The sequence below is a fragment of the Undibacterium sp. Rencai35W genome, from assembly GCF_049340185.1.
Classification (GTDB): Bacteria; Pseudomonadota; Gammaproteobacteria; order Burkholderiales; family Burkholderiaceae_D; genus Undibacterium.
Map to the genome: position 1 here is coordinate 519,043 of NZ_JBMPPC010000003.1, position 57,671 is coordinate 576,713.

General features: G+C 47.0%; 47 protein-coding genes and 2 tRNA genes (1 of these 49 running past the window's edge). 29 read left to right on the forward strand and 20 right to left on the reverse strand.

Features of this window, described 5'->3' with window-relative positions; all coding sequences use genetic code 11:
* Positions 1 to 2,561, forward strand: partial view of a tetratricopeptide repeat protein gene (locus ACO0K3_RS09405; protein ID WP_422983939.1) — the 3' portion only. The gene continues 19 nt to the left of window position 1, outside the view; 2,561 of the gene's 2,580 nt are visible here — the last part of the coding sequence; its start codon lies beyond the left edge, outside the window; it ends in the stop codon at positions 2,559 to 2,561.
* On the opposite strand, the gene ACO0K3_RS09410 is transcribed toward ACO0K3_RS09405, so the two are convergent.
* From ACO0K3_RS09410 to ACO0K3_RS09435, 6 genes are all read right to left on the reverse strand, one after another.
* A complete protein-coding gene (locus tag ACO0K3_RS09410) occupies positions 2,558 to 3,265 on the reverse strand; it encodes a methyltransferase domain-containing protein (RefSeq protein WP_422983941.1) in 708 nt (235 codons plus the stop codon). The genes ACO0K3_RS09405 and ACO0K3_RS09410 overlap by 4 nt on opposite strands.
* 33 nt (positions 3,266 to 3,298) lie before the next feature.
* The gene (locus ACO0K3_RS09415) at positions 3,299 to 4,000 is read right to left on the reverse strand and encodes a methyltransferase domain-containing protein (protein ID WP_422983943.1); all 702 of its coding nucleotides are present in this window, start codon (positions 3,998 to 4,000) and stop codon (positions 3,299 to 3,301) included.
* Between the two features lie 65 nt (positions 4,001 to 4,065).
* Positions 4,066 to 4,752 carry a WbqC family protein gene (locus ACO0K3_RS09420; RefSeq protein ID WP_422983945.1) on the reverse strand — a complete coding sequence of 229 codons (687 nt, stop codon included), beginning with the start codon at positions 4,750 to 4,752 and terminating at the stop codon, positions 4,066 to 4,068.
* 27 nt (positions 4,753 to 4,779) lie between these two features.
* A complete protein-coding gene (locus tag ACO0K3_RS09425; RefSeq protein ID WP_422983947.1) occupies positions 4,780 to 5,889 on the reverse strand; it encodes a DegT/DnrJ/EryC1/StrS family aminotransferase in 1,110 nt (369 codons plus the stop codon).
* Positions 5,890 to 6,019: 130 nt separating this feature from the next.
* Positions 6,020 to 7,693: a GGDEF domain-containing protein gene (locus ACO0K3_RS09430; RefSeq protein ID WP_422983949.1), complete on the reverse strand. Its 1,674-nt coding sequence runs from the start codon at positions 7,691 to 7,693 to the stop codon at positions 6,020 to 6,022.
* Between the two features lie 90 nt (positions 7,694 to 7,783).
* On the reverse strand, positions 7,784 to 8,431 hold the full coding sequence (locus tag ACO0K3_RS09435; protein WP_422983951.1) for a response regulator: 648 nt from the start codon (positions 8,429 to 8,431) through the stop codon (positions 7,784 to 7,786).
* 150 nt (positions 8,432 to 8,581) lie between these two features.
* Here ACO0K3_RS09435 and greB point away from each other — a divergent pair, with 150 nt between their 5' ends.
* Complete coding sequence (greB, locus tag ACO0K3_RS09440; RefSeq protein ID WP_422983953.1) at positions 8,582 to 9,130, forward strand: transcription elongation factor GreB; 549 nt, start codon at positions 8,582 to 8,584, stop codon at positions 9,128 to 9,130.
* 30 nt (positions 9,131 to 9,160) lie between these two features.
* On the opposite strand, the gene ACO0K3_RS09445 is transcribed toward greB, so the two are convergent.
* The 4 genes from ACO0K3_RS09445 to ACO0K3_RS09460 all read right to left on the reverse strand — a co-directional run bounded on the left by ACO0K3_RS09445 (position 9,161) and on the right by ACO0K3_RS09460 (position 13,395).
* The gene (locus ACO0K3_RS09445; protein ID WP_422983956.1) at positions 9,161 to 11,470 is read right to left on the reverse strand and encodes a RelA/SpoT family protein; all 2,310 of its coding nucleotides are present in this window, start codon (positions 11,468 to 11,470) and stop codon (positions 9,161 to 9,163) included.
* Between the two features lie 43 nt (positions 11,471 to 11,513).
* Positions 11,514 to 11,717, reverse strand: coding sequence for a DNA-directed RNA polymerase subunit omega (gene rpoZ / locus ACO0K3_RS09450; RefSeq protein WP_262838389.1), 204 nt, complete (start codon positions 11,715 to 11,717; stop codon positions 11,514 to 11,516).
* 14 nt (positions 11,718 to 11,731) lie between these two features.
* Positions 11,732 to 12,373: a guanylate kinase gene (gene gmk / locus ACO0K3_RS09455; protein ID WP_422983958.1), complete on the reverse strand. Its 642-nt coding sequence runs from the start codon at positions 12,371 to 12,373 to the stop codon at positions 11,732 to 11,734.
* A gap of 122 nt (positions 12,374 to 12,495) precedes the next feature.
* Positions 12,496 to 13,395 (reverse strand): YicC/YloC family endoribonuclease, encoded by a 900-nt coding sequence (locus ACO0K3_RS09460; protein WP_422984059.1) that lies wholly within the window; start codon positions 13,393 to 13,395, stop codon positions 12,496 to 12,498.
* A gap of 312 nt (positions 13,396 to 13,707) precedes the next feature.
* Here ACO0K3_RS09460 and ACO0K3_RS09465 point away from each other — a divergent pair, with 312 nt between their 5' ends.
* The 9 genes from ACO0K3_RS09465 (at position 13,708) to ACO0K3_RS09505 (ending at position 23,307) form a co-directional block, all read left to right on the forward strand.
* On the forward strand, positions 13,708 to 14,721 hold the full coding sequence (locus ACO0K3_RS09465) for a serine/threonine protein kinase (RefSeq protein WP_422983960.1): 1,014 nt from the start codon (positions 13,708 to 13,710) through the stop codon (positions 14,719 to 14,721).
* Between the two features lie 111 nt (positions 14,722 to 14,832).
* On the forward strand, positions 14,833 to 15,768 hold the full coding sequence (locus ACO0K3_RS09470; RefSeq protein WP_422958145.1) for a PP2C family protein-serine/threonine phosphatase: 936 nt from the start codon (positions 14,833 to 14,835) through the stop codon (positions 15,766 to 15,768).
* A gap of 13 nt (positions 15,769 to 15,781) precedes the next feature.
* A complete protein-coding gene (gene rph, locus ACO0K3_RS09475; protein ID WP_422983962.1) occupies positions 15,782 to 16,513 on the forward strand; it encodes a ribonuclease PH in 732 nt (243 codons plus the stop codon).
* A gap of 2 nt (positions 16,514 to 16,515) precedes the next feature.
* Positions 16,516 to 17,151 carry an RdgB/HAM1 family non-canonical purine NTP pyrophosphatase gene (rdgB, locus tag ACO0K3_RS09480; protein ID WP_422983964.1) on the forward strand — a complete coding sequence of 212 codons (636 nt, stop codon included), beginning with the start codon at positions 16,516 to 16,518 and terminating at the stop codon, positions 17,149 to 17,151.
* Positions 17,152 to 17,445: 294 nt separating this feature from the next.
* The gene (gene hemW / locus ACO0K3_RS09485) at positions 17,446 to 18,705 is read left to right on the forward strand and encodes a radical SAM family heme chaperone HemW (RefSeq protein WP_422983966.1); all 1,260 of its coding nucleotides are present in this window, start codon (positions 17,446 to 17,448) and stop codon (positions 18,703 to 18,705) included.
* Between the two features lie 148 nt (positions 18,706 to 18,853).
* Complete coding sequence (locus ACO0K3_RS09490; RefSeq protein WP_422983968.1) at positions 18,854 to 20,065, forward strand: EAL and HDOD domain-containing protein; 1,212 nt, start codon at positions 18,854 to 18,856, stop codon at positions 20,063 to 20,065.
* Positions 20,066 to 22,081: a putative bifunctional diguanylate cyclase/phosphodiesterase gene (locus ACO0K3_RS09495; RefSeq protein WP_422983971.1), complete on the forward strand. Its 2,016-nt coding sequence runs from the start codon at positions 20,066 to 20,068 to the stop codon at positions 22,079 to 22,081.
* Between the two features lie 107 nt (positions 22,082 to 22,188).
* Positions 22,189 to 22,278: transfer RNA gene (locus tag ACO0K3_RS09500), tRNA-Ser, on the forward strand.
* 99 nt (positions 22,279 to 22,377) lie between these two features.
* Complete coding sequence (locus ACO0K3_RS09505; protein ID WP_422983973.1) at positions 22,378 to 23,307, forward strand: patatin-like phospholipase family protein; 930 nt, start codon at positions 22,378 to 22,380, stop codon at positions 23,305 to 23,307.
* A gap of 124 nt (positions 23,308 to 23,431) precedes the next feature.
* Here the strand turns inward: ACO0K3_RS09505 and ACO0K3_RS09510 are convergent, their stop codons facing one another.
* Entirely contained in the window at positions 23,432 to 23,995 is a 564-nt protein-coding gene (locus tag ACO0K3_RS09510; protein WP_422983975.1) for a C40 family peptidase, read from the reverse strand.
* 213 nt (positions 23,996 to 24,208) lie between these two features.
* Here ACO0K3_RS09510 and ACO0K3_RS09515 point away from each other — a divergent pair, with 213 nt between their 5' ends.
* The 4 genes from ACO0K3_RS09515 to greA all read left to right on the forward strand — a co-directional run bounded on the left by ACO0K3_RS09515 (position 24,209) and on the right by greA (position 29,911).
* Positions 24,209 to 24,616: a GlcG/HbpS family heme-binding protein gene (locus ACO0K3_RS09515; protein ID WP_422984061.1), complete on the forward strand. Its 408-nt coding sequence runs from the start codon at positions 24,209 to 24,211 to the stop codon at positions 24,614 to 24,616.
* Between the two features lie 322 nt (positions 24,617 to 24,938).
* A complete protein-coding gene (gene carA / locus ACO0K3_RS09520; protein ID WP_422983977.1) occupies positions 24,939 to 26,117 on the forward strand; it encodes a glutamine-hydrolyzing carbamoyl-phosphate synthase small subunit in 1,179 nt (392 codons plus the stop codon).
* A gap of 2 nt (positions 26,118 to 26,119) precedes the next feature.
* Complete coding sequence (carB, locus tag ACO0K3_RS09525) at positions 26,120 to 29,338, forward strand: carbamoyl-phosphate synthase large subunit (RefSeq protein WP_422983979.1); 3,219 nt, start codon at positions 26,120 to 26,122, stop codon at positions 29,336 to 29,338.
* A gap of 96 nt (positions 29,339 to 29,434) precedes the next feature.
* Positions 29,435 to 29,911 (forward strand): transcription elongation factor GreA, encoded by a 477-nt coding sequence (gene greA, locus ACO0K3_RS09530; RefSeq protein WP_422958564.1) that lies wholly within the window; start codon positions 29,435 to 29,437, stop codon positions 29,909 to 29,911.
* Positions 29,912 to 29,984: 73 nt separating this feature from the next.
* Here greA and ACO0K3_RS09535 read toward each other — a convergent pair whose 3' ends face one another.
* Positions 29,985 to 30,461 (reverse strand): YhbY family RNA-binding protein, encoded by a 477-nt coding sequence (locus tag ACO0K3_RS09535; protein ID WP_422958155.1) that lies wholly within the window; start codon positions 30,459 to 30,461, stop codon positions 29,985 to 29,987.
* 32 nt (positions 30,462 to 30,493) lie between these two features.
* Between ACO0K3_RS09535 and ACO0K3_RS09540 the strand changes: the two genes are divergently transcribed.
* The 6 genes from ACO0K3_RS09540 to ACO0K3_RS09565 all read left to right on the forward strand — a co-directional run bounded on the left by ACO0K3_RS09540 (position 30,494) and on the right by ACO0K3_RS09565 (position 38,041).
* The gene (locus ACO0K3_RS09540) at positions 30,494 to 31,135 is read left to right on the forward strand and encodes an RlmE family RNA methyltransferase (RefSeq protein ID WP_422958156.1); all 642 of its coding nucleotides are present in this window, start codon (positions 30,494 to 30,496) and stop codon (positions 31,133 to 31,135) included.
* A 159-nt stretch (positions 31,136 to 31,294) separates the two neighbouring features.
* Positions 31,295 to 33,181 (forward strand): ATP-dependent zinc metalloprotease FtsH, encoded by a 1,887-nt coding sequence (gene ftsH, locus ACO0K3_RS09545; RefSeq protein ID WP_422958157.1) that lies wholly within the window; start codon positions 31,295 to 31,297, stop codon positions 33,179 to 33,181.
* A 72-nt stretch (positions 33,182 to 33,253) separates the two neighbouring features.
* Complete coding sequence (gene folP / locus ACO0K3_RS09550; protein ID WP_422983981.1) at positions 33,254 to 34,096, forward strand: dihydropteroate synthase; 843 nt, start codon at positions 33,254 to 33,256, stop codon at positions 34,094 to 34,096.
* A 55-nt stretch (positions 34,097 to 34,151) separates the two neighbouring features.
* Complete coding sequence (glmM, locus tag ACO0K3_RS09555) at positions 34,152 to 35,495, forward strand: phosphoglucosamine mutase (protein WP_422983983.1); 1,344 nt, start codon at positions 34,152 to 34,154, stop codon at positions 35,493 to 35,495.
* A 112-nt stretch (positions 35,496 to 35,607) separates the two neighbouring features.
* Positions 35,608 to 35,684, forward strand: a tRNA-Arg gene (locus tag ACO0K3_RS09560).
* 635 nt (positions 35,685 to 36,319) lie between these two features.
* Positions 36,320 to 38,041: a methyl-accepting chemotaxis protein gene (locus ACO0K3_RS09565; RefSeq protein WP_422983985.1), complete on the forward strand. Its 1,722-nt coding sequence runs from the start codon at positions 36,320 to 36,322 to the stop codon at positions 38,039 to 38,041.
* 35 nt (positions 38,042 to 38,076) lie between these two features.
* Here the strand turns inward: ACO0K3_RS09565 and ACO0K3_RS09570 are convergent, their stop codons facing one another.
* The 4 genes from ACO0K3_RS09570 to wrbA form a co-directional block, all read right to left on the reverse strand.
* The gene (locus tag ACO0K3_RS09570; RefSeq protein ID WP_422983987.1) at positions 38,077 to 38,487 is read right to left on the reverse strand and encodes a hypothetical protein; all 411 of its coding nucleotides are present in this window, start codon (positions 38,485 to 38,487) and stop codon (positions 38,077 to 38,079) included.
* A gap of 79 nt (positions 38,488 to 38,566) precedes the next feature.
* Positions 38,567 to 39,973, reverse strand: a complete 1,407-nt coding sequence (locus ACO0K3_RS09575) for an FAD-binding oxidoreductase (RefSeq protein WP_422983989.1) — start codon at positions 39,971 to 39,973, stop codon at positions 38,567 to 38,569.
* A 5-nt stretch (positions 39,974 to 39,978) separates the two neighbouring features.
* Positions 39,979 to 40,377 carry a DUF2069 domain-containing protein gene (locus ACO0K3_RS09580; RefSeq protein ID WP_422983991.1) on the reverse strand — a complete coding sequence of 133 codons (399 nt, stop codon included), beginning with the start codon at positions 40,375 to 40,377 and terminating at the stop codon, positions 39,979 to 39,981.
* Complete coding sequence (gene wrbA / locus ACO0K3_RS09585; RefSeq protein WP_422983993.1) at positions 40,374 to 40,985, reverse strand: NAD(P)H:quinone oxidoreductase; 612 nt, start codon at positions 40,983 to 40,985, stop codon at positions 40,374 to 40,376. The genes ACO0K3_RS09580 and wrbA overlap by 4 nt, the downstream gene beginning before the upstream one ends.
* Positions 40,986 to 41,161: 176 nt before the next feature.
* Between wrbA and ACO0K3_RS09590 the strand changes: the two genes are divergently transcribed.
* Positions 41,162 to 42,436 carry a YihY family inner membrane protein gene (locus ACO0K3_RS09590; protein ID WP_422983995.1) on the forward strand — a complete coding sequence of 425 codons (1,275 nt, stop codon included), beginning with the start codon at positions 41,162 to 41,164 and terminating at the stop codon, positions 42,434 to 42,436.
* Between the two features lie 55 nt (positions 42,437 to 42,491).
* On the opposite strand, the gene ACO0K3_RS09595 is transcribed toward ACO0K3_RS09590, so the two are convergent.
* On the reverse strand, positions 42,492 to 43,910 hold the full coding sequence (locus ACO0K3_RS09595; RefSeq protein WP_422983997.1) for an undecaprenyl-phosphate glucose phosphotransferase: 1,419 nt from the start codon (positions 43,908 to 43,910) through the stop codon (positions 42,492 to 42,494).
* 46 nt (positions 43,911 to 43,956) lie between these two features.
* Positions 43,957 to 44,916, reverse strand: coding sequence for a glycosyltransferase (locus ACO0K3_RS09600; protein ID WP_422983999.1), 960 nt, complete (start codon positions 44,914 to 44,916; stop codon positions 43,957 to 43,959).
* Positions 44,917 to 45,241: 325 nt separating this feature from the next.
* Between ACO0K3_RS09600 and ACO0K3_RS09605 the strand changes: the two genes are divergently transcribed.
* The 5 genes from ACO0K3_RS09605 to ACO0K3_RS09625 are packed head-to-tail and all read left to right on the forward strand — an operon-like array spanning position 45,242 to position 50,711.
* Entirely contained in the window at positions 45,242 to 46,249 is a 1,008-nt protein-coding gene (locus tag ACO0K3_RS09605; RefSeq protein WP_422984001.1) for an SLBB domain-containing protein, read from the forward strand.
* 12 nt (positions 46,250 to 46,261) lie between these two features.
* Positions 46,262 to 47,710: a Wzz/FepE/Etk N-terminal domain-containing protein gene (locus ACO0K3_RS09610; RefSeq protein ID WP_422984003.1), complete on the forward strand. Its 1,449-nt coding sequence runs from the start codon at positions 46,262 to 46,264 to the stop codon at positions 47,708 to 47,710.
* Positions 47,703 to 48,662: a polysaccharide biosynthesis tyrosine autokinase gene (locus tag ACO0K3_RS09615; protein WP_422984005.1), complete on the forward strand. Its 960-nt coding sequence runs from the start codon at positions 47,703 to 47,705 to the stop codon at positions 48,660 to 48,662. The genes ACO0K3_RS09610 and ACO0K3_RS09615 overlap by 8 nt, the downstream gene beginning before the upstream one ends.
* The gene (locus ACO0K3_RS09620) at positions 48,629 to 49,630 is read left to right on the forward strand and encodes a glycosyltransferase (protein ID WP_422984007.1); all 1,002 of its coding nucleotides are present in this window, start codon (positions 48,629 to 48,631) and stop codon (positions 49,628 to 49,630) included. The genes ACO0K3_RS09615 and ACO0K3_RS09620 overlap by 34 nt, the downstream gene beginning before the upstream one ends.
* A gap of 25 nt (positions 49,631 to 49,655) precedes the next feature.
* Positions 49,656 to 50,711 (forward strand): acyltransferase family protein, encoded by a 1,056-nt coding sequence (locus tag ACO0K3_RS09625; protein WP_422984009.1) that lies wholly within the window; start codon positions 49,656 to 49,658, stop codon positions 50,709 to 50,711.
* Here the strand turns inward: ACO0K3_RS09625 and ACO0K3_RS09630 are convergent.
* Positions 50,708 to 52,036 carry an O-antigen ligase family protein gene (locus ACO0K3_RS09630; protein ID WP_422984011.1) on the reverse strand — a complete coding sequence of 443 codons (1,329 nt, stop codon included), beginning with the start codon at positions 52,034 to 52,036 and terminating at the stop codon, positions 50,708 to 50,710. The two genes, ACO0K3_RS09625 and ACO0K3_RS09630, sit on opposite strands and share 4 nt — an antisense overlap.
* A 189-nt stretch (positions 52,037 to 52,225) precedes the next feature.
* Between ACO0K3_RS09630 and ACO0K3_RS09635 the strand changes: the two genes are divergently transcribed.
* Both ACO0K3_RS09635 and aceA read left to right on the forward strand, forming a co-directional pair.
* Complete coding sequence (locus tag ACO0K3_RS09635; protein ID WP_422984013.1) at positions 52,226 to 54,691, forward strand: capsular biosynthesis protein; 2,466 nt, start codon at positions 52,226 to 52,228, stop codon at positions 54,689 to 54,691.
* Between the two features lie 1,041 nt (positions 54,692 to 55,732).
* A complete protein-coding gene (gene aceA, locus ACO0K3_RS09640; protein WP_422984015.1) occupies positions 55,733 to 57,031 on the forward strand; it encodes an isocitrate lyase in 1,299 nt (432 codons plus the stop codon).
* Positions 57,032 to 57,151: 120 nt separating this feature from the next.
* Here the strand turns inward: aceA and ACO0K3_RS09645 are convergent, their stop codons facing one another.
* Entirely contained in the window at positions 57,152 to 57,541 is a 390-nt protein-coding gene (locus tag ACO0K3_RS09645; protein ID WP_422984017.1) for a nuclear transport factor 2 family protein, read from the reverse strand.
* Positions 57,542 to 57,671 lie beyond the last annotated feature (130 nt).

Genomic DNA, 57,671 nt, shown 5'->3' on the forward strand with positions numbered 1-57,671 from the left:
CTCTGGAAGTAAGTGACAGTGAGATAGATTTGTCAGCGATGGATATCGTGTTAACCGAAATCATGCAATCTGCAGATACTCTTTGGCGTAACGGGGAATCGGCTCAGGCAATCGATACATATAAGGCGCTTCTTGCTGAAATGCCGAGTTATTCTGATGCGAGTTATAAATTGGCTTGTATTTATCTGGATGCGCAAGATTTAGTAAACGCAGCATCTTTTTTTGAGCAGGCGATCCAATCGAAGCCGACGGCGGCAATGTATTGGGATCAGTATTTGCATGTTCTTCGTCTGTCGGGTGACGAACAAGTTTTGCAAGAGGCGGCGTTTTTACGAGATCAATTTTTGAATTCTCAGGGGTCTCCTGTTGAACCGGAGGTATCACATGAACATGTGGATCTCACAATTAGCACCGAAAAAAATGATTCCACACAAAAAGAAATAATGTCACCGCAAGTCGCTGTATCTAAAACTGTTTCATCATCAGAAAAGTACTTGAGCGACTTGTATCACAAAGGTAAGTTCGTAGAGATCCTTAAATATACCGAAAAAGCGACTAAAAAAAATTCAGGTGATTCTTTGGCATGGCGTTATAGCGGATTAGCATTTATCGGGTTGCAAAAACTGGATGACGCAGAAATACATATGTTAAAGGCTGTTGAGTTAGCGCCGTCAGACGCAATCGCACAATTTAATCTGGCGCTCATTTTTGTCGCGAAAAAGAAATACCCTGCAGCCGAACTATCATATAAATCTGCGCTTGCAACGAACCCGGAGATGCTTGAGGCTTGCAATAATTTAGGTAATCTTTTGCGGGCTCTGAAAAAATTGGACGAGGCAGAGTTCTATTTTCGAAAGGCAATTGAGATTGACAGGAATTTTGCTGTCGGTTACCTCAATCTTGCTGCATTACTAAGAGAAAAGAGACGATTGAGTGAGGCTAAATATTTCGCTGAGGAGGCGGTCAGGTTAGCGCCGAATCTTGCAGATTCACATAACGCACTCGGTGCAATATTGCAGCTTTTAGGTGATTCAAAGTCCAGTTTAATTCATTTAGAGCGCGCTATCGCATTGCGTCCTGATTATGTAGAGGCTTTATTTAATATTGGGAACATATTTTTTGATCAAAATGAAATTTTGCTTGCTCAGAAATATTATGAGCGTTGCATAAAAATTGACCCGTCGCTTGCATCTGCTTATCGTAGTTTGGGTAACATACTTCATACGCTCGGCGGTCGCCAGGATCAAGTCGAATCGCTTTACCGTAAAGCATTAAGTTTAGATCCAAGCGATTCTACGGCGTTTTCTTCCTTATTATTTTTTTTGGTGGAGTCTTTTAAGGCCAGCCCAGCATTGGTATTCGAAGAGCATAAAAACTTTAGCGTTCGCTACGAAATGCCGTTTATTCCGTTCTGGCCGAAACATACAAATAACAAAAACCATGATCGACCATTACGAGTGGGATTTGTTTCCGGAGACTTTTTTAATCACGCAGTTTCTTCCTATATTGGATCGATTTTAAAAGAACTCTCCACAAAGACACAACTCAATCTGTTCGCGTATTACAACCGTGATCTGGAAGATGAGGTAACTCATCAATTAAAGTCAAATTTTGTCAGCTGGAAAAGTGTTCACAATTATTCAGATCTTGAGCTTGCACAAGTAATCGAAACCGATCAAATCGATATTTTGTGTGATTTGTCTGGGCATACAACCAATAACAGACTACTGACCTTTGCACGTAAGCCGGCACCCGTTCAGTTTAGCTGGATAGGTTATCCGGGGACCACCGGCTTACGAGCGATGGATTATTACGTGACTGATCGTTATTTGGTTCCCGCGGGTGATGCTGAAAAGCAGTTTTCCGAAAAAATTGTCAGACTGCCTGTTTGTACACCTTTTGAACCTTATAAAAATTCTCCGGAAATATCACCACTACCAGCCTTAAAAAATAAGAGTCTTCAATTTGGTAGCTTTAATCGCATCAGTAAAATAAGTGATTCAGTTATATATATCTGGTCGGAAATATTGAACGCGCTTCCAGATAGCCATATGACTATTGGGGGACTTCCGAAAAACCATCATCCTGAGGAGATGATCGCTAAATTTGCAGCAAAAGGTGTTGTGAAAGAGCGACTGACTTTTCTTCATAGGAGCAATATGGAGGGGTTTTTAAAACAGCTTCAAACAGTCGATCTTTGTTTGGACACCTTCCCTTACACAGGCGCGACAACATCTATGCATGGCCTATGGATGGGAGTACCAACCTTGACGCTCGCTGGTAACAGCTCTTTTAGCAGGGAAGGGCAGGCTATTTTGCAACATCTTCAATTAGAACAATTTGTGGCTATAGATAACGACGATCTAGTACACAAAGCAGTATTCTGGTCCAGCAACAGAAATGATCTGGCAAGTATTCGCTCTGGATTGAGACAGCGGGTACTGCAATCGGATTACCTGAATCCAAACAAAATCGCTGTCGCTTTCGAAAAAGCGTTGCGTGTTATGTGGTATCAGTGGTGTGATGGACAACCAATCACTTCCTTTAACGTCGACGATTAGGTTGTTGTGATGTGGTTCGAATAAATACGTGTCTGTGTTAAAGGAAGAGATCCCATTTTTTCGTAAATCAATTTGTACCCATGCTTGACAATAATTTCACCATGGACAGGATAGTTGTAAATGATGATGGATTTTGACGACGATAGATTAGCAATTACCTTTTCTAAAATAAATTCATCAAATGGGTTCGCCAAGTAAATAATGAGTTTATCGCCATAGGCCTGAAAGCGGGTTTTCGTCGCATCTTCGTAGGAATAATTGCCATCATCATGAAACACTCGCTGATTATTATTTCTGGCGATATCTAAAAATGGTTCATAGTAATCAATACCAAATATTGCTTGTGATTTTCTAGCCTGTACGCAGGCTTTACGCCATGTCAAAACGACTTTACCTTTGCCGCAACCTATGTCGATGAAACTGTATTCTGAGAATTCATCTCCAAGCAATTTATCAATTACATGAAATGAGTTTTGTATTTCCGATGTCCATGAGGACATATAAAAAGTACCATGTTCAAAATTTTCCGGGATAGTCTCATGCTGACTTTTGGGTAGCCATGTATGAGTATCCGTATGGTTGAGTAAGTCAAACAGATGTGTTTCTACGAAATATTTAAATGGCAATTGGATCCCTCTTGCTTGGTACATTCTCCAATAATCCCAGATGCCAAATTGCGGGTGTTTGATATTATTTTTAAGCATTAGTCATTATTGTAGAAAGGCAGAAACGGCATCTCAAAGATTAGATAAAATCGTAGTTTCAGCATTAGGGTGAGACCCCTTATGTTCGTAGAGGATTTTATATCCCGAGTCGATAACGACCTGAGCATGTACAGGGTTGTTATAAATAATAATGGACGGATGATCGCGTAAGCGCTCCATCACCTGTTTCAATATGATTTCGTCAAACGGATTGTAGAGATAAACGATGACTTTTTTCCCAAATTCATTGAATTCAGTTTGCGTCGCGTCTCTCAATAAAAATATACCTTCTTCGTTAAACACTTTGCTATAATTTTTTTTTGCGATCGCAATTAGTGGTTGATAAAAATCAATTCCATATACAGCTTGCTGATTTTCTTCTCGCAAGCATTCCTGCTTCCAAACGATCACCACCTTTCCTTTGCCGCAGCCAATATCAACAAACGAGTAGTCATCGAAATCGGTTGCTAACAAGGATTTGACGATCTTGAAAGAATTTTGGATTTCGTTGGTCCAAGAACACATATACATAAATCCGTGTTCAAAATTGTCTGGTTTTTCCTCCCAATTGTCTTTGGGAAGCCAGGTATGTGTATTCGTCTTGTAACGCAAATCAAACAGATGTGCGTGCCGGAAGTAATTGACTGGCAACCATATGCCGCGAGCCTTGAACATTCTCCAATAGTCAATCAGACTAAACTTGAGTTCACTGAATTGATGAATGTTGTTTGGCATAGTAGTCGGGGTTGTGTGAAGCTGACAATTAGGGTTATAGGGTTCGGTTTGCTTACTAAATCTAATCAAATCAGGTGATAATTTTTGATAAGTTTTGATATTTGTGACGGTGTATTGAACATCAGCACGTCGATGATCGATAGGTTGGGAACAAAATCTGTAAACTGCGTATAAGTAACTGGTTCAGACTGGATAAATGAAAGTTCAATCCCTCTTTTTTCAAAACTCGCGTAGTCATATAACTCTTTACCGCCAATCGCATTGATATAGTGGGTCGCTCCCATTTCCTCGCAGATAGCGATAACTTTTTCCTGCCCATGCAGTGTGTTGTCCTTATTGATTGATGACGAAATCCGCCAATCAATCTTGATACCTAGGTAATCAATCACTTCCTTTAACTGATGAGTTAAAAATTGTGCGAGATTATTTTCGCTGTGCATCAATATGCGCTGAATCAAAGGAAACGCTTCATGAAAACACGGCGCTTTTGCGTAGCTGTGACGAATTGTTTCCAGTAGCTTATTTGAATGGTCTTTAATACTGATCTGGTTAATGAGTTTATTTGGACTAGGCTCATCGAGCGGCAAGGTTATTCTTAGATTTTTAGACTGATTCAAAATGAAATTTCTATTGATCCAGCCACTCTTAATATAATTTACATCGTCATAGATCACGAAAATATCGACAGCATCGATTAGCTGAAAATACCCTATATATGGGAATAGATAGGGTTGCATGATGGCTATTTTCATCGACGGATAATTACTTGGATGATGCGATCAGTTCGCAATAAGTTCGGAAATATATGTTACTTCTTCGATTTCTAGTGCGGGATAAATAGGAAGACAGAGTACCTTAAGCGACGCCTCGGTTGCGACGGGGAGATTGTCATGATGCGCAGAGACTAAACCCCTGTACATAGGGAAATTCGAAATCAGTGGGTAAAAGTAGCGACGGCCAAAAATATTTTTATCCTTTAGCTTTTGATATAAGGCGTCTCTGCTCAACGGATATACTGGTTCAACCAGAATAGGAAAATACGCAAAATTGGATAACACATCGGTGCTTTCAGGAAGCAAAGTAATTCCCTTCACGTCTGCAAGTAGCTCACGGTATCTATCCGATATTTGGCGACGCTTATCTAATGCTTTATCGATATGTTGTAGCTGAAGTAAGCCAAATGCGGCGTTGACCTCGCTCATTTTGCCGTTGACACCGTAGGCAACAACGGTTGTTTCGTCTACAAAGCCAAAATTTTTCAAATGATCGATATGCTGTTTTGTTTTAGCGTCCGGGCAAATAATGCAGCCTCCCTCAAACGTGTTGAAAACCTTCGTCGCATGAAAACTTAATACCGATAAATCGCCGCAGCTCAGAATACTTTCGCCCTTACGTTTTACGCCAAAAGCATGTGCCGCATCGTAGATTACTTTGAGATTATAGTTATCAGCAATTCGTTGAATTGCATCAACGTCACAAGGTCGTCCGTAACAATGAACGGGCATGATTGCGGTCGTGTTGGGGGTAATCGCAGCTTCTATTTTTGTCGGGTCTAAATTCAGTGAAATAGGATCAATGTCTGCGAAAACAGGCTTGATGCCGTTCCATAATAAAGAGTGTGCTGTCGCAACGAAAGAATAGGGCGTTGTAATGACCTCACCAGCAATCCTCAAGGCTTGCAGCGCAGTAACAAGTGCAATAGTCCCGTTGGTAAATAAGGAAAGATGCTTTACGCCTAAATAATCACACAGTTTTTCTTCCAGTTCGTGATGAAATGGACCGCCATTCGTCAATATTTTTGAGTCCCAGATTTTTTCTAAATAGGGGATGAATTCTTCTAATGGTGGAAGAGAGGGTTGTGTGACATAAATTGGATTAGTCTTCTCCATACCCGGTCTCTCTACAAAATAGTGAAGGTGACTACGATTAACTTCTTGCGTAGGTTGTTATTGTAGGCGGAGATCAGGTCGGGCGTAAGCTTGATCTAGTCGGGTTTTACTCGTTAATTTGACTGATTGACTAATTTGCCTTCACTACGCGATTTTTACCAGTCTTCTTGGCTTCATACATCGCTTTGTCTGCACGCTTTACAACGGCTTCTTGAGCCTCGTTCGGGCCTCTTAGCGCCACGCCCGCGCTAAATGTGATGAACAGGCGTTGCTCATTGGCAGTGAAAAAATGAGTCGTCAATTCACGTTGCACCCTGGTCATGGCAGAGGCGGCTTCGTCCAGATTTGTTTCTGGCATGACGATCAAAAACTCTTCACCACCATAACGCGCTATCACATCAATGGAGCGGAGTGTTTTTTTGACGATGCGAACCAGATGCACCAGGGCTTCATCACCTGCGGCGTGCCCATGTGTGTCGTTGAGTTTTTTAAAGTTGTCCAGATCCAGCATGGCCGCACAGAGAGGGGTACCGCGACGGTCGGCTCGATCTGCCTCACGCTCAAACACGTCATCGAGTCCGCGTCGGTTAAGGCTGCCAGTTAATTGGTCTTCACGCACTAATTCGCTCATGTGGGCAAGTTTGTCTTCGAGTTCTTTAATTCGAACTTCCGCTTCTTTTACTTCTTTTTGTGCGACGATCATCATCTCATGTGATCGCATTGTTTCCGTTTGTACGGTGCGGGTTTCATCCAATATAGACGCAATGAGTTGATCGACTTCGATCACATCTTTACTTTGACGGATCTGATCTGCATAGCCGCCCATTTTGCTGTGGTAGGTTTCTGTACTGACCGTCATGACACTGAGGCGATCAATAAAGGTCGCCATCATGTTTTTAACGGAAGTTTTCGATTCATCGATGCTGTGTTTGAGCGCACCTTGCTTATAAATGACGTCTTTGAGGCTTCTGGTGGCTTCTTGTAAAGCACGATGATCTATCGGCCCAGAAATCAGGCTTTGTACAACTTCGATCTGGCCGCGTAGCCAATTATCTTCGTCGAGTAATTCGTGGACATTATCTAAGAGTAAGCCAAATAATCTCAACAACAACTCTTGCTGTTCAGCGGTATCGCCGCTGCTCAATTCAATTTGAAAACACAGCTGCTTGAGTCGTGACGCGACTTGATTCAGCGCTGTTTCGCTTTCTGCATCCCTGACGGCGATTCCCAGTGCTTCTGATTCTGTGGCAAGTGAGGGGTTCGGCTTGAGCACGGAAGCGAGAGCCAAAGTCAAAGTGCGGTACAGCAAATCTTTTAAAATTTTCGGACGGCTGTCCTCGACAGGAATGTCGTCAACCAGAGAAATAGAGTTGCTCGCTGTGCTCGCAACTGGTACGGGAATCGGATCTACCAGGCTGATGGAGTTACTTGGTTTGACCAGTGTTTTTTCTGCTAATTGTGTAAGACCTTTGCTGTAATCGTCCCAGTTACCTGATTTGATTGCGCGACTGAACCGATGACCAAAGTTACCCAGATCCCCTGGTGATTGCTTCAGACTCTCTGCGAAACCGAGTAGCAATTGTTCAGCGGCAGACGGTTCTATACCTTCAGTCGATTGAGGTGACGCCGCCGGAGTGTCTGGTTTTGTTTCGGATATTTCATCAATGACACCGGATATTTCCTGATACAGCTTGCGATAAGCCTCGGGAGTTGGCGCAATTCTTTGAATTGCCAGTCGCCGGAAAGTTTCTCTGGCGATGTCAGTCGGTGTTTTGAACTGTGAATTATTAGGATTGTTTGACATGGTGCTTCCGCGCTTGAACTATCGAGTATCAGGAGGAGCTACTGGTAATGGTAATACTGGATTTTAGTGTTTTTTTATGCCTTTGCGGACTTATTCAACAAGTTGATTTTTGATCGCGTAATGCGTCAGTTCTGCGTTGTGGCGTAATTTCATTTTTAATAATAAGCGTGCCCGGTATTCGCTGATAGTTTTGACCGACAGAGACAATTCTTTGGCAATGTCACTGACGGTTTTGCCGGAGGCAATCATCGTCAATGTCTGGTACTCGCGATCAGACAGTGTTTTGTGCAGTTCGCCTTCATGCTCTTGATTGAGGTTGTTCGCAAGTTCCTGGGCGAGTTCGGGGCTAATGTATTTCAATCCTGATGCAATTTGACGTATGGCTTGCAAAATTTCAGTTGCGCTGGCTTGCTTATTCAAATAGCCAGATGCACCGGATTTATGCGCCCGTATCGCATATTGGTCTTCTCTGTGTATCGAAAACATGAGGACGGACACCTGAGGCGATTCTTTTTTAATTTGCTTAAGAATTTCGATGCCATTTTTATCTGGCAGTGAAATATCCAGCATCATGATCTGATAATCGAGTTGCCGTGAGAGCCTGATTGCATCTAGCCCATTTTCGGCTTCTCCCACAATGCATATATCTTCTGTGCTGCCGATGATTTGTTTTAAACCCTCACGTACGACGGCATGATCGTCGACGATAATAAGTTTGATGGCTGCGCTCACTGTCATGCATATACCTTGATCGAAAATAATTCTGTTGCGGATAGAGTCTGACGGCAACGACTATTGCCGCATTTACTGGTGTCTATTCTATAAGGCTTGCTGGTGTCGTGGTAGGCATCAGCGTATATTTTTATGCATCTCCGCTACAATGCCGGAATGAGTAAAGCATTTGTCAAAGAAACCGAGCAGGATGATGATCTGGAATTTGGTATTCCTGAGATTCCTGCTGGTGTTAAAAATTATATGACGCCACAAGGTCATCAAAGAATGAAGGAGGAGTTCTTGCATCTGATGGATGTCGAGCGCCCTGAGATCGTCAATATCGTTCACTGGGCGGCATCGAATGGTGATCGTTCTGAAAATGGGGATTACATCTACGGTAAGCGCCGCTTGCGTGAAATAGACCGGCGTATTCGGTTTTTAACCAAGCGACTTGATATCGCAGAGGTTGTCGATCCGCGTGTTCATCATGGAAACGATCAGGTATTTTTTGGCGCAACGGTAACTTATGAAAACCAACAGGGTGACGAGGTCACGATTACCATCGTCGGTGTTGATGAGTTTGATCCGCTGGCGGGCAAAATCAGCTGGGTGTCGCCAGTGGCGCGCGCGTTGACCAAAGCCAGGGAGGGCGATACCGTCGTATTAAAGACGCCGGCAGGTATTGATGAATTGACGATTATTGAGGTGAAATATCCTGAGTAAGACGTTCAAGAACGAACGTGAGGCATTAACTCAACCGTGTTCGCGCCAGATCTTGGCGACGCCATTGAGGTGCTTCACATTGCGCATCAGTCTGGCGAGGTGAGTACGATCTTCAATCTGGATGGTGAAATGGATATTGGTCATATCGTTGGCCTGACCATCCTCCATACTGACATGGCTAATGTTGGCGTCTGACTCGCCAATCTCTGCGGCAATCCGTGCCAGCGCACCTCGCTCGTTATTGACCATCACGACGACGCGACTATCAAAGCGACGGTTCAAGTCTTCACCCCAACTCACGTCAATCCAGCGATCAGGTTCTTTCACCTGCATGCGTTTGGCGTTGTCGCAGTCATCGGTGTGTACCACTAATCCCTGATCACGCTTGAGCTGGCCGACAATCCCGTCACCGGGAATTGGCAAGCAACACGGCGCCAACTGGACTGAAACGCCTTCACTGCCATAAATAATGACAGGATCTCGTTTGGCATTAAGTTTGTCGCCAGCAAATTGCTGGAATGGAATCGACGGAGAATCGTCTTCCACCAAATCCAGAATATGCCTGGCGACCAGTGCTGCCATGCGCTTGCCAATGCCGATATCGGTATGAATTTCTTCCAGTGATTTGGCGGTTGACTCGTTGAGTAATTTGTCGACCAGGCTCTCCGGTAATTCCGGATTTAAATGTACTGCGACCAGCGCCTGTGCCAGCAATTGACGGCCGAGTTCTGTCGATTCGTTCAGATTGATGGTGCGCAGATAATGGCGGATCGCCGAGCGTGCCTTACCTGTGCGCACGTAGGTCAGCCAGTTTGGTGTAGGACGAGAGTTTGGTGAGGTAATGATTTCAACGATGTCTCCATTTTTTAATTCGGAGCGCAACGGAACCGGCTCGTGATTAATTCGTGTCGCAATCGCCTGATCGCCGATATCAGTATGAATGTTGTATGCGAAATCAAGTGCCGTCGCACCGCGTGGCAGGGCGATAATTTTCGATTTTGGTGTGAATACATAGACCGAATCAGGAAACAGATCGACTTTAACATGCTCTAAAAATTCAGCAGAATCCCCTGTCTGCTTTTGAATATCCAGTAAGGATTGCAGCCAGGCATGCGTACGCTGCTGAAGATCTGTCAGGTTGCCGTCTTCATTTTTGTAAAGCCAATGCGCGGCGACGCCAGATTCGGCGACCTGATTCATTTCTTGCGTGCGGATCTGAAACTCAACCGGTGTGCCGTAAGGGCCGATCAGCGTGGTGTGCAGAGATTGGTAGCCATTCGTTTTGGGAATGGCGATGTAATCTTTAAATTTACCCGGCATCGGCTTATACAGGGCATGCAAGGTACCAAGGGCGAAGTAGCTATTTGGAAAATTATCGACAACGATACGGAAACCGTAGACGTCCAGCACTTGTGAAAAGCTCAGGTGTTTATCGTGCATTTTGCGATAAATACCATACAGAGTTTTTTCACGACCAAAAACCTGGGCGGCAAGTCCAGCTTCTTTTAGCGCAGTTTTCACTGCTTCCATGATCTTATTGACGACCTCGCGACGGTTGCCACGCGCCGCTTTGACGGCTTTGGCGAGTGTGCGATAACGCATGGGGTATAGATGCGCAAAAGCCAGATCTTGTAACTCGCGATAAATATTATTCAGGCCGAGCCGGTGTGCGATCGGCACATAGACTTCCATCGTTTCTCGAGAGATGCGACGCTGTTTTTCCGGTTTCATCGCACCCAGGGTGCGCATATTGTGTAGCCGGTCAGCCAGCTTGACCAGAATGACGCGCACGTCGCGCGCCATGGCTAGCAGCATTTTGCGGAAATTTTCAGCTTGCGCTTCGATCTGGCTTTGGAATTCGATTTTTTCCAGCTTTGACAAGCCGTCAACCAGCGCCGCAACTGGCGCGCCGAAGCGTTCAATCAGTTCTTCTTTTTTGACATCCTGATCTTCCATCACATCATGGAGTAGTGCCGCCATGATTGCCTGAACATCGAGTTTCCACTCCGCACAGATCTCAGCTACCGCAATAGGATGCGAGATATAGGGCTCACCTGAGCGCCTGACTTGTCCCAAGTGCATTTCGTCAGAGAAGCGATAAGCTTCCTTGACTAGCTTTAAGTCAGCAGGCGAGAGGTATTCAGCTAAGCGGGTGGTCAGTGCGGTGATGGAGGCAACGCCGGTCGCTGGTGCGCGTGGAACAGGATTTTCTGGCAAGGAGGGCGATACAGAAGAAGGCGATGAAGTCGATGGGTTCGATTTGGAGGATGATCGTCGTGAAGCTGCCTTCTCAGGAGAGACCGCGGCTGGAACAGAAGAATTGCTGTCTATAAGATTCATTCCGTTTAGTTCCCAGCCGTTTCACGGTAGTAGCGCTAAAGAATTAAAGAGGTACTTTTTTCAACATTTCAATGCCAATTTTACCTTCCGCGATTTCGCGCAGAGCAACGACGGTTGGTTTGTCTTTTGAGTCCACTTTTGGTGTGTGACCTTGCAATAATTGACGCGCGCGATAAGTGGCGCACAGGGTCAGTTGAAAACGATTAGGGATGTTTTTCAGTGAATCTTCAATAGTAATACGTGCCATTTTCTTTCTTTCTATCATGGGTTGGCATGGATGCCCAATTGGGCAAACAGCGCTGCATTGCGGCTTGCTTGCTGCGGGAAGCGGCAGCGGGTTGCCTTGACGACTGCATTGAGTTCTGCCAAGGCGGTTGCAAACTCTTGATTAATAATAACATATTCGAACTCGGGAGCGTGCGCCATTTCACCGCCAGCGGCCAGAATTCGACGAGTAATGATGTGCGGTTCATCTTGTCCGCGTTTTTTCAGGCGCTCTTCCAGCGCCGGGATTGATGGCGGCAAGATGAAGATCCTGACCGCGTCCGGGAATTGTTTTTTAACCTGTTGTGTCCCTTGCCAGTCGATTTCCAGCAAAATATCGGTGCCGGCCTGCATTTGCTGCTCAATCAGAATACGGGACGTGCCGTAGTAATTGCCATGAACTTCGGCTGACTCAAGAAACTCGCCCTGTGCTTTGCGTGCCAAAAAATCTTCTACCGTCGTGAAATGATATTCGCGACCATCCTGCTCGCCGGGGCGCGGTGGGCGCGTAGTGTAAGAGATTGATAGCTTGATGGCAGGTTCTTGTGCCAATAAAGCATTCACCAGGGTCGATTTGCCCGCACCCGATGGGGCGGCAACCATAAACAGACTACCTGCAGTGGCTTTGGATGCGGACATAATGGTTCTCAAGCTTCTCAATTATGATTTTTTTGGGGAGTATGCTTTAAAACTAGGCAATTTGCGCAAGCTTTACCTAGTGATTTAAATATACTGGCAGTAGTATAAAGAAAAGTCCTGGTCTATTCAAGATTCTGTACTTGCTCACGCATTTGTTCGATCAGCAACTTTAATTCCATTGAGGCATCGGCCAGTTCTTTCAGTGCGGCTTTCGATCCCAGGGTATTTGCTTCGCGGTTAAGTTCTTGCATCATAAAATCGAGGCGCTTGCCGACTTGGCCTCCTTTTTTCAGGATATGCCGAGTTTCGGTCAGGTGCGCTGAAAGACGCGACAATTCCTCTGCAACGTCGATGCGGATGCCATACAAGGTGACTTCCTGCCGTACCCTGTCGAGCACCTCTTCGCGCGAGATGGTTTGAGTTGCTGAGTTGGCGTTGGCTTGTGACAGGCCCAGCGCCTCTTCCATACGGCTGATGGCTTTTTGCTGGAACTGCTGTACGACCTGTGGTACTAGAGGAGTGATTCTGGTCACAATGGTTTCCATCGCGTCGATACGGTCGGTCAGGACTTGTGCCAGCGCTGCACCTTCGCGTTCGCGGCTGGTGATAAATGCTGTCAATGTCGTATCGATACCGCTGACGATCGCAGATTGCAGAGCGTCGGCATTGATTTCTGCTTCTTCAATCACACCCGGCCAGCGCAGTAATTCGTTGCTAGTCAACGGCGCCGCGTCCGGGAATTGCTGGCGTACTTGTGTTTGAAATGCTGCAATTTGAGTCAGGACGTCTGCATTTAATGCCTTAGAATTGCCGCTGCTGGTTTTTTTGCCGAAACTGAAGCGGCATTCGACCTTGCCGCGAGTCAGTTTGCGCGCAATCGCCTCGCGAAATAGTGGCTCTACTGACCTGAAATCGTCGTTAATACGGAATTGCAAGTCCAGAAAACGTGAGTTCACGCTCTTGATTTCTAGCGTGATGGTGCCGGCATCGGTTTCATGGGTCTGGGCGGCATAGCCGGTCATGCTGTAAATGCTCACGTAATTTCCTTGTAATGCGGTAGGTTAAAAAATAAATGCAAAATAAACGCAAAATAAATACGAGGTAAATGCAAAGCTAGTACGAATTGACTCTGTTCAGCGTGTTCAACGATAGTCAAACACGTTCATACAGCTTGAATCTTGCGCAGGGTTTGCGTTATCCGGCACAGTGCTTATCGGCACGGAGGTTACATTTGGCGACAATATTGCAGTAGGGAAGCAGTTTGCTTTCTTGTTATCCTTTACAAAATCACCAAACATCAACACAATCCTCTCTATCAACGGATTTAGGACGATATGGCCGCACAAAATAACGCACCCTTGCCAGACGGGCTGGAGATTGCTGGATATCGCATTGTAAAGAAAATTGCATCCGGCGGGTTCAGTATTGTTTATCTGGCGTCGGACGAGGATGGCAATGCAGTTGCCATCAAAGAGTATTTGCCAAGCTCGCTGGCACTGCGTCAGCAGGGTGAACTGGTACCTGCTATCTCACCGGAAAACTTACCGATTTACCGTATCGGTCTCAAATGTTTTTTTGAGGAAGGCCGTGCACTGGCGCGTATTGCGCATCCGAATGTGGTCAGCGTGATCAATTTTTTCCGTGCCAATGAAACGGTGTACATGGTGATGGCCTATGAATCCGGCCGCTCGTTGCAAGAGCATATCTTGCGCCGCCGTGATAAAGGTGAAAAACCGCTGGTGTCGGAACGATTCATCCGTCGTATGTTTAACCACGTGATGAATGGCCTGCGTGAAGTCCATACCAACAAGCTGCTGCATCTGGATTTAAAACCGGCAAATATTTATCTGCGTCTTGACGGGACGCCGATCTTGCTGGATTTTGGTGCCGCACGCCAAACCCTGAAGACCGATCTGCCTAAGCTATACCCAATGTACACACCGGGTTTCGCAGCGCCGGAGCTGTATTCAAAAAATGGCAATCTCGGACCGTGGACCGATATTTATAGCATCGGCGCATCGATTTTTGCCTGCATGGTCGGTGCACCGCCGCAGCCATCGGATCAGCGTAAAAATGGCGATAAGATGGAAAACCATTATCGCAAACTCGATGGTTTGTATTCTCCCGAATTGATTGAAGTGGTGCGCTGGTGTCTGAAAATGGATCCGCTGGAGCGGCCGCAAAGTGTGTTCGCGCTACAAAAAGCTTTGCAGCTACAAAAGCAGCCACAAAAAGAACTAACTATGCTGGAAAAAGCCACGCAAAAATTAACGTCCTTATTTGCGCCAGTCCGAAAAAAACCTGTCGAAAGCGACCACACAACGATACAAGACCATACCGTACATTAATGCCGGATCTGGTCTATCCATGTACGGGTCTGGCATGGATTGTTTGATTTGATTCTCCTCAATTATGCCGGTATGTTGCCATTGACCTTACTCGTTTTTAGAATTTAATCCATGCGTTTTTCCGTTTATCAAGAAAGTCATATTGGTGGCCGCAAGGTCAATCAAGATCGCATGGGCTACAGCTTTACCCGCGATGTGATCCTGCTACTGCTGGCCGATGGTATGGGCGGTCACATCATGGGTGAAATGGCCGCAACTATCGCGATGCAAACGATCGGTAATTTATTTCAGCAGCAGGCTCATCCGATGATAGGGCGTCCGGAACGCTTTTTGGAGGACAGTTTTTTTGCGGCTCATCAAGAGATTCATCGATATCGTGAACTGCATAATTTACCTGAGACTCCGCGCACTACTATCGTTGCATGTCTGATACAAAATGGTCATGCGTATTGGGCGCATTGCGGCGATTCACGCCTGTATTGGATGCGTCAGGGTCAGATTTTATTGCGCACTAAAGATCACTCGCGACTAGAAACCTTGATCGCTCAGGGAAAAGTTGATCCGTCGGAGCGTCATACCCACCCTGACCGGAATAAATTATTTAACTGCCTCGGTGCACCAAATGCGCCGATTGTCGAACTATCCCGCCGTGCCACTTTGCAGGCGGGCGATCTGATTTTTTTATGTTCGGATGGATTGTGGTCAGTCTTGCCGGATCATATGCTGGCACAGCGTTTAAACGATCACACTATCGTGCGAGCCGTACCTGAGCTGATCCGTTCCGCAGTCGATATCGCTGGCAAGCAAAGTGATAATGTGACAGCTCTGGCAATGATGTGGGAAGGCGATGACAGGCTAGAAGATTCTTCCATCATATCGACCAACACATTGCCGATAGGATCGATTACGACTACGATACAAGCGCCTGCTCCCGGTGAGCAGGACAATGTTGAAGCAGATGCATTCAACGAAGCCGAAATTGAAAAAGCGATTGCGGAAATTCGCAACGCGATTCATAAATCATCCCGCGTTACTACTAAACCTTAAATTATTCAATCCTATGCCTCATTCTATTCGTCCAAGCGGACGTGCGCCGGACGCATTGCGTCCCGTCGTGATTAGTCGCCATTTCACTAAGCATGCCGAAGGTTCGGTATTAATCGAATTCGGCGATACTCGCGTCATTTGTACCGCCAGTATCGAAGATAAAGTTCCTGGTTTTCTGAAGGGCAAAGGGCAGGGCTGGCTGACAGCGGAATATGGCATGCTGCCACGGTCTACCCACACCCGCATGGACAGGGAAGCAGCGAAAGGCAAGCAATCAGGTCGCACGCAGGAGATACAGCGCTTGATCGGTCGCTCATTGCGCGCCGCATTTGATCTGGAGGCTTTTGGCGAGCGTACCTTACATATTGATTGCGATGTGATCCAAGCTGATGGCGGTACCCGTACGGCAGCGATTTCCGGTGCCATGGTTGCGGCATATGATGCATTTTCAAAACTGGTTGAGCGTGGCGTCATTGCCGCCGTACCGGTAAAACATTTTGTTGCAGCGATTTCAGTCGGCGTCTTTCAGGGTGTTCCGGTATTGGATCTTGATTATCCTGAAGACTCTGCTTGCGATACCGATATGAATGTCGTGATGACTGAGCAAGGGCAGTTTGTTGAAGTGCAGGGCACTGCTGAGGGCGTTGCTTTTGATCGCGCTACGATGAATCGTTTGCTGGATCTGGCACAGGAAGGGATCGCGGATCTGATCGACCTGCAGAAACAAGTATTGGGATTGATGTAGACATGACGTCTGTGACTGCACCCGCTATGAGCGTAGAAATCAATGGAAAAATCAGCGGGAAAAAAATTGTGCTTGCCTCAAATAATCAAGGCAAGCTGAAAGAATTTTTCCATGTGCTATCGCCTCTGGGTATTTCATTGCATGCGCAATCTGAATTTGCAGTGCCCGAGGCAGAAGAGCCTTATTTCACCTTCGTCGAAAATGCCCTGACCAAAGCGCGGCATGCGGCGCGAATGACAGGCTTGCCAGCTCTGGCAGATGACTCTGGCATTTGTGTGAATGCTTTGCAAGGTGCTCCTGGCGTATTCTCCGCTCGTTTTGCTGGCGAGCCAAAATCCGATGCGCGAAACAATCAGCATTTGATACAGCAATTGGCAGGATTTGCAGATAAGTCGGCTTATTATTATTGTATCTTGGTGTATGTCCGCTCAGAGCATGACCCGCAACCTGTGATTGCCGATGGCTTATGGCATGGTGAGATCATTGACCAGCCGAAAGGGGAGCATGGTTTTGGTTACGATCCGCATTTCTGGATTCCATCTTTAAACAAGAGCGTTGCAGAACTGACGCCTTCAGAAAAAAGTCAGTTGTCGCACCGTGGGCAGGCTTTGCGTACCCTGCTTGAAAAGCTGGCCTGAGCAATTTGAACTACTGGTGTGCCGATATGTCATGGAGCCACTTACTCCTAGCTTTTCTTCGTGTCTCCGTGTTTTCGTGTCTGTGTGGTGGGAGGTCTTGGTTTTTGTATCAGCCCCCTCGATGCGATTTTTCAATTTAGAGTTTTTTAGAAGTCCCCAAAACTGAATCCGCAATGCTGGCGCGCCTTCTGGCCTTAAATGCCTCTGAAAGCCTTATCTAGCCTGCGGATTCTCTTTCGGATCTGTTGAGCGGCCTTTCGTTTTGCGTCAAATCTACGTGCGTAAGAAACTACCATGATTCCAATCAAGCCGATTTCTTCGGTCCCTTTATCGCAGAAAAAGACGGAGTTGTCCGCCGTGCCACTAGATGTGGCCAGCCATTTTCTGGGTGCCGGTCAGTTTAATTTCACTAGCCTGCCGCCACTGTCGCTGTATATACACTTTCCCTGGTGCGTTAAAAAGTGTCCTTATTGCGATTTCAATTCGCATGAAGTAAAAACCAGTTTTGACGAAAACCTCTATCTGGATGCTGTGCGTGCAGATCTTGAAGCGGCTTTGCCCCTGATCTGGGGGCGTAAGATTTATACGATCTTCATTGGTGGCGGGACGCCTAGCCTGATGTCGGCAGCCGGACTGGATCGCCTGATGTCAGATGTGCGCACCTTATTGCCAGTTGACGGTGCAGCTGAAATTACCTTGGAAGCCAATCCAGGTACCTTTGAAACGGAAAAATTTCGTTCTTACCGTGATAGCGGAATCAATCGCTTGTCGATTGGCATTCAGAGTTTTAATTCGCAACATCTGCAAGCGCTGGGACGCATTCATAACGGCGATGAGGCCAGACGTGCGATCGATATAGCGCAACAATATTTTGAGAACTTCAATCTTGATCTGATGTTTGCCTTGCCTGGCCAGACGCTGGAACAAGCGAAAGCAGATGTCGAGACCGCTATCGCCTGTGCACCTCCCCACCTGTCCTTATATCATTTGACGCTGGAGCCAAATACCTATTTCGCCAAGTTTCCGCCGGTGATTCCGGATGATGATCTGAGTGCGGAGATGCAAGAGTTGATTCAGTCCAGGATGCTTGCTGCCGGTTACGGTAACTACGAAGTCTCTGCGTATGCTAAGCCAGGCCGCGAATCGCGCCACAACCTGAATTACTGGAATTTTGGAGATTATCTTGGCATCGGCGCAGGAGCGCATTCTAAGCTAACGTTTCCGCACAAGATTGTTCGTCAAGTGCGGTACAAGCAACCGAAAATATATATGGAGGAAAGTTTGCGCGGTGCAGCAGTTCAGGAAACTGTGGAAATTCAACGACACGAAGTAAGTTTTGAATTCATGCTCAATGCTTTGCGCCTGAATCAAGGTTTCGCTGTGAATTTATTCAACGAACGTACAAGTTTGTTGTTGAACGATCTGGAAAAAGAGTTGACGGTCGCGGAGCAAAAAGGCTTGCTCAGCAGGGATCACCAGACAATTCGCCCTACTGAATTGGGCCGTCGGTTTTTGAATGATCTGCAAACTTTATTTTTAAGGGATGAATCCTGACTAAGAATATTGATCGCAATCATTACAGGGGACTTTTTTTAAAGTCACACAACTTAAAGTAAAACTTTAATTGATGTTGCAACTTTACAAGTTTCAACATAGTATTTCGTGATGACTTAAAAACTACTCCAAGAGTAAAAACCAGCCCATGACAAACGCGAATGGTTTTAAATTACCAGTTACACCTCTTTCTCCTGTCGTCAATCATCAGCAACAGCTTGCCGCGTTGAGCATGCATTTTGAGACGAACTCTGTTGCACAATCTCTTCAGTTATTGCAGCAATTCAAGCAGTGCGAATTTTTTGAAAAGCTGCCTGGAATTTTCCTATTTATCCCCATCGACGATCCTGCGACATTGCCCGCGGATGTTGACGAGCGTATCGGGGTATCCAAAGTGGTACTTCTGATTCCTGAGGCAGCATGTGGTGATAAAGATGTGCAAACCAGACTCAACTATCTCGCGAGTAAAGGCGTACGCCTGGTGGTTGACAACTTCGCGTCACGGTCAGAGTTGATCTGGAAAGATACCGCAGCAGTTGCAGTTGATTGCCATGCCGGAGTGCCGTTTTATATCAAGCCCTGGTTATCCAGTTTGCAAAGCAGCATGCGTGTCGCCAAAAAATTGGGAACATTCGCGCAGTTGCAAGAAGCGCTTGATGCGGGTTTTAGTCTATTCGCAGGCGACTATGCGTTCCATCCTGCTCCCAGCGGCAAATCCGGTGATGCCGGTGCGAGAACACGGTTATTGAAATTATTAGGCTTGGTATCGCGTGATGCAGAATCCAGGGAGCTGGAGGAATTATTTAAGCAGGACAGCAGTTTGTCTTTTATGCTTTTTAAACTGGTCAGCTCTGCCGCATTTGCACAGACTGTCAAGGTCACTAGTTTTGGGCAGGCGATTAATTTGCTCGGACGCCGGCAATTGCAACGCTGGCTACAATTACTGTTATACGCCCGTCAGCAAGACAGCGGCGGTGCGCTGAATCCTCTCATGCTGCGTGCGGCATTTCGTGCCAGCCTGATGGAAGCGTTGTGTCAGAAAAACGGTGGCAACAGGGATGAGCAAGATTGCGCATTCATGGTCGGTATGTTCTCGTTGCTAGATACCTTGTTCGGCAGTCCGCTCAGTGAAATTCTGCAGCCTCTGAACTTGCTGGATGAAGTGCTTGCTGCATTGCTGCAGCGCGAAGGTGTGCTGGGGCAGCAACTGGCGCTCGTTTGCTGTGCTGACCGTACGCATTGTGATGATGGCGTAATCGATAGCGAGCGACTAGCTGCGATTGGTGTCACTGAGACGGATTATTATGTGGCCATGATTAAGGCCTATGTCTGGGTGAATCAGGTTTGTCAGGATATGTAGATGAACCAGACCTGGGCGCTGACAGAATTCAGTTTGGGTGCGTCGCTTGGCGAGGCGGTCCTATGCATGCAGGGGCGTCATCTCGACCAGGAGTTAACACGCATTGCTCAAGCGATCGTCAATTCTCCCGAGGTCAGGTTTGTGCCGCAACTTACTGAGACCATCAGCGCCGAGCATGAGCTTTGTCCGGTTTCGGCAGAAGCCTTTTATGTGCTCTCTGGTAAGAAGGGGGAGTACTCCGAATCAGATCTGGCAAAGCTGGCGATTCTAGCGCAACTCACCGCTAAATTGTTAGCAGCCAAAGCGCAGCTGGACCAGCGTTTCAAGGCCTCTGCCGAAGCGCAATTACAGCAATCGCAAATTCTCGATCAGATTCATGAGTCCGTGATTACGATGGATTTGGCAGGTTTTATCATCAGCTGGAATCGTGGTGCGGAAAATTTGTTTGGCTATAGCGCCAGTGAAGCCATTGGTAAAAATATTCTGTTTCTTTACGACGAGGAAGAAGTCGATGGTTTGCGCTTATTCGATTCTTTCCTGGAGGATGGCGGACGTGAAATGGAAGTCCGTCGCCGCAAAAAATCGGGTGAAGTTTTTTGGGCCAGCCTGAGTCTCTCACCTTTATGCGATTCCAATACGCAGCCGATAGGGATGATCGGTTATCTCAGTGATATTACTGAACGCAAACGTGCTGAAGAGCAGATCAATCATCTCGCTTATTACGATCTGTTGACCGATCTTCCGAATCGTACTTTATTTAAAAAATTGGTCGATAAGGCCTTGCTGCAATCGCAGCGGAATCATTCGATAGGCTCACTCTTATTTATCGATCTGAATCGCTTTAAGCCAATTAACGATACGTTGGGTCATGCAATTGGTGATCTCTTGCTAAAACAGGTCGCAGAACGGTTTCGTCTGGCATTACGTGAAAATGATGTGATTGCGCGTCTGGGCAGCGACGAATTTGCGATTGGTTTGCTAGATATTCCTCAGGACATTCACGCTGGTCTGGTGGCGCAAAAATTATTGACGACCTTAGATCAGGCCTTTTTGGTTGAGGGGCATGAGCTGCGTATCGGTGCAAGCATTGGCATCAGTATTTATCCGCAAGACGGCATGGAGGCTGACCAGTTGCTGCAAAAATCAGATATCGCCATGTTCAAGGCAAAGCGCAACGTCGAGCGCGCAAGCGGTAGTTATGCCTTTTACGATAACGAAATGAATCGCACCATTGCTGGCCGGTTGTATCTGGAGTCAGGTTTGCGTCGTGCCTTGCAGCATGCCGAATTCTCTCTGTTGTATCAGCCGAAAGTGAATATTCTGACTGGTCAGATGATTGGCGTCGAGGCTTTGCTGCGCTGGAATCATCCTAAAAAAGGCATGATATCGCCAGCCGAATTTATTCCTGTCGCAGAAGAGACGGGATTGATTTTGCAGATTGATGCTTGGGTTCTGGAGACTGCTTGCGAGCAAGCCAGACAGTGGCAGGCAATGGAGATTGCACCTTTCAGGATTGCGGTTAATGTCTCGGCTAAAGAGTTCACGTCAACGTTGCCGAGCCGGGTTCGCGAGGCGCTGACCCAATTCCAGATATCACCGGCATGGATAGAATTAGAAATTACCGAGAGTATGCTGATGCACAGTGCCGAGAGTGTCATCACGATCATGGATGAAATCGCGGCACTGGGTGTGACATTGTCACTCGATGATTTTGGTACTGGCTATTCTAGTTTGTCGTATCTGAAACGGTTTCCTATTAATACGCTGAAAATTGATCGCTCGTTTATTCAGGGCGTGCCAACGGATAACGATGACTGCGCGATTGCCGGTGCGATTATCAGTATGGCGAAGAAATTACGTCACAAAGTGATTGCAGAAGGCGTCGAGAATTGGGAACAGCTATCATTTTTAAAAGACGCGGGTTGCGATGAAGTGCAGGGATATTTGTTTTCGCGGCCCGTGAGTTCTGATCAGATTACAGAGATGCTGACCGGTGGTTTTCATTTTTCTGTGTGATCACGCGAAAATAAATGCCGCAAACCTACAGAACATTGCTATAATAACGGGCTTGGAAGGTTGGTGCTGTTTGTGTTTGCGCCAGTCTGAAGATTAATAGTAAGTACGGAAGTGTGGCCGAGTGGTTGAAGGCACCAGTCTTGAAAACTGGCGAGGGTGTGAGCCCTTCGTGAGTTCGAATCTCACCGCTTCCGCCAAGAATTTAGCAGGATCTAAGCCCACGTTGCTCTTTTGAGAACGTGGGTTTTTCGTATGTGGGTTGCCTGTTCACCTTTCTCCTAGCTCTAATGCCCCTCATGTTGCTCCAAAAAACCGTGCGTCAATTATCCCGTGTCTGTTCGTCCTCATTCGCATTGATACTACTGTCTGCTTGTGTCTCGGCGCCGGTTCAGGTGATTGCGCCGCCTTTGCCTGTGCCTGTGGTAAAGGTGCCTAAAACGATACGTATTGGCCTGGCTCTGGGGGGCGGTGCTGCGCGCGGGTTTGCGCATATCGGAGTCATTAAGGCGCTGGAATCTCAGGGTATTAATGCGGATATCGTGGTAGGTACCAGTGCGGGCAGCGTTGTCGGTGCAATGTATGCTGCCGGAAATAATGGCTTTGCTTTGCAAAAAATGGCGCTGGATATGGATGAGGCGACCATTTCTGACTGGTCTTTGCCTTTGTTTGCTAAAACCAGCGGTGTGTTGAAGGGGGATGCGCTACAGGCTTATGTGAATAAATCGGTGGGGCAAGCGCCTATTGAAAAATTGAAGAAACCATTCGGCGCGGTTGCGACAGATTTGCATACTGGCTTGCCAGTCCTGTTTCAGCGCGGAAATACCGGTCTGGCGGTGCGAGCATCATCTGCGGTGCCCGGTGTATTTCAGCCGGTCAAAATCAATGACAGGCAATATGTTGATGGCGGTTTAGTGTCACCGGTGCCGGTACGCTTTGCGCGTGAGATGGGGGCAGATTTTGTTATTGCGGTAAATATTTCTTCTCAGCCAGATTCGCAGGCGGCATCCAGTTCTCTGGAGGTATTGATGCAGACTTTTACCATCATGGGCCAAAGTTTGAATCAATTTGAATTAAAAAATGCGGATGTTGTGATCAAGCCTGAGCTGGCGAGTATGAAGGGTAGTGATTTTGCAGGGCGTAACCTGGCGATTCTGGCGGGGGAAAAAGCGGCAATGTCGGCGATGACTGACATTAAGCAAAAAATTCGTCTGATGCAGGAGAAATAACGATCAGCTAAATGGTCGGTTAGTTTGTTGCTGAAATTATATACTCCAGCACAGTATATTTGCGTCACGCCGCAGAATCAGCGGGATAAGGCAGGTTTTCGATAAACATAGGGGGAGTATAAGTTTAAGGCTTGCTATCTTGCTTCTTCTCTTCTTCGTTGATTCGTCTGGCGCCGTTAAAGCGTTTTTTCCAATACGCGATGTCCATGCTCTCTATCCGCACTTGCCCGCCAGCGGACGGTGAGTGAATAAATTTGTTATCCCCGAGATAAATGCCGACGTGAGAGAAGCCTCGGCGTAGCGTGTTATAAAAAACCAGATCGCCAGGTTGTAAATCTTTTTGCTCTACGGTTTCCCCGACTTTGCTAATCTCATGTGAGGTTCTTGGCAATTCGGCACCCAGCGCATCTTTAAAAACCAGTCTTACAAAGCCACTGCAATCAAGGCCGTTTTCAGGTGTATTGCCACCACGCTTATAGCGTATTCCCAGCATATCCATTGCCTTGACCGTCAAGTTGGAGGCGCGTTCACGGAGCTCCTGAAGTTTTAAGTAGGCGGTAGATGACTCTGGGAATGGGTTTTCTGCGGCTTGACTAGATGTGCAGACGGTAAGCTGCAGGGCGCTGGCGAGTAGTACAGTAAGGACTAATTTTGCTTTCCTTGAATGTCGGGAAATTGGTATTAGCATCGATGCACCTGGTTGGAAAAACCGCCCAACTTTAAGCGAACTATTGCGGAATGTAAACTCGTCAATTGTAATAATTAACTAAATGATACTTATTGGGGGATTCATTTGGAGTGAAATGCTGACCGGGAACTGATTAAATTGTTAAAACAGTTTGTATACTTAAGCGAACTGGCTTGACGTACAATCCGCTCACATTTCAATCTGGAGGCAATGATGCAAACTAAACCCGTATTAACTTTGGACGATGTAAAGACAATTGCGGCAGCAGCAGAGGCTGAGGCGAAGGCGAATTCCTGGGCGGTTGTCATTGCGATTGTCGACGACGGCGGTCATTTAATGTGGCTGCAACGTCTGGATGGTGTAGCGCCAATCTCCGCACAAATCGCACCTGCCAAGGCAACTACAGCGGCGCTTGGTCGTCGTGAGTCCAAAATTTATGAAGATATTATTAATAATGGTCGCTTCTCTTTCTTGAGTGCACCGTACATCGAAGGCATGCTGGAAGGTGGTGTACCAATTATAGTGGACGGACATTGCGTAGGTGCCGTTGGTGTTTCGGGTGTTAAGTCGTCAGAAGATGCGCAGATTGCAAAGGCTGGCATTGCCGCCTTGCAGGGTTGATATTCTGTACGATCAAACTCTCGCTAACAGGCGGATAAGCTGATTGATTGGCTGCCAGGTGTAGCAGGGCATTTAAAGCAGAAGGGCGCAAATTGGCATGGTGATCCATGTGATTTGCGTCCTTTTTCTGTGATTCCGGTTTGCCTGAGAGGCGTATTTGCGCTATAATTCGAGGGTTTAGCCAATCCAAATCCCGTCGTATCGCATACCCAAATCCACATCGCACCTTAAAATCGTCCCCAGCTACGCGAAGATTGTGCGTGGGCATTCATGACGAGTATTTCGGCGCAGCGTAGCGACGGTAACAATACAGGAGTTACCCTTGCTGCCATTTCCGCAGTCTTTACGTCCCCAACAAGATGTCATCGCCATTCTTGCCCTCGCAGACGGGACAATTTTTACCGGTGTATCCATAGGTGCTTCCGGACACACCATCGGTGAAGTCGTTTTTAATACTTCTATGACGGGTTATCAAGAAATCCTGACTGACCCAAGCTATAGCTCCCAGATCGTTACCCTGACTTATCCGCATATCGGTAATACTGGTGTGAACTCAGAAGATGTTGAGTCTGACAAAATTCATGCGGCTGGTCTGATCATCAAAGATTTACCGCTGCTGGTATCGAATTTCCGTTCCGAACAATCCCTTGCCGATTATCTTAAGTCGCAAAACATAGTAGCCATCGCCGGTATCGATACGCGTAAATTAACGCGGATTTTGCGTGAAAAAGGCGCGCAGGGCGGTGCTATTCTGGTCGGTAGTGATGCAGAAAAAGCTATCGCGTTAGCGAAGTCATTCCCTGGTTTATCAGGAATGGATCTGGCGAAAGTCGTATCGACCGCCAAGTCTTACAACTGGACTGAGGCAGAATGGACGCTCGGTCGTGGCTATGGTGAGCTAGCTGATCCGCAATTTCATGTGGTGGCTTTCGACTTTGGTGTTAAACGCAATATTCTGCGTATGCTAGCGCAGCGTGGTTGCAAAGTGACGGTATTGCCTGCTCAGTCTTCGGCTGCTGATGTACTGGCACTTAATCCTGATGGCGTATTTTTGTCAAATGGTCCCGGTGATCCGGAGCCATGTGACTATGCGATTGCTGCTGCCAGAGAGTTGATCGAAAAAGGTATTCCGACTTTCGGTATTTGTCTTGGACATCAAATTATGGCGCTGGCGTCTGGTGCTAAAACTCTGAAGATGAAGTTTGGCCATCATGGTGCGAATCATCCGGTGCAGGATTTAGATACTAAGCAGGTGCTGATCACATCACAAAACCACGGCTTCGCCGTTGATTCTGCCTCACTGCCGGCAAATTGCCGCGTGACGCATGTGTCCTTATTTGACGGTTCTTTGCAAGGCTTTGCGCGTACTGATAAGCCGGCATTTTGTTTCCAGGGACATCCTGAAGCATCGCCAGGACCGCATGATATCGCCTACCTGTTTGACCGCTTTACCCAATTAATGAGTGCCGCAAAAGCGCAGGCAAAAACAGGAGAAAAATAAAAATGCCTAAACGTCTCGATATAAAAAGTATTTTGATTATTGGTGCCGGTCCTATTATCATCGGACAAGCATGTGAGTTCGATTATTCCGGCGCACAGGCTTGTAAAGCCTTGCGTGAAGAGGGATACAGAGTCATTCTGGTTAATAGTAATCCCGCAACGATCATGACAGACCCGGAAATGGCGGATGTCACCTACATTGAGCCGATTACATGGCAAGTCGTTGAACGTATTATCGCGAAAGAAAAACCGGACGCGATTTTGCCGACAATGGGTGGCCAGACTGCATTGAATTGCGCACTTGACTTGCATCGCCACGGTGTTCTGACTAAATACAATTGCGAACTGATCGGTGCCTCCCCTGAGGCGATTGATAAAGCCGAAGACCGCTCCAAATTTAAAGATGCGATGACCAAGATTGGACTTGGGTCTGCTCGCTCAGGTGTCGCTCATAACATGGATGAATCATGGGCCGTACAAAAGACCGTGGGCTTTCCAGTCATCATTCGCCCATCCTTCACCATGGGGGGCACGGGCGGCGGTATTGCGTATAACGAAGAAGAGTTTGAAACGATTTGCAAGCGTGGTCTTGAAGCATCGCCAACCAATGAATTACTGATTGAAGAATCATTAATTGGCTGGAAAGAATACGAAATGGAAGTCGTGCGCGATAAAGCCGATAACTGCATTATCGTGTGCTCGATTGAAAATCTGGATCCGATGGGTGTACACACTGGTGACTCAATTACGGTAGCGCCGGCGCAAACGCTGACAGATAAAGAATACCAAATCATGCGGAACGCCTCACTGGCAGTTTTGCGTGAAATTGGGGTGGATACTGGCGGTTCTAACGTGCAGTTTTCGATCAATCCGGCGGATGGTCGCATGATTGTGATTGAGATGAATCCGCGTGTATCGCGTTCGTCTGCATTAGCGTCTAAGGCAACCGGGTTCCCGATTGCCAAAATCGCGGCGAAGCTGGCGGTTGGCTTTACCCTCGATGAGCTGCGCAATGAAATTACGGGCGGTGCAACACCAGCGTCTTTTGAGCCATCAATCGATTACGTGGTAACTAAAATACCGCGTTTTGCTTTTGAAAAATTTCCTCAGGCCGATAGTCACTTAACGACGCAAATGAAATCGGTCGGTGAAGTCATGGCGATTGGCCGTACGTTCCAGGAGTCTTTCCAGAAAGCCCTGCGCGGACTGGAAGTCGGTGTAGACGGGATGAATCAGAAAACTCTGGATCGTGAAGTGATCGAGGAGGAGCTCGGTGAGCCTGGTCCGGATCGTATCTGGTATGTTGGTGATGCATTCGGTCTCGGTTTTACGCTTGAAGAAGTGCATCAATTGACGCATATTGATCCATGGTTCCTTGCGCAGATCAAAGATATCGTTGATATCGAATTGTGGCTGGATCATCAGACTTTGGATGGTCTCGATAAAGAAGTGCTGTTAAAAATCAAGCAAAAAGGCTTCTCTGATCGCCGTCTCGCAAAATTGTTGAAAACAACGGATAAGGCAGTGCGCGAGCGTCGTCATGCGCTGAACATCCGTCCTGTTTATAAACGTGTAGATACCTGCGCCGCAGAGTTCGCAACCAAGACTGCGTACATGTATTCAACGTATGAAGAAGAGTGTGAATCTGCACCAACGGATAAGAAAAAAATCATGGTGTTGGGCGGTGGTCCTAACCGTATCGGTCAAGGTATTGAATTCGATTATTGCTGCGTACATGCGGCGTTTGCAATGCGTGAAGATGGCTATGAGACGATCATGGTCAATTGCAATCCCGAAACAGTCTCTACCGACTACGACACATCGGATCGTTTGTATTTTGAGCCGCTGACATTGGAAGATGTACTCGAGATCGTCGATAAAGAAAAACCAGTTGGCGTAATTGTTCAATACGGCGGACAGACGCCTTTGAAACTTGCCCTGGATCTGGAAACGAATGGCGTGCCGATCATCGGCACCTCACCGGACATGATTGATGCCGCAGAAGACCGCGAGCGTTTCCAGCAAATGTTGCATACCTTAGGTTTGCGTCAACCACCAAATCGTACCGCGCGCACTGAAGAGCAGGCCTTGGCTCTGGCGCAGGAGATCGGTTATCCGCTGGTAGTTCGTCCATCGTATGTATTGGGTGGGCGTGCCATGGAGATTGTGCATGAACAACGTGATCTTGAGCGCTACATGCGTGAAGCCGTCAAGGTGTCGCATGATTCTCCTGTGTTGCTGGATCGTTTCCTGAATGATGCAATTGAGGTGGATGTTGACTGTATTTCAGATGGTGAGCATACCTTCATCGGTGGTGTGATGGAGCATATCGAGCAGGCTGGCGTGCACTCTGGTGACTCAGCATGCTCATTGCCCCCATATTCTCTGGCAGCCGACACGATTGACGAGCTGAAACGCCAGACGTCCTTGATGGCAAAAGGTTTGAATGTCGTCGGTTTGATGAATGTGCAGTTTGCGATTCAGCAGCAGGATGGTAAAGACGTTGTCTATGTACTGGAGGTGAATCCGCGCGCATCCCGCACGGTGCCTTATGTTTCTAAAGTGACAGGCTTGCAGTTAGCTAAAATTGCCGCGCGTTGCATGGTAGGGCAATCACTGGCTTCGCAAGGCATTCACAAAGAAGTTGTACCATCTTATTTCAGCGTCAAAGAAGCCGTATTCCCATTCGTCAAATTCCCGGGGGTAGATACGATTCTTGGACCAGAGATGAAGTCCACAGGCGAAGTTATGGGTGTTGGCAAGACGTTTGGCGAAGCTTTTGTGAAATCGCAACTCGGTGCCAGCATCAAGTTGCCGACATCAGGCAAGGTGTTCCTGAGTGTCAAAGGAAGTGACAAGCCGCGGGCAGTTAAGGTTGCAGCTGATCTGGTCGAGATGGGCTTTAGCGTAGTGGCGACCAAGGGTACGGCCGCAGCGATTGCCGCGGCAGGTATACCTGTTGGCACGATTAATAAAGTCGCTGAAGGTCGTCCGCACGTAGTTGATATCATCAAGAATCACGAAATCGCTCTGGTCATCAACACAGTCGAAGAGAAGCGCAGTGCAATTACCGATTCACGTGCCATTCGCGTGTCATCGTTAGCTGCTCGTGTGCCCACGTATACGACAATTGCAGGAGCTGAGGCAGCAGTGCAGGGTATGCGTCATCTGGATGAATTGCATGTCTATGATTTACAAGGTCTGCATAAAACCTTACACTAAGCAAATAGCTTAAACTTCGATACAGAGGTCACAGACGGTGTCCAGTCCGGATGCCAGATGTGGCCTCTGTATTTTTACTTTATGAGTGTGAATGAAATGAGTACAGTACCTCTTACCAAGTTCGGCGCAGAATTGCTGAAGCAAGAATTGCATAATCTGAAGACGAAAGAGCGTCCAGACGTCATTAACGCTATTGCTGAAGCGCGTGCTCAGGGCGACTTGTCAGAAAATGCTGAATATGATGCGGCGAAAGAGCGTCAGAGTTTTATCGAGGGACGTATTGCTGAATTAGAAGGTAAGCTCAGCGCCGCACAAATTATTGATCCTTCGACTCTTGATGCAGAAGGTCGCGTCGTGTTTGGTGCAACAGTGCGTTTGGAAGATCTCGAAACGGAGCAAAAAGTCAGTTATCAGATCGTTGGTGATGATGAGGCTGATATCAAACTAAGTAAAGTTTCAATCAGTTCACCGATCGCACGCGCCCTGATCGGTAAATATGTTGGCGACGTCGTCGGTGTTCAGGCACCTGCTGGTGTTCGTGAGTATGAAGTGCTGGATGTGTTGTACATCTAAATAAAAAAAGACCAGACTGATCAAGGTCTGGTCTTCTATTGATTTGCAGCGAAATGCTGCATTTGCTGTATGATCAGGCATTACCCAAAGCAGATTTCTTCGCGCTGGATTGACGTGGTTTAGCACGCTTGATCGAACCACCTTGTGTGACGCGCTCATTGCCTTTAACCATGACTTTCGAAACCGTAGGTTTTTTGGTGCCGCTGGCGCTAGGTTTAACGATCGTAACCTCACGCATACCTTTGCCTTTTTTAACTAACTTGGTTTCTTTGATGCCGTCGACTTTAGGGCGATAAAGAACCAGTAATTTACCGATATGCTGGACTGGCGCTGCTTTGAGCGATTCGCAAATCGTGTCATACATCGTAACGCGTGCTTCGCGGTCATCGCCAAATACGCGTACTTTAATCAATCCATGAGAGCTGAGACCAGCATCGATTTCTTTCATCACGGCGGGCGATAAACCGGCTTCACCGATCAGAACGATAGGTTTCAGGGCATGGGCTTCGGAGCGCAATTCGCTACGTTCAGCGGGCGTGAGTTTCAACATATAAATTCCTTTAAAAGCAGTATTTTACGCGAATGGCAAAAAATAAATTCAATCAAAATTGGGTGCACGACCATATTAACGATCCTTATGTCAAATTGGCACAGAAGGAGGGTTATCGTGCGCGTGCCGTTTATAAGCTAAAGGAAATCGATGAAGCGGAAAAATTGATCAAGCCAGGACAGATTATCGTCGATTTAGGAGCAACACCAGGTAGTTGGTCGCAATATGTGCGCAATAAATTAGCTGGCAAAGACGGCGGCGGTATCTTGGGTGAGATTTTTGCATTGGACTTATTGCCAATGGATCCCATTGCTGATGTCCAATTTATCCAGGGTGACTTCCGTGAAGAAGAGGTACTGAGTCAACTGGAAGCTAAATTGCAAGGTCGTAAATTAGATCTTGTTTTATCTGACATGGCACCTAATCTATCCGGTAATTCTACTGTGGATGCCGCACGTATCGAATATATTCTTGAGTTGGCAGTGGAATTTTCTAACGCGCATCTGAAGCCGACAGGAGCTTTACTAGTGAAGTGTTTTCATGGTCCCGCCTACAATACGATTGTGACCATGTTTAAAACGCAATTTAAAACTGTCACAAGTAAAAAACCCAAAGCCAGCAAAGACAAGTCATCTGAGATATTTTTGCTGGGTCGTGGGCTAAAAAATGATTAAAAATACTCAAATAGATCAAAAATAGCCAAATTGTCAGCCAATCAGACCTTGATAATCATCAAAGTGGGCTGCATATGCGCTCTAGCAAGCTCTATCCAATGCGGGTAAAATGCAAAATTACAGTGTGTACAGGCGTGCTTATACGTCCAAGGAGTTCTCGTGAATAATATGTTTTCAAAAGCAGCCATTTGGGTCGTTATAGCCTTGGTGCTTTTTACTGTGTTCAAACAGTTTGATAAGGGCATTTCTTCTGGTGCCTCCGCAATGCCATATTCCGAGTTTCTGGATGAGGTTCGTGCCAAACACATTAAGGACGCAACGATTGATGATGCAAACCGCACTGTCACGGCGACGACACTGGACGGTAAAAAAATCAAATCTCAACTGACGATATTTGATCGCGGTCTGGTTGGTGATCTGGTAAACAATGGCATTAAATTTGATAATAAACCGCCTGAAGAACAATCGTTCTTGTCGCAGGTCTTTATTTCATGGTTCCCGATGTTGCTGTTGATCGGCGTTTGGGTATTCTTTATGCGCCAGATGCAAGGCGGCGGCAAGGGCGGTGCTTTTTCTTTTGGTAAGTCCAAAGCCAGAATGCTGGATGACACCAATAATAACGTCACTTTTGCCGATGTCGCCGGTTGCGATGAAGCGAAAGAAGAGGTTGGTGAAATCGTCGATTTTCTGCGCGATCCAAGCAAATTTCAAAAACTTGGTGGCCGTATTCCTCGTGGCGTATTAATGGTAGGTCCTCCAGGCACAGGTAAAACCTTGCTGGCACGTGCAATTGCCGGCGAAGCGAAGGTACCTTTTTTTACCATTTCAGGTTCTGACTTTGTCGAAATGTTTGTCGGCGTAGGTGCTTCTCGCGTTCGCGATATGTTTGAAAACGCGAAAAAGCACGCACCGTGCATTATCTTTATTGATGAGATTGATGCTGTTGGACGCCATCGCGGTGCCGGTATGGGCGGTGGAAATGATGAGCGCGAACAAACATTGAATCAAATGCTGGTTGAGATGGACGGTTTTGAGGCCAATTCCGGTGTGATCGTGATTGCCGCGACTAACCGTGCTGACGTATTAGATAAAGCCTTATTGCGCCCAGGTCGTTTTGATCGTCAGGTTTCTGTTGGCTTGCCGGATATTCGTGGTCGCGAACAAATTTTGAATGTACACATGCGCAAGGTTCCTATTAGTACTGATGTCAAGGCAGATATCCTGGCTCGAGGAACTCCTGGCATGTCTGGTGCTGACCTGGCGAATTTGGTGAATGAAGCCGCATTATTTGCTGCGCGCCGTAATAAGCGCTTGGTGGAAATGCTGGATTTTGAAGATGCAAAAGACAAAATATTTATGGGCCCAGAGCGTAAATCTATGGTGATGCGGGAAGATGAACGTCGTAATACCGCTTACCACGAGTCTGGCCATGCAGTTGTCGCAAAGCTATTGCCCAAGGCGGATCCTGTGCATAAGGTCACCATCATGCCGCGTGGTTTTGCATTGGGCTTGACTTGGCAGCTACCTGAACATGATCAGATTAGCGGTTATAAAGACAAAATGCTGGAAGAAATTTCAATTTTGTTTGGTGGTCGTATCGCTGAAGAGATTTTTGTCGGACAAATGTCGACGGGTGCATCAAATGACTTTTCTCGTGCAACCAAACTGGCACGTGCGATGGTGACTCGTTTTGGTATGTCCGACAGCATGGGTGTGATGGTGTATGAAGACAGTCAAAGTGAAGGTTACTTCGGCGGCCCTTCTAAAACAATTTCTGAAGTAACGCAGCAAAAAGTCGACGCGGAGATCCGTAGTATTCTGGATACTCAATATGCGTTGTCACGCAAATTGTTGGAAGAAAATCGTGACAAGGTTGAGGCAATGACTAAGGCGTTGCTGGATTGGGAAACGATTGATGCGGATCAGATTAATGACATCATGAGCGGTATTGACCCTCGCCCGCCGAAGCCAGGCCAGTCCACTAGAAAAACACCTTCAGATTCAAGTTCTGGTGGTGTATCTCCTAATGCGGCGGCACCAGCCTAAGATTTATTTGGTGAAATACGTTTAATTTAGTTTAGGGTGAGAAGTGATTCTCGCCCTAATTTTTTTATATTTATGAATAATTTTTTTGATTGCGGACGGTATCGCTTTCCTTTGCAGGGAAGTCAATTTCGACCGATTGTGATGGGCATCCTGAATGTAACGCCAGATTCGTTTTCTGATGGCGGACAGTTTCAGGCACTCGACGGCGCTATGTCCCATGCAGAGCAAATGATTCAGGACGGCGTTGACATTATTGATGTAGGTGGGGAGTCTACCCGGCCAGGTTCGACCCGGGTTTCTCTGAATGAAGAGCTAGACCGGGTGATGCCGATTATTTACGCCTTGCGTGACTGCGGCAAACCTCTGTCAATTGATACCTACAAAACTGAAGTCATGCGTGAGGCGATACTTGCCGGTGCCGATATGATTAATGACATCAATGGATTCCGGTCTGAAGGTGCTGTCAGTACTGTCGCAGCAAGTGATGTCGGCTTATGTGTGATGCATATGCAAAATTCGCCCACAGACATGCAGCAGCGCCCTCAGTATGAGGATGTCAACCAAGAGGTTACATTGTTTCTGGAGGAGCGTCTGACTGCTTTGAGTAAGGTTGGCATAGAGAATTCACGCCTTTGCATCGACCCGGGGTTTGGTTTTGGAAAAACTCTGGAGCATAATATTTCGATGTTAAAAAATATTGCTCAATTTCAGACGAAGCATGGTTTGCCGCTCCTGGCCGGTTTGTCACGCAAATCCATGTTGGGAACGATTACTGGAAAGCATGTTGAACATCGCCAGGCGGCTAGCTTGGCTGCGGCATTAGCGGCCATCGCCCATGGAGCAAAGATTGTACGGGTGCATGATGTTGCCGGAACGGTCGATGCCATCAAAGTATGGCAAGCATTAAGTAATTAGATGGTTAGGTAGCTCAATAATCAAGTAAATAAGTAATTACATAAAGAGAATAAAAATGACGAGAAGATATTTTGGTACCGATGGTATTCGAGGCAAAGTCGGTGTATCACCAATTACTCCTGATTTCGTAATGCGTTTAGGTTATGCAGCAGGTAAAGTTCTTGCGCAAAACGGTCATGTTGGCGAATCTAAACCGACCGTACTGATTGGTAAAGATACGAGAGTATCTGGGTATATGTTAGAGGCCTCGCTAGAGGCTGGATTTGCGGCAGCTGGTGTCGATGTGATGTTGTCCGGTCCGATGCCAACACCCGCTGTTGCTTATCTGACTCGTGCTTTGCGTTTGTCTGCCGGTGTTGTGATATCGGCTTCTCACAATCCATATTACGACAATGGTATTAAATTCTTTTCTGCTCAGGGAAACAAATTGCCTGATGAAGTCGAGCTGGCGATTGAGGCTGAACTCGAGCGCACAATGGACTGCGTGAGTTCAGATTTGCTAGGTAAGGCACACCGTTTGCGCGATGCTAACGGCAGGTATATCGAATTTTGCAAAAGTACCTATCCAAACGAACTGGATTTGCGCGGACTAAAAATTGTAGTTGATTGCGCTCACGGTGCAGCCTACGATATTGCTCCCCACGTCTTCCACGAACTAGGTGCCGAAGTCATCTCCATTGGTAATCAGCCAAACGGATTTAATATTAACGATAAGGTCGGTGCAACTGCGCCGGATGCATTAGCCTTAGCTGTGAGAGCAAATCATGCTGATATCGGTATTGCACTCGACGGAGATGCGGATCGGCTGGTCATGGTCGACAAGAACGGTAAAATTTACAATGGCGATCAACTCTTGTATTTGATGGTCATGGATCGGTTGGCGATTGGTCCGGTCAAGGGTGTAGTCGGTACTTTAATGACGAATATGGCAGTAGAACTGGCGCTGAAAGAACTCGGTGTTGGTTTTGTCCGGGCTAAGGTCGGCGATCGTTATGTGCTTGAACAAATGCAAGAGCATGGATGGTTATTAGGTGGTGAAGGTTCCGGTCACTTGCTGTGTCTGGACAAACACACGACAGGGGATGGAATTGTCTCTGCCTTGCAGGTGCTTTCTGCTTTACGTCGCAATAATAAAACCTTGGATCAATGCTTTGAGCAATTACATCTTTTTCCTCAGGTACTGATTAATGTGAAAGTCCCTGCTGGTTTTGACTGGCAAAAAAATCCACTCGCCGTGAGTGAAAAAAAACGTGCAGAAACCGAAATGGGTGATAAAGGTCGTGTCTTGATTCGCGCCTCTGGAACGGAGCCTTTAGTTCGTGTCATGGTTGAGGCGGTTGATTTGGATATGGCGAATCTTTACGCGCGTCAGTTAGCGGATATTATTGCTCCCAAATAGAGTTTAATTGCGTCTGGAATGGCTTTCATTCTTGAATATGGATGGTATTCCATGTACTATTCAGCCTTCTGTTTTTATGCATCGCATCTTCTGTGGTGCATATCCAAACGACCTGTCCATAGCTCAGTTGGATAGAGCACGAGCCTTCTAAGCTCGGGGTCGCAGGTTCGATTCCTGCTGGGCAGGCCAATGAAATTAAGTACTAAGCCCAGTTATTTTGACTGGGCTTTTTGCTTATTAATACCCTAAGTTTTGTCGTGTTATCGCTTGCAGCGCTATTGTGCAGTCATTTCGGTATCCCCGCGTCATCCTCAGAAGTTTATTCTTATGCTACTTGCCCCTATTTTTAAAGCGGGCATATATTGATGTGACATTTATTGCTGCTACATTCTTACCCGCATCCAAATAAGCCATATTTATTGAAGTAGCAATATCCCTGTAGAGTTTGCTGGTACTTGCGTGTGTTTTATGTCGGTTTTTCCCTAAAATTTTTTTACATATTTAAAATAATCTTGGCTTCAATTAAACTAAGTCAGGAACATTTTGCCTTGTTTGATATTGAGTGATAGATGAGTGTTAAAAACGAACTAATTGTGCAGTTTAAAAAATTTAATCAGTTGAGTTCATTGCGCTGAAAAGTTTTATTTCTCCAGTGATACTATTGAGTAATAGATACATTGTGTTTAATCAGAAAAAAGAGACAAGTTCTTCAGGCGCAACGCAGTTTTTCTGGGGCTCTCAGTGCACTGTCCCGCACATCAGCTATCTGGAAATACGTTTTCCAACGACATAGCGAATACATTTTATATTTCATAAAGGGTTATATGAAACTGCTCTCTAACATCAGAATCGGTACCCGTCTAACGCTCGGATTTGGTTTGGTGCTTTTATTTGCACTTGGCTTACTAGCTTTAGGAATATTTCGCTTAAGTCAGCAGCACGGATCCCTTGACTATATATTTAATAATAAGGTTGCCAGTCTGAGTGCGGCAACTGAGATGCGCGAACAAGGGCGAGCGCTTTCTCTGGTGTTGAGAAAAATGACGGCTCCTACTGATGTTGCCGAGGCAGAGAGAGAGACAAAAAAATTAATTCAGATTGTCGATAGTTACAATAAATCTGAAGAGCTGGCAAAACAACTGATAGATGGGCAAGAGGGCAAGGCGACTCTGGTAAAAGCCTTTGAACAAAAACAAGTTGTCATGTTACTTGTGAATAAAATCAAATCTTTCGTTTCAGAGGGAAATTATTTTGATGCGGCGTCCTTATTGCAAACTGAATTTGGCATCCCGCATGAAAAATGGATGGTTGCGCTCACTGAGTTAGCGCAGCAACAGAGAGAGGCAATGAAATTGACCTACGATGAATCGCAGATCAATTATCGCGTCTCAATGACTAGTATGATTGTGGTTGGTTTCATCATTCTGGCTATTGGTATCTTTGCTGCTTGGTATATTACTCGTACTATTTCTCTGCCGATTAAACGTGCCGCCAGTGTGGCAGATCATATTGCTAGCGGTGATCTTACCAATGATATCCAGATTGATGTCAGTGACGAGATCGGCGATCTCCTGCAATCGCTGAAGCTGATGCAGACTAATCTGATCGACACTGTTTCGCAAATTAAACAGGGAACTGAGACGATCACAGTAGCGTCCCAAGAGATTGCATCAGGGAATGCTGATTTATCGAGCAGAACCGAATCACAAGCCAGCTCGCTTGAAGAAACAGCCAGCTCCATGGAAGAACTCACCAGTACCGTTCGTCAAAATGCCGACAACGCCAGACAAGCCAACCAGCTCGTCGTCTCCGCCTCCAGTGTCGCAGTCAAAGGAGGCGCCGTTGTGGGGCAGGTTGTCAACACTATGGGCTCCATCAAAGACAGCTCCCGCAAGATAGTCGACATCATCAGCGTCATCGACAGCATCGCCTTCCAGACCAACATCCTTGCCCTCAACGCCGCTGTTGAAGCCGCCAGAGCTGGCGAACAAGGGCGTGGATTCGCGGTTGTCGCCTCAGAGGTCCGCAACTTAGCGCAACGCAGCGCCAGTGCCGCCAAAGAAATCAAAGCCCTGATTGACGACTCCGTCGACAAAGTAGAACAAGGAGGCAAACTAGTCGACGAAGCAGGCAAGACCATGGACGAAATTGTCACCAGTGTCCAGCATGTCGCCGACATCATGAGCGAAATTACGGCAGCAAGCCAGGAACAAAGTGCCGGGATTGAACAAGTCAACCTCGCCATTACCCAGATGGACGAAATGACGCAACAGAATGCAGCCTTGGTAGAGCAAGCAGCGGCAGCGGCAGAGAGTATGGAAGAACAGGCTCAGGCTTTGGCGCAAACAGTCCGAGTTTTCAAAACATCGGATATGGCATCGGTGGCACCGGCAGTGACGACAAAGCGGGTAGAAAAAAAGCCAGAGAAAAAATCATCGCAAGCAGCAAAGCTGAAAATTTCGGCAAAACCTGCTCCAACATCTAATCAGAGTCCCGGCAAATCAAGCCGTAGTGAAAAACCAGATGCTGACTGGGAAGAGTTCTGAGAACTGTGTTGATTCCAGTATTTAGATATCACAATTTATTTTCCGCAAACGAGAGCTGCCTTTTCGGTAGCTCTTTTTATTTTTTGCCTAGCTTGTGATTCAGCCTTAGGTTTTGCATTCGCTAAATCTTCTTTTGCCCATTTAATTTTTAATTGCTGTGCATCGCATTGTTGTTTTTTCTTGGCGTTACGAGCGGCAATCGCCTTCATTTCCCTATCGTTTTTTTCTTCTGCTTTATGGCGAGACTGCGCAAGTTGATTGGCTTTGTTTTTTTCTTTAGTGGCAATTTCTTTTGCGGTTTTTTCAGAGTAAGGCGGGATAGCCGCAGGTGTATCCATGACAGATTGTTTTGCGCTGGCGATGCAGGGCGTCTGACTATAACTGACGCTGCCATTCACGTCGCATTTATAGGTTTGGGCTTGTGATGTACTGACGAGTGTCAGCATCGTCAAACACATCAATAGTAATTTTTTCGGCGAACTATGGATCATTTTTTGTCCGTATTAATTTGAGAAGTGAGCGAAATTAGAGAATTTTTCCAGGATTCATTAAATTGTCCGGATCTAACGCCATCTTAATACTACGCATTAATTGCATTTCTATCGGAGACTTGTAGCGAAGTAGCTCTTCTTTTTTGAGCATACCTATCCCGTGTTCTGCTGAAATCGAACCGCCGAAGCGGTGCACATTGTCATGTACAATTTGATTAATTGAGGCCTGGTACAGAATGAAAGAACTATCTGGCATGTCTTTTGGCGGAGATACGTTGTAATGTAAGTTCCCGTCACCGAGATGGCCAAATATCACCATCCTGCAACCTGCAAAGGCCTCCTGAAGCAAGATATTTGTTGATGCTACAAACCGGGCGATTTCCGAAATAGGGAGAGAGACATCGTGTTTGATATTCTTTCCTTCGGCAGCTTGTGCCATAGAAATATACTCGCGCAGATGCCATATGCCTTTTGACTGCTGAATCGATGTGGCAATGATGGCGTCTGTGACAATATTTTTTTCTATTGCGTTATTCAGTAAATTTTCCAGAAGAGTATTCGCATGTAGCTCAGACTCATGATCGGAGATTTCCAGCAATACATATTCAGGGGACGGGACGAGAGCCGGTATGGCGATATCAGGAAAATGTTGCCGAACCAAGTTAACGCACACCGAAGACATTAATTCAAATGCAGTCAATGTCGCGCCAGCATTTTCTTGAGCAAGAGTGAGTAAAGAGAGTGCGGCGTCAGGTGATGCGACGGCTGCGAGCGCTGTAACTTGTGATTTGGGTTGCGGATATAGTTTTAAAACGGCTGCTGTGATAATGCCTAGGGTACCCTCTGCGCCTATATACAGGTCGCGTAAATCATATCCGGTATTGTCTTTTCTTAGACCGCGTAAACCATTCCAGATTTCGCCGTTCGCGGTGACCACTTCCAGACCTAGGCATAATTCGCGAGCATTTCCATATCGCAGTACCGCCGTACCTCCGGCATTTGTAGAGAGATTGCCACCGATTGTGCAGCTACCTTCTGATGCCAGAGACAATGGAAATAGTCGTTGTATTTGCTCGGCGGCATATTGTGCCTCTGCGAGCAGGCATCCTGCCTCTGCTGTCAGCGTGTTGTTAACCGGATCAATCTGGCGTATTTGCTTTAAACGGGTCAATGACATCACAATCTGTTTGCCACTTTGATCGGGCACACTACCTAATACCAGGCCAGTGTTGCCACCTTGAGGCACAATCGCGATCATGTGGGTATTACAGAGTTTGACCAGCTGCGCGACTTGTTCCGTTGTTCCAGGACGCAGTATTGCCAGTGCTTTACCTTTGAAGCGCTTACGCCAGTCCGTGACATAAGCTTGCCCCTCAGTTTCGTTGAGTATGATGTTCTCTTTACCAATAACTTGCTCACACAGGCTCAGGAAATGATTCATCTGATTTACTCTGCTTTGAGTTGATCTTGGGAGATTATTTTGGCTGCTTTAGCTGCTTTTTTATGTGGCTTGAGATAGAAAATAACAGAAAAAAAGAACAAAACAGTCAGGACGACCTCTAGTCCGGCCAGTACGCTGGATAACCACGCCTTATCACTATAGACCCGAACTACACCCTCTGTAAAATACAGTAGTATCAGCATAGATGACCATTGCATCGTATAAATTTGTTTCTTTAAGATGCCACGTAATGGAATCAGGATAGGAATCACTTTTAACACCATCCAGGAGCCGCCGGGTCTTAGCGGCGCTAATACGGTTTCCCATAGGATCAGCAATACAATCAAGGCGATTAAACTGCCGCAGGTCAGGTAGTAATAAATAGATTGTCGGGAGGTGTTCACACGGACGCTTTCAATTTTTTTGCTGTCTCTGCCAGCCGTCGGCCAAGAGCAACCGCGAGTTTTTTACTGTCATCAGAGATCGCAGTTTTTCCATCGATACCTGCCCAATGGCTTGCGCCGTAAGGGCTGCCACCTGTGCTGGTCAACATCAATTCAGGATGGCTGTACGGAATGCCCAGCAGTACCATGCCGTGGTGCATCAGAGGTAGCATCATCGATAGTAAAGTCGATTCCTGTCCGCCATGCATGCTACCGGTCGAGGTGAATACACACGCAGGTTTTCCGCTTAAGGTTCCTGAAAGCCAATCCGTTGCTGTGCCATCCCAAAAATATTTCATGGCCGCAGCCATATTGCCGAAGCGGGTAGGGGAGCCTAATGCCAGTCCATCACATTCATTCAGATCAGCTAATTCGACATAGGGTGCGCCATCATTCGGTATTTCAGGCTCGGTGGCATGTGTTACCGCAGATACTGCGGGCACAGTGCGTAAGCGGGCATCGCAACCGGGGACGCTTTCGATACCTTGGGCGATATATTCTGCCATTTTTCGGGTGCTACCGTGGCGTGAATAATATAAAACGAGAATGCTTAGTTGTTGAGAGTTCATGCTTGCTATTATATGGGGCTTTTCGTCTGTAACCATGTATGGATATGCTTGCTGATGTACTTGCTGACTTAGTGCGTATTATTTATGAAATTGTTGACGTAATTTTTAATTATATTTTGTTGTGATTGGTTGAGATGGTGATGTTATTGGTAAGTAATGTAGGGACAAAGAATTTTATGCGTAAGTTTTCCTGGAGTCAGGTTCGCAATTTATTTTTATTTGCCAACCAGCGTTTGCGTGAAGGGCGCTTGCCACAGGTGGCAGGCAGTCTGACGTTTACGACAGTATTGGCTTTGGTGCCTATTCTGACGATTGCTCTAGCGATTTTTACCGCTTTTCCTTTGTTTAATACATTCAGAACCTCACTGGAGGCGTATTTTATAAAGAGTCTGATGCCGAAAGACATCTCCAGCACGATACTTGGCTATCTCACTCAATTTGCTACCAAAGCGACCCGGCTGTCTGCCGTTGGCGGTGTCGCCTTGATGGTCACGGCGGTTACTACCATGGCGATGATTGATAAATCGTTTAATCAAATCTGGCAAGTAAAGCGTAGCAGACCATGGGCCCAGAGAGTGCTGGTGTATTGGGCTATTGTGACACTTGGGCCACTGTTGATTGGCGTATCCATTACGATTACCTCTTACCTGTTCACGGCAACCAGCGGTGTGGTTGGGACGGTACCGTTTATCGGCGGTGTTTTTTATACTTTAGTTTCGGTATTTTTTACCACCGTTGCTTTTAGCCTGCTGTATCTGGCAGTACCCAACAGGACTGTCGACTGGCATGATGCGGCGTGGGGAGGCTTGTTTGCCGCGATTGCTTTTGAGATCGCAAAGCGTATCTTCGCTGTATTTGTGACTAAATTCCCGACCTATACCGTGGTGTACGGCGCCTTGGCTGCAGTACCTATTTTTTTGGTATGGATCTACTTATCGTGGTTGATTACCCTAATTGGCGCAGTAATTGCTGCGGCTTTGCCGATAGTTAAATACGAGCGCTGGTGGCACAGTCCGGCACCGGGCAGCGCGTTTATCGATGCGATCGACATTCTCAGAGTCTTATATGAAGCTCGTAATGCCAACGAGGGAGCGGCGGTCGATGTTGCTACTATCCGGGTCAAGACGAGATTCGGGTTGGACGAAATTGATGGGTTGCTGGAGCAAATGCTGGAAGTTGGCTGGGTAGCTAGAGTAGCATCCGAGTCACCACAAACGACCAGACTGGCATGGTGGAAAAAACTCAATGAAGGTGCAGAACGCTGGGTCATGCTGGCCAACCCGGAACTGCTGAAACTTTCACATGTATACCGACTATTCGTTTTTAAAACGATTGCTCATAGTTCCCTCGCCATGCAGGTCGAGGCAATTATTGAGAACGGTCTGGATCAAAGCTGGGAATCGTATTTTTCCGGCAATCGCAAAGAGTTAAATCAGATCATCGCCAGATAGTGCACATCGCATGTGTTGCCATTATTAAGCTACTCTTGTAGGCATTCAATAAACCTCAATAAGCGTTCTTATCGCCGAATAAAACACCTACGGTTTTCCACAGGATGACGAGATCCAGCCAGACTGACCAGTGCTGAATGTAATATAAATCGAGATCTACACGACGCTGCATTTTTTCCAGAGTTTCGGTTTCACCGCGGAAACCGTTGACTTGCGCCCAGCCGGTGATGCCTGGCTTGATTTTGTGTCGCAACATATAACCGTGAACCAGCTTGCGGTATAGCTCGTTATGCTCAACCGCATGCGGGCGTGGTCCGACCAGGCTCATATTTCCAATCAGCACATTAAACAGCTGGGGTAATTCATCAATAGACGTGCTTCTGATGAAACGTCCAAAACTCGTGACACGATTATCCCTCTGGGTGGCCTGAATCACCGGCCCCTCAGAATTATGATCTTTCATGCTGCGGAATTTGTAGATGCTGATCGGTTTACCTGCAACACCATAGCGTTTTTGTTTGAAAAAAATCGGGCCGGGTGAGCTGAGTTTTACACCGATGGCGACCGTCATGAGTAACGGAGACAGCAGGATTAATCCCAGACTCGCCCCCATTAGATCCAGTATGCGTTTCGGTAATGCTGCTAAGCCGATAAATGGCGTCTCAGTAGAGGCCAGGACGGGCTTGCCAGCCATTTCCCGTAACTGTATTCCAGGCATGCCAAAGATCAAGGACTCAGGCACAAAATAAGTCGATGCAGTACTGTCTTGAAGAATCGCGATAATTTCAGCAAGTTCCGGGGGCTCTTTTGTGTTGAGCCCAATAAAGACCACATCTACTGTTAATCGACCTGTTTTTGGATCGACTAGCCATTCCGTTACGTCATCGAGATTGCCTAAGCGTGTCAAGCCGCTCGGTGGACGGGAATCATTGCGGTTATCAAAAAAACCAACCACGTCGATTGCTGCCAGAGGTGTTCTCCGCAACGAATCGATCAGGTCGGCACATGCCGAATTAGACCAGATTAAAACAGCTTTCCGGCGTCTGGCTGGATTGGAGTAAAAGAAGGCGCCAAACAAACGAATACTGGCAGCGGTCAGCATCAAGGACAAAGGTGTAATTGCCAGCCACGTCAACATCACGACACGGGAGAGGCGTTCGGTGCTTTTGTCTGCGTAGGCACTGACCAAAACCAGAGTGAACACGACTAACCACCGGATAGTCAGAGTAGGAATAAGCGAGAAAAACCGGCGATCCTGTAAGGAATTGAGTAATCTGTGGCTGGAAAACGCGATGATGCTAGCCAGTCCGGCAATGAAAATACGCAGACCGAAGGCATCAAGATCCGTGTTGCCGTAATAATCAATAATGGCAACCAAGGTCATCGTAACGGCAACGCCAAAAGCGATACCTACCATCGCAGTCATAACCTGCGACGGTTGCGTACCTCTGCCGTAAGAAACCTGACCCATCATAAAGTTAGCTCCTTTGCTGACGAGCTAATGAGCGGAATAATCTTGATCAAGATTTTTGTCCTTTGATGAACAAGGTTTTAATTTGACCTAGCTGCCATTGATGAAGATGACGGCGAAATTCCAGATTGTCGTAGCGTGGTGCGCCTTTCAGTGCTGCGCCAAGATAGCCTGCCATAATCAGGATGCCACCGATGACAAACGGTTTTTCTCGCATGCGGAATACGCTTGATGCCAGGGCATAAAGCGGGTGGTAGCCCATGAACCAGATGCCGCGTCCCCAGCGCAGACGGCCACGATACACATTTTTATCCGAAGAACCCATCAGGCGATGATGCATCAGGATGGCATCGGGGTGGTAAAAACTCATGGTTGACCAGCCCTTCATCCGTGCTGAATGAACGTCGATGCCGTCCCACATTACTTCCTCGACAAAACCGCCAATTTCTTCAAAGGCATCACGACGATAGAGTTTGAATTGGCCGGCAACATGTTCATCGATAATGAATTCTTCTATTTTTTGACCTTGCTCTTCGCGGTACACTTTTCCAGAAACTGCGGCAAGCTTATTATTTTCTTCAAACTTGCCGAACATGATCTCGAGATAGCGTGAGCCAAACGACATATCGCCATCGAGTTTTGCGATATATTGATAGTCGCTATGTTGTATCTGGCTAATCCCGTACTTAAATGCAGCGACGACGCCGCCGCCGACTTTACGAAATCCGCGGTCTGGTCTTTGTACTAAACGGATGAAACTGTATTTTTCTGCGTAGGCTCTGACGATATCTGGCGTTGCATCTCGTGAGCCATCGTCAACAATCACCCACTCAACAGGTCTGACGGTTTGTTTCACCATCGAATCCAAGGTTAGTTGGATCAGGTCTGCCTCATCACGAACCGGCGCGATAATGACCAGCGGTACAACGCGCATAGGGTAGGTCGGGGGATGCGGTACCTGGATGCTTTGTAGGGAAGTAAATTCGGATTGTGTCGGCGAGTGTGTCATGCGAGTACCTTGTATTCTCGAGTGAATAGCTGATCGGTCGGATCTCTTCGTGCAAACGAGAAAGCTTTGCTTATGTTAACTTAGTTTGCATAGAATCAACAATCAATCAAAAGTTAATTATTGTTATCAAATTTGTCTTTTCATTGTGTCATATCTGGTTATGGAATTGCTTTGTTGCTCAGCTTGTTTTCATGACAAAAATTTGCAACCTCTTTTATTATTGCAAGATAGAATTGAGTACTTTTAATGTCAGGCACTTATTTAGATGAGTTTTTCACTTTTCAGTCGGACCAACTGCCTTTCACGAGTTCAAACATTTACTTGTTTGTTACTGAGTTGTTTCTGTCTGCCTGTCTTCGCCCAGCCAGCAATCGATACGCAGCCCAAAGTGCTGCCCGACGTGCCACTACAACCGACGCTACAATCCACGCTACGACCGCAGCTACAACTGAAGTTGGTTGACCGTATCGCACCTGAAAATGCCATTCTTGCAGCGAAGGATAATTCGCCTGCAGTGATGCAAGACACGGCGAAGCAAGATCAAATTCAAAATCCAATACAAGGCCCAATACAAACCTCAGATAGTCCGACTTCTGCACGCGAAGTGATCGGTGAGGGGGATCAGCTATTGGTTACCGTATTTGGTCAACCGGATCTGACTTCCGATGTGACCGTTGGAGAAAGTGGTGTAATCACTTTGCCTCTGGTCGGCGTCATCGATACCAAGGGAAAAACTCCAGCGGAAGTCGCTATTCTCTTTGCGAACAGGCTGGAGCAGGGACAATATGTGCGCAGCCCCAAGGTGGCAATTAAAGTCTTGCAGCAACTCAGCCGAACGTTTTCTGTGCTCGGTGAGGTGCAAAGGCCCGGGCGTTATCCCTTACCGAATCAACTGACGCTCTTAGATGCGCTGAGCCTGGCGGGAGGTCTGAACAATCGCGCCGACAAAGGCATCAGTCTTATGCGTCGTAGCAAAGGCCAAGCTGAGTCTGAGACGGTGGACTATGTTCCCTTGAGAATTGATCCGCAGACGACACAGACACCGGACAAGCTGAACCAGAAAATATTACCAAATGACGTCTTATTCGTTTCGTCGCAAAAGACTTTTTATGTGTACGGCGAAGTCAGAAAACCCGGTAACTATCCCATCGAAGAAGAACTGACTGTCATGCGTGTACTGTCGATCGGTGGCGGAGTCACTGAACGAGGATCAACGCGCCGTATGACGATCTATCGAAAAACAGAGGATGGCGGAACAAAAGAAATTCCTGCAAAAATTACCGATCAGGTATTGCCAGGTGATGTGCTGTTTATCAATGAACGATTGTTTTAAAGTGGCTGGATCATGAAGCAAAATTCGACCGGCGATTTACTACTCTCTTTTGCTCAGATTGGTGCGATGTTGCGTGCCCGTCGTATGCTTATTGCTGCTATCGTAATATTGGCCGTAGCAGTAGCAGCGATCGCGAGCATGCTCTTACCAAAAACCTATATTGCGTCTGCCGATGTGTATATCGACTACCGCATCAATGATCCCATCGGTGGTCGTCAATTTCATCCTATGCAGGACGAAAGTTACCTGCAAACCCAGTTCGACGTGATCAAGAGTGTTCAGGTTGCGGAGCGTGTTATCGCCTCTCTGAAGCTGGAAGACAGCACTACGGGGCAGCGGTATATCAAAAAATACGGACAACAGCGTGGATTGCGTGCTCTTGCCGAAGATATCGTAAAAAATATTGATGTCACGCCGCACAAAAGCAGCCGGGTTGTCGAACTTGAATATGCGTCCGGTGATCCACAGCATGCCAAGGATGTCGTCAATGCCGTGGTCAAATCGTATATGGATTTATCACTGGAAATGATGAATGCTCCGGCCCGTGCTAGACGAGATCAATACAATGCGCAGTTAGAAAATATGAGTCGTCAGATGGATGATTTGCAAAAAAAACTGACGGCCTACCAGCAGGAACATCAGATTATTGACACAGATGAGCGTTCAGATCTGGACTCCAAACAAATGGGTAATCTCAGCGCAAGACTGGTCGACGTTCAACTCGCGAGAATCGAGGCGCAGGCAAAACGTCAATCCCTGGAGCGCTTGATGAGTAATGGTAATCGTGGTGCGGATATTCCAGAGATCGCCGGGATCGGGAATATATCTGGTTTGAAAGCGAGTATCAGTGCGCTGGAAATGCAGCTCGCCAATGCCAGAACCTCATTAGGTGCCAGACATCCGCGTTATATCGCGATCGAGGAAGAAATTAAATCTCTCAATGAGCGCTTACAAAAAGAGTCAGCTACCGCAGTCGATGCGCTCAAATCAAATGAATACCGATTTATGCAGCAAGAGAAAGTCATTGAAGCAGATCTGGCAGGCTACCAAAAGCGCACATTGGAAAATAAACAGCATCGTGACGTCATCAGCTCCTACCAGCGTCAGCTGGACAGCGTCCAAAAAATCTATAACGCTGCCATCCAAAAATTTGACGAATTACTGATGACAAGTAACGTAGTGATCTCTAATGCATCCGTGATGCGTTGGGCAGAGTTGCCTGAACGTCAGTCCAAACCTCTGCTACGTAATAACCTGATTTTTGGCATGATTGCTGGCGTCTTGCTTGGATTTGGCGTCGCATTTTTACTCGAACTATCTCGGCGTAAGATACGCTGCGTCGATGATCTGGAAAGAGAATTCGATGTTCCAGTATTAGCCAAAGTTGGTTTTGCTGAAAAACTATTTGATCAGCAAACTGCCACAAAAAATAACGATCAATTAAGAGGCTTTCATGGATAAGTTTCCGTCAGAGCATCTGGCTATTGCGACAGCGCAAGGAGAAGATGTTGCCATGCCAAAAATTGGCCGTTTAGGTGAACTGTTTCTTGAAAAAGGCTTACTCACCAAAGCGCAGATCGAACAGATTGCCCGAACTCAGATAGAAAAAAATCTGCGGTTTGGCGATGCGGCATTGTCTTTAGGATTGCTGACACAAGGTCAGCTTGATCAGGCGCTCGGTGAACAATTCGGTTATGCATCAAAGGATTTGTTGATTGGGACGGCGCATCCTTCACTCAATATATTGCACTATCCATTTTGTCTGGAAGCGGAAGAAATCCGGCGCTTGCGTAGTGAGCTGTTGCTTAAGTTTGAGCATCAGGACAAAATTAAGTTAGTCATCGCCAGTCCCGCTCAAGGCGAGGGTAAGAGCTATATGGCGGCTAGTCTCGCCATTGCGCTGTCTCAATCAGGTAAGCGGACTTTACTGGTAGACGCTGATTTACGTCATTCGGCACAGGAAAAATATTTTGGTCTGGATCGTCCTGATGGTTTGTCATCGGTATTGGCTGGTCGTATTACCCTAGAGAGTGCGCTCATACAGCTGATGCCGAATCTGCACATCTTGCCAGCGGGTCCTAAGCCTCCGAATCCCTTAGAGATATTGCGCGCGCCTAATGTCCAGAATGTACTGGCAACTTGTTGGGACCAGTTCGATGCATTTATCGTTGACACGCACGCCGCATCGCTTGCCTCCGATGCGCAGATTGTCGCCTATCAGTTAGGTGCAGCGCTGGTTCTGGCAAGGAAAGATAAGACGCAGCTCGATGCGCTCAAGCAAACCATGGCAGATCTTCAGGTTGCTGGTGTCGACATAGTCGGTACTGTTTACAATCAGTCTGAAGATAACCGGGTAACGAATGAGGTTGCAACGGGTTGGTGGAAAAAAATACGCGCAACTCTATTCTCTTGACGGCAGATATGCTTGATATCAGTATTTGTATCTGTACATTTCGCCGTCCCGTATTGCTGCGCGCTTTACTGGACGGGATTCTTCAGCAAGACATTACGCGTCTGACTATTCAGGTCGTCGTCGTTGATAATGATCCTGCTCAATCTGCAAGCGCTGTGTTGTCAGAAGCTGCGTCACAATTCGGTGACCGTCTGATACCTGTCACGCTAACTGAATCAAATATTTCACTGGCAAGAAATGCCGCAGTTCACGCAGCATCGGGTGAATGGATTGTGTTCGTTGATGATGACGAGCGTCCAGAGCCGACCTGGCTTTCTCAACTCATGAAGACACAACAACAATATAGCGCCGATCTGGTCTTCGCCCCTGTACTCGCTGAATACGCCGACGGCGTCGCCAACTGGTTAAAGCAGGGCGGCTATTTTGACCGGCGTCGTCTGGTCACCGGAACGACTGTTACAGAGACTGATGCCCGCAGCGGTAACGTATTGATACGTAGAAGCGCATTGATGCGCTTATGTGATGACGCCGTAAGTTCACCCAATAGCGGCCCGAGTGGACCGTTTGATGCTGCCTATGGCAAGACAGGGGGCGAAGATTCTATTTTGTTTCGCCAGCTAGGCGCAGGCGGGGCGCGCATGGTGTGGTGTGATGAAGCACCTGTATATGAATGGATACCGCTTGATCGTGCTCAACCCAAATGGCTGGTACAGCGCTCTTACAGGACTGGACAATTGTTTATGCGGACGGAGCTGGCGATGCAGCAGGGACGCGCACGCAGTTTACGTGCGGCGTATCTGGCGAGCCGGGCGTTATTGCAATTAGTCATTGCGGCATTGCTGGTGATCATTTTGCTGGTGTTTAAACCTCTGTCGTCATTTAAATGGTTACGGATCCTTGCGTCACAGGCCGGTAAGCTCAGTTATCTTTTCGGTAGCTTATCTCAGGCTTACGGCAGCTCTTCCTGATGCGCGGCAATATAGTTCTGGACCTATGACGCATCCACATCCGCATCCAAATCGCCTGTTTGCACTCGATGGCTTGCGTGCGGTCTCTATCTTGCTCGTTGTGATTTCCCATGCATGGCTAGGACATATTGTTCCCGGCGGTTTAGGCGTCACCATTTTTTTCTTTATCAGTGGTTTCATTATCACGCGCCTCATGATCGCCGAATGGGATACAACTACACAGATCGATATCAGACAGTTTTATCTCAGGCGTTTTTTTCGCTTAATGCCAGCGCTGATTGTCTATGTGATTTTGTCTTTGCTTGCGATGCTGGCGATGGGAGAAACGATTAAATTAATCGAGCTATTGTCGGTGTTTCTTTATTACGCTAACTATTATGCAATTTACTTTGGATTTGGTGACGATACCTTGCTGGCACCGCTATCGATTACCTGGTCTTTGGCGATAGAAGAACATTTTTACCTGATTTTTCCTTTTTTGTTTGCCGCGCTGGCAGGAAAAACAACAAGGTTTTTGCGTTTGATCGCTGGGTTGATTGTTGCTGTATTTCTCTGGCGTTTATACCTGATTACTCAATTCGGACTTGAGCAGTTAGCGCATGACCGTATTTATAAGGGAACCGACACCAGATTGGATTCGATTTTGTTCGGCACCGGGTTTTCTATTTTGCTGACGCGTTATTCCTGGATAAACAAGTTTTTTTCAGATCGCCGGGTATTGGTATCTGGCGCTCTCTTGATGTTGCTCTCATTACTGGTACGCAATGAGATTTTTCGCGAATCTTTACGGTATTCAATCCAGGGCATCGCTTTAGCGTGCCTGTTTTGTCATTTAGTTTTTATTGATAACCCGGTTCAACGTTTGTTGTCGTCTGGTCCGATGATTTATATAGGCAAGATCAGTTATTCGCTGTATCTGTACCACTATCTTATTTTTACTTTGATCACGGCATGGATGCCCGATGCTGCGCTATGGATACGGATCGCCACTTTGTTGATTGCGTCGTGGATTTGTGCAGACTTATCTTACCGGTATGTAGAGCAGTATTTTGCCCGTATCGGACGACGGTTTTTGCATTAGGTGTTGACCGGCCTTGTTGCATCTTCTTTTAGCCGGCGTAGCGATGAGGTCACAGTAACTAATGCAAAAATGAAAAAAACATTCTGGAATCCGAACCCGCGAAATAAGCTGCTCTCAGTGAAGTTCGTGATGATCACTACCATCAGGGTAGTGCCCCAGAACGCCGCTTGCAAACGGTCTACATAGGTCATCAGAAACAATTGCTGTAATTGTTTGAGCAATACCAAAATTGCCAGGCACAGACCAATCAATCCTTGTTCATTCAGGATGTCCAGATAACCGTTGTGTGATTGTAGCGGTACCCAAAACAGGGCATCAATCACGTATTGGGACAAACTCCCGGGGCCTAACCAAAAGGCGCCATAACCTAAGCCCATCCACTGATGCCGGGCTATTTCCAGTTCGACCAATTGCCAGATGTCGGTACGCCCGGTTAAGTCCGAACCTTTGCCAAATAAGCCGGCAATCGGAGACGTGATCTCACCATAAGTCGGGAGACGTGACTCAAACATATAGAAGGTAAACGCCATGAGTAAGGCCACAATGCCGATTGACAGGCTTGCTCGTGTCATTGAATAGGCGGACTCTATCCTCTGCTTGCGAAATAAATGAAAAAGTGCAGAACTCAGTAGGGTAATCGCCAGACTGGTCGAGCTTTTTGACATGATCAATACAAAAAAGCCAAACAGGATTGCTATCAGCATAGAGCGGCTTGAGGTGCTGCCGTCACAGGCACTGACTTGCCAAAGCAGGATGCAGAGCGCAGCGACCTGGCCTAATTCATTTTTTTGCGACAAGATGCCGCGCCAGGCACGGCCTAGCTCTACGTCAACACCAATGCTGGGGATCGCAATTGCGACAAAAAATGAGGCAATCAAAATAGCCGTCAGGGTATATCTCAAATCATTAATAAATAAATCCAGAGGACGCGACGATAGTTGTATCGCAAGAGCAATCATGACCAGGCCGACTAACTGAATCGCTTTTTTAAAAGTGACAGCAGGTAAAGGTGACCAGAACGAAGATGCCAGACACCAGAAGATTAATAGTAGTAGAAACGGATTGATGACCCGCAGGTAGCGCAAAGTCAGTGGCAGATGACGTATCAATAAAATCGTCGAGATGAGAAATAAACTTCCCCATTCCAGTTTGGTATTCAGCGAGCCCTCCATCGTCAGCTCGGATGTGCCTGCGTAATCCCAGGATATGCCATAAGGCAAAAGGGAAAATAAGACGAAACACACGACCATCAAACGGATGGCAGCGATTTCTATCCAATTCAAAGGATGTTGCTGCTGGTAGCGGGCGGCCGATAGCTCTTGCATGGCGGGCGTGGATTTGTTTGATTTGTATTAATACACTATTGTGCCTCGAAAGCGTGACTTCGTTGTCAGCGATTGTTAATTTTATGACCGGCTATTCATGCCTGCGTTGTTCTGCGTTATTGTGAGCGTCTCTCATTCTGTTATTGAATTATGTACTTTGTCATTCACCGCCTTTGCGATCGACGCTTGATGTTCAGTTTGCTCAACTATCCGTTGATGATATTGCTGACAGGATTGTGCTTGCTGAATGCGGGATTGGCACAGGCAGAAACCGGATTTTACCCATTCGCCATCAATGAAGATGCATTGACGGGTGCGCCGGATTTTAGCGGCTTGAATCATAGCTTGACCGAAGCCGACAAGATCTTTACTAAAGGCGCACATTTTTATCGCGTTGGGGCAGATGGCCGGCCCAACACGACCGATGACATCCGTATACGTTTTTTTGGTATCAGCCTTAGTAGTGCGGCCAATTTTCCGAACGAAACCGACGCACCGCGCATCGCCAGGCGCTTACGTAAGTTGGGCTTCAATGCTGTCCGCCTGCATCATCTCGACAGCATACTCAGTGATAGTGAAGACAAGCCCAGAGGTATTTTGACGACCGGGGCATTTCCCACATTCAATGCGACAGCGATCTTCCGCTTGCGCAATTTTATCGAGGCGCTGAAAGCAGAAGGTATTTACGTCAACCTGAATCTGCATGTGGGTTACAGTTTTCGTCCTGCTGTTGACGGCGTGACACCATTGGCTCCCGGCGAGCGCATGCCCTATGCCAGCCATCCCTATCACTTGTTTGAGCCGCGCATGATTGCGCTGCAAAACGAATATGCACGTGAGCTATTGCGCCGCCTTGGCTTAAGTAATGATCCGGCGCTGGCGATGATAGAGATCAATAACGAATCTTCCTTATTGGGCGCATGGCAGCGTGGTGATGTCGACGCGATCAAAGGAGAATACGAGCGCTTCTTGCAATTACAGTGGCAGCGCTGGGCGCTCAAACGCTATGGCAGCATGAACGCCGCATGCCAGAGGTGGGACGCCTGCGACTTACCTAAACAGGGTGGCTTATTGCTTAAGTCGACGGAATCCCATGTGGTCGAGGGTGCCTATGGCTGGTCCGGTAAGTTACGTAAACTGGCTCGCAAGGGAATGGCAAAAGTCGGTCTTTCGTCTCCCGAAATCTTTGGACATTCCTTTGAGTCCCATACGCAAGGCGCAGGGCTGCGTGTACTCGACTTCACGCTGTTTTTAACCGAGATGGATAAGCAATATCTGGAAGGCGTGCGCCGTACGATTCGTGCGGAGGTCGGTAATCTGATCCCGGTGACTGGTACGCAAATGTATTACGGCGGTGTCATGAACGCCGATGCGCAGGAGGACATGGATTATGTGGACGAGCACTTTTATGTCGATCATTACGATTTTCCGCATCAGGCCTGGGATAGAAACGACTGGCGCATTCGTGACAGTTCGGCGCTCAAAGAAGCCTGGCCCCAGCTATTGCAGAGAGCATATTTTCGCGATGTGAATAAGCCCTTTGTATTGAGCGAATTCAATCAGGCATATCCCAATAGGCAAGGAGCCGAGATTGTACCCGTCCTGACTGCCTTCGCCAGTGCACAGGACTGGGATGGGCTGTTTCTTTTTCAGTATATTGATGGGGATACGTGGAATTCTGTTCCTGATAGTTTTAACCTGAGCGGTAACTGGGCGCAGTACGCCAATACGGGGACCTCAGCGGCGATGTTCCGTCTTTTTCAGATACGCCCGCTATCCGGACAAAAGACAATCCCCATGAGCCTGGATGCAAGACAAATGGTCGCCGCGCTCAGAGATGAGTCGGCCTATCCTGCGTATTTATTGAGCCACTACGGCCTCAGCCCCCGGGATGCATTTTTAACGCGCATCGGCATGCAATATCTTGGACAAAACAAGCAGCCCGCTCAAGCTCCGCCGATATCATCAGATCCCCGGCGAACTACTGGTGCTGTCAATGCGCCTCAGACCATCAACGACAGCATGGCTCCGTGGCAAGGGCAGGGGAGTGGTATGCAATACACGCCCGACCCGGCGCAACTCCATGTGACGACACCGTACAGCATGATATGGACAGGATTTAGCGATACTGATGCGTTCAGTCCGGCAGTCTCAGAAGCTCAGGGAATCGCCGTGAAATTGAATCAGAGTGGCAGGCGTTTTGCCGTTGTCACCGCAACCAGTCGCGACGGACTCAGTCTGGTTAGATCAAAGAGAATATTGCTGACCGTCGTCGCCAGTGTCGTCGGCAGTCAGCCGACTACTATGCCAGAGCGTCCCAAGCAACTCATTCCTTATCCCGGTAGTAGCGGCTGGTGGACTCTGGAGCCTGACGCTCAATCCGGTTCGGCTGTGAACAAGCCCTCAGGCCCTCGCGACGGGCAAGCACCGGTATGGCTGGAGCGGGTACAGGCGACAGTGTTTGTGCCAACTCGTATGCGGAATCTGAGCGTCTTTCCGCTCGATGGTTCCGGACGACGTGAGGCAGCCTTGCCCGCATCGCTAATCAAGCAGCACAAAAATGGCATTGAAATTCGATTCAATACGACTGACGTTGTGACGGATATCGGTCAGTCCAACCGCTTGTCACCTTGGTATGAGCTGGTAGGTGAATAAGTTCATATACACACCAACACATAGGTACATAAGCAGGGCTTACGCAAAACGACAAGCGGCTTACTGCGATGTACATGGGATCTTCTAAAAACCGCCACAATAAATCAGACGTAAAGAAACACCAGAAAACAGGTTTTTAGATGCCCTCACAGAGAGCTTCTAAAAACCCTTTAATCCTTATTTCGTGGAGCTGCTGGCTCTTGCTTTTTCTCCGTGTCTCCGCGTCTATGTGTTGAGAGGCCTTGGTTTTTGCGTCAGTGCTATCGACGTAATTTTTTAATTTAGAGGTTTTTAGAAGTTCCCTACATAAACCCGCAGGCTGGATGCGGCTTCCAAAGGGTTTTCGTGCCAACAGGCGCACTCCGCTTGCGGATTCGTGTTGGAAATTTCTAAAAATCCTTTAATCGAGTGCGTCGCGTCGTCGGTACACACAATCTTAAAGCCTCACAACACCGACGTACGGCTACGTTTTGTGCCTAGCCTTGCATCCCGACTAAAATTCCGACTAAAGGGTTGTTAGCAATCCCTTTGATATTGATATTCAATGGAACTGCTTACGCATGCCTTTTCTTTGTGTCTCCGGTTTTTCTATAGCGAGTGGCTTTAGTTTTTGCGTCAGTCTTGGGCACATCAGAAATCAATATCCGGAAACTGCCGGAGTTGCCAGATTTGCGCAATTTATTCGTTTGCCAGCTTATCCCGCAAAATCTGATCACAAAAACAGCAAATCAACGCTCACTTTGAAACTAAATTTTCTTAATAAAATAAGGATAAACACCAAATTTTATGATGTGAAACTTATTTTTCATAATGTGAAAAATAAATGAGGGTCTGCACAAATTATTTTTCTCATTCTGAGAGATATTATTTCACATCGCAAAAAATAGTATTTAAGTTGTTGATTTTAAATGTTTAAATATTTGTTATATGTCTTATATAAGACCTTGTTGCTTCGCAAAAAATGTCCTATTATTTCTCTCAACGGAATTCACTTTTCATTAGTTTTAACAGTTTCATTTATTTTGCCCACAGGAGAGAACCATGACGACACGCGAACAACAGATTGCTGAATTGCAAAAAGACTGGGATACCAATCCACGCTGGATCGGTATCAAACGTAACTACACCGCAGCAGACGTAGTTAATCTGCGTGGCTCGATCAAAGTTGAGCACACACTGGCGAAAAACGGCTCCATCAAGCTGTGGGATCTGGTTAATAACGAACCATTCGTCAACGCCCTCGGCGCATTGACTGGCAACCAGGCGATGCAACAAGTTAAAGCGGGCTTGAAAGCTATCTACCTGTCCGGCTGGCAAGTTGCAGGCGACGCCAACGTTGCTGGCGAAATGTATCCAGATCAATCTTTGTATCCAGCCAACTCAGTACCATTGGTTGTTAAGCGCATTAACAACTGCCTGACACGTGCTGATCAAATCCAATGGTCTGAAGGCAAAGGCGATACAGATTTCTTCGCACCAATCGTGGCCGATGCAGAAGCCGGTTTCGGCGGTGTATTGAACGCGTTTGAATTGATGAAAGCCATGATCGAAGCCGGTGCATCAGGCGTCCACTTCGAAGATCAATTAGCTTCTGTTAAAAAATGCGGCCACATGGGCGGTAAAGTATTGGTACCAACACGTGAAGCAGTAGAGAAATTGAACGCAGCACGTCTGGCAGCGGACGTCATGGGCACACCAACCGTGTTGCTGGCACGTACCGATGCAGAAGCAGCTGATCTGATCACATCTGATGTCGATGACAATGACAAGCCTTTCCTGACTGGCGAGCGCACTGTTGAAGGCTTCTACAAAACTAAACCAGGTCTGCAACAAGCGATCTCCCGTGGCCTGGCTTATGCCGAATACGCCGACATGATCTGGTGCGAAACTGGTAAGCCTGATCTGGAATTCGCAAAAGCATTTGCTGATGCAATCCATGCCAAGTTCCCAGGTAAATTGTTGTCCTACAATTGCTCACCATCATTCAACTGGAAGAAAAATCTGGATGACGCAACAATTGCCAAGTTCCAAAAAGAATTGGGCAAAATGGGCTACAAATTCCAATTCATTACACTGGCTGGTTTCCATGCATTGAACTACGGCATGTTCAACCTGGCACATGGCTATGCACGTAACCAGATGTCCGCTTTCGTCGAATTGCAAGAAGCAGAATTCGCCGCAGCAGAAAAAGGCTTTACAGCAGTCAAGCATCAGCGTGAAGTTGGTACAGGTTACTTTGATGCAGTGACACAAGTCATTCAACAAGGCCAATCGTCTACGACAGCGCTGCATGGCTCGACAGAGGACGAACAATTTTTCGACGCTAAAAAAGTCGCTTAATTGATTTCAGTTTTAGCGTAAATTACGCTGAACTGTAAGTAGTAAAAAGAAAAATCGCACGATGCAGATCGTGCGGTTTTTTTATCTTTATGGCGTTCCTTTGAGCAAGGCTTGTATGGCCTACGTACCCGGCTGAAGCATCGCAGCCATTTTCTGATGGATCAGGTTAACCGCCTTCAGTGGACGAAGCATCACTTTAAACTCTGTGATCTTACCTTCCTTATTCCATTTGATCATATCAACACCATTAATCGCGATGCCATCTAACTCCAGCTTAAATTCAAGAATCGCATCGTGATCGCCCGTGAGCTCCCGAACATAATGAAACGATTCATTGGCAAACACGTGAAGCGCAGCGCTGAGATATTGCTTCGTGATGCTTTTTCCGACTTGAGGCGTATTCACCACTGGCGAATAGAAGACAGCATCCTCAGCAAGTAACGCATCAAGTTCTCGCGTATTGTGTTCCTTAACGAGTTGATGCCAGATCGCGATTGGGTCAGACGACATAAATTTTCTCCAGAACGTGGATGAGGTGTAGTGGGGCGAATCAGGGGGGTGTTTTTTTCCAAAGATAACCGGCAAAACGGAGTCGCATAATTTGTTTCAAGCATCGTCTTAAGTACAAGACAAGTATAAA

Excerpts from the sequence above, each read along its gene's own strand:
- greA (WP_422958564.1), top strand. The coding sequence starts at position 29,435 with ATGAGTACAGTACCTCTTACCAAGTTCGGCGCAGAATTGCTGAAGCAA.
- ACO0K3_RS09425 (WP_422983947.1), bottom strand. The coding sequence starts at position 5,889 with ATGGAGAAGACTAATCCAATTTATGTCACACAACCCTCTCTTCCACCA.
- ACO0K3_RS09460 (WP_422984059.1), bottom strand. The coding sequence starts at position 13,395 with ATGACCGGCTATGCCGCCCAGACCCATGAAACCGATGCCGGCACCATC.
- hemW (WP_422983966.1), top strand. The coding sequence starts at position 17,446 with ATGATTCCAATCAAGCCGATTTCTTCGGTCCCTTTATCGCAGAAAAAG.
- ACO0K3_RS09635 (WP_422984013.1), top strand. The coding sequence starts at position 52,226 with ATGTTCAGTTTGCTCAACTATCCGTTGATGATATTGCTGACAGGATTG.
- ACO0K3_RS09645 (WP_422984017.1), bottom strand. The coding sequence starts at position 57,541 with ATGTCGTCTGACCCAATCGCGATCTGGCATCAACTCGTTAAGGAACAC.
- ACO0K3_RS09595 (WP_422983997.1), bottom strand. The coding sequence starts at position 43,910 with ATGATGGGTCAGGTTTCTTACGGCAGAGGTACGCAACCGTCGCAGGTT.
- ACO0K3_RS09490 (WP_422983968.1), top strand. The coding sequence starts at position 18,854 with ATGACAAACGCGAATGGTTTTAAATTACCAGTTACACCTCTTTCTCCT.
- ACO0K3_RS09430 (WP_422983949.1), bottom strand. The coding sequence starts at position 7,693 with ATGTCAAACAATCCTAATAATTCACAGTTCAAAACACCGACTGACATC.
- ACO0K3_RS09515 (WP_422984061.1), top strand. The coding sequence starts at position 24,209 with ATGCAAACTAAACCCGTATTAACTTTGGACGATGTAAAGACAATTGCG.
- ACO0K3_RS09505 (WP_422983973.1), top strand. The coding sequence starts at position 22,378 with ATGTTGCTCCAAAAAACCGTGCGTCAATTATCCCGTGTCTGTTCGTCC.
- ACO0K3_RS09610 (WP_422984003.1), top strand. The coding sequence starts at position 46,262 with ATGAAGCAAAATTCGACCGGCGATTTACTACTCTCTTTTGCTCAGATT.
- ACO0K3_RS09495 (WP_422983971.1), top strand. The coding sequence starts at position 20,066 with ATGAACCAGACCTGGGCGCTGACAGAATTCAGTTTGGGTGCGTCGCTT.
- wrbA (WP_422983993.1), bottom strand. The coding sequence starts at position 40,985 with ATGAACTCTCAACAACTAAGCATTCTCGTTTTATATTATTCACGCCAC.
- ACO0K3_RS09510 (WP_422983975.1), bottom strand. The coding sequence starts at position 23,995 with ATGCTAATACCAATTTCCCGACATTCAAGGAAAGCAAAATTAGTCCTT.
- ACO0K3_RS09600 (WP_422983999.1), bottom strand. The coding sequence starts at position 44,916 with ATGACACACTCGCCGACACAATCCGAATTTACTTCCCTACAAAGCATC.
- aceA (WP_422984015.1), top strand. The coding sequence starts at position 55,733 with ATGACGACACGCGAACAACAGATTGCTGAATTGCAAAAAGACTGGGAT.
- ACO0K3_RS09630 (WP_422984011.1), bottom strand. The coding sequence starts at position 52,036 with ATGCAAGAGCTATCGGCCGCCCGCTACCAGCAGCAACATCCTTTGAAT.
- ACO0K3_RS09625 (WP_422984009.1), top strand. The coding sequence starts at position 49,656 with ATGACGCATCCACATCCGCATCCAAATCGCCTGTTTGCACTCGATGGC.
- rph (WP_422983962.1), top strand. The coding sequence starts at position 15,782 with ATGCCTCATTCTATTCGTCCAAGCGGACGTGCGCCGGACGCATTGCGT.
- greB (WP_422983953.1), top strand. The coding sequence starts at position 8,582 with ATGAGTAAAGCATTTGTCAAAGAAACCGAGCAGGATGATGATCTGGAA.
- ACO0K3_RS09410 (WP_422983941.1), bottom strand. The coding sequence starts at position 3,265 with ATGCTTAAAAATAATATCAAACACCCGCAATTTGGCATCTGGGATTAT.
- rdgB (WP_422983964.1), top strand. The coding sequence starts at position 16,516 with ATGACGTCTGTGACTGCACCCGCTATGAGCGTAGAAATCAATGGAAAA.
- ACO0K3_RS09565 (WP_422983985.1), top strand. The coding sequence starts at position 36,320 with ATGAAACTGCTCTCTAACATCAGAATCGGTACCCGTCTAACGCTCGGA.
- carB (WP_422983979.1), top strand. The coding sequence starts at position 26,120 with ATGCCTAAACGTCTCGATATAAAAAGTATTTTGATTATTGGTGCCGGT.
- folP (WP_422983981.1), top strand. The coding sequence starts at position 33,254 with ATGAATAATTTTTTTGATTGCGGACGGTATCGCTTTCCTTTGCAGGGA.
- ACO0K3_RS09420 (WP_422983945.1), bottom strand. The coding sequence starts at position 4,752 with ATGAAAATAGCCATCATGCAACCCTATCTATTCCCATATATAGGGTAT.
- glmM (WP_422983983.1), top strand. The coding sequence starts at position 34,152 with ATGACGAGAAGATATTTTGGTACCGATGGTATTCGAGGCAAAGTCGGT.
- rpoZ (WP_262838389.1), bottom strand. The coding sequence starts at position 11,717 with ATGGCACGTATTACTATTGAAGATTCACTGAAAAACATCCCTAATCGT.
- ACO0K3_RS09435 (WP_422983951.1), bottom strand. The coding sequence starts at position 8,431 with ATGACAGTGAGCGCAGCCATCAAACTTATTATCGTCGACGATCATGCC.
- ACO0K3_RS09465 (WP_422983960.1), top strand. The coding sequence starts at position 13,708 with ATGGCCGCACAAAATAACGCACCCTTGCCAGACGGGCTGGAGATTGCT.
- ACO0K3_RS09445 (WP_422983956.1), bottom strand. The coding sequence starts at position 11,470 with ATGAATCTTATAGACAGCAATTCTTCTGTTCCAGCCGCGGTCTCTCCT.
- ACO0K3_RS09470 (WP_422958145.1), top strand. The coding sequence starts at position 14,833 with ATGCGTTTTTCCGTTTATCAAGAAAGTCATATTGGTGGCCGCAAGGTC.
- gmk (WP_422983958.1), bottom strand. The coding sequence starts at position 12,373 with ATGTCCGCATCCAAAGCCACTGCAGGTAGTCTGTTTATGGTTGCCGCC.
- ACO0K3_RS09570 (WP_422983987.1), bottom strand. The coding sequence starts at position 38,487 with ATGCTGACACTCGTCAGTACATCACAAGCCCAAACCTATAAATGCGAC.
- ACO0K3_RS09615 (WP_422984005.1), top strand. The coding sequence starts at position 47,703 with ATGGATAAGTTTCCGTCAGAGCATCTGGCTATTGCGACAGCGCAAGGA.
- ACO0K3_RS09590 (WP_422983995.1), top strand. The coding sequence starts at position 41,162 with ATGCGTAAGTTTTCCTGGAGTCAGGTTCGCAATTTATTTTTATTTGCC.
- ACO0K3_RS09540 (WP_422958156.1), top strand. The coding sequence starts at position 30,494 with ATGGCAAAAAATAAATTCAATCAAAATTGGGTGCACGACCATATTAAC.
- ACO0K3_RS09575 (WP_422983989.1), bottom strand. The coding sequence starts at position 39,973 with ATGAATCATTTCCTGAGCCTGTGTGAGCAAGTTATTGGTAAAGAGAAC.
- ACO0K3_RS09535 (WP_422958155.1), bottom strand. The coding sequence starts at position 30,461 with ATGTTGAAACTCACGCCCGCTGAACGTAGCGAATTGCGCTCCGAAGCC.
- ACO0K3_RS09415 (WP_422983943.1), bottom strand. The coding sequence starts at position 4,000 with ATGCCAAACAACATTCATCAATTCAGTGAACTCAAGTTTAGTCTGATT.